Here is a 57,671-nt window from a genome sequence, read left to right on the forward strand (position 1 = left end):
GCGGCCTCTCCTAATCCTGGTAGTTATTAATTATTGATTGATAATGGCTTTGACTTCAGCTGCTGCAGAATCCAATTCTTCCTTAACGCTTTCTCTGCTATACTTGCCCTTCACGCCGGCAACGATATCCCAAACGTTGGCAAAATGCTTTTGCAGTGCAGTTTCTGTAGGTCCCCATTGCGGAATAGCCGGATAGGTTCTTCCGTATTTCGTTGCTTCCGAGAATGCTTTCATGTTGGCATCCAGATCTGGCGATTCCAGAAGAGACAGTCTGGCTGGAAGCTGACCGGATACGGCAGCATAGGCATTCTGTGCTTCATCGGAGGTCAGGTATTTAATAAGCTCCCAAGTAGCTTCCTTGTTCTTCGAGCCGCTGAATACGGTCAATTCACTGCCGCCGACAAAGGTTGCTTGTCCGCCGGGACCGGCTGGAAGCGGAGCAACCGCGAAGTTTTTCGCAGCTTTCTTGTCATCCATACCGCCGTTTGCTTTTGGTGTCGCAAAGTTCTTCGCAAGCCATGGGCCGGAGATAATTACAGCCGATTTGCCATCACCGAAGTCACCCTCGATCTGCGACGAGTTCTTTTCAAGCGATGCCTTGTCAACAAGGCCTTCTGCTGCGAGTCCTGTGTAGTACATAACGCCATCAAGCCCTTTGTCTTCGTTGAAGGTTACGTTTTTGTTATCTTCCGACAGAACGTCGCCGCCTGCAGCCCAGATCCAAGGGAAGATATTATGCACTACGTTCCAGTCGTTCTTGCCCGGAAGTCCAAGTGCAGCGATCTTCTTCCCGTCAACCGTCTGTCCGTTGACCGCTTGCAGCGCACTTTTGAAGGAATCCCAATCCTTAAAAGCTGTTGCTGTATCAACACCGGCTTGCTTGAATACATCCGTCCGGTAGTAAATCGCACGCGCATCTACGAACCAAGGCACTCCGTATACTTCACTGTCGCCTGCGATGGAGGTTGTTTTCCAGATAGCCGGCAAGAAGGCTTCTGCGCCGCCCACATCGGCCACTTTGTCAGTCACCTTGTCAATACCGCCCATGCTGGCAATTGCCGGTACCCAGGTGCTACCCAGTTGAAGCAGATCCGGACCCTCGCCGCTTGTCGCCGCCGTTGTGATCTTGGTCCAGGCAGAGCCCCAGTCAAGCACTGTTACTTTAACGGTGACATTCGGGTGCTCTTTCAGGTAGGGATCAAGGGTCTTCAGGAAGTCTGCATCCGGCTTGGGACTGTTCGGCATCACCCAGGCGTTCAGGGTAACCGGTTCTGTACTTGGAGCTTTAGAAGCTGCTGGAGCCGTAGTTGCGCTGGATTCTCCTTGCTTTCCTCCGTTGTTAGCGGAATTTGATGAATTGTTATTGCCACCACATCCGCTGACGACTACTGAAAATGCCATGAGCAGTGCACTGATTGATACTGCTGTCTTTTTCAAAATAAATCTCCCCCATTGTCGTTTGAAAATCGCGGAGAACGGTTACCCGTTCCCCATGTCTTGATTATAAAAGCGTTTCTTGCCCGTCTATATAACAAATCCCAAGCCTGGATAACAAATTATTAAGCTTGTCTCAAGGTGCCGGTATTGTTCCGTTGTTCAGCAACACCACATCATCGACATCCACCGCAAGATGGCCTGTGCCTCCATCCACAATATTTCCCAGTTCAAAGGAAATGCGGCCGATGGACGTGCTCCCTCCCGTGACGTCGAATTCTAAAGTGTAAGTGTTGTATTCTGTACCAAGATCAACGACTTTGCTCGCATATCCGTGCCAGGTGTAATTATTCGCGGCATCCAGCCAGCCGATGCTGATGTTCATTTTACGTGCCGCTTCTGCCTTGGCTTTAAACGTGAGCGTATAATGATTGCCTTCGTTGTAGGCTACTCCCTCGTAATAGACCTGCCGGTCCCAGCTGTTCGTCCCTGTGGAGCCTACCTGCATGCGCAGCGCCCCATTTACATTGTCAATAGACAACTCTCCGCTGTCGGATGAATAGCTGCTCCAGCCTTTAAGCGGAGCCGAGAAGTCTCCGTTCGGGATCAAATTCTCCCCATAAGCCTCACCAGCCATCACCGGACTAACCTGAAGCAGAGAAATATTGCTTAGCTTGACACTATGCGCTCCAATCAGCTCGGACACCTTACCCAGAGTAAACTGAAGCAGGGCGGCGGGGTCACTTACAGGGGCAGTGAACAGGTATTCGAAATGTCCGCCGGTTTGGCTCAGGCTTGCTGTCTCGTTCATATATGGAGTCCAGTCGTTGTCGGACGAGCCGTCATGCTGGACCAGTACCCGGATCAGCCGCGCTATGGATGCTTCCGCATCGAAGCGAAGCAAATACTTCTTGCCTTGCTCCATCAGAATCGGGCCTTGCTTCACCTGAACATTCCATTCCTCGTCGCCGGTGCCGCCAAGGTCAACCTGCAACGCTCCAGGCTCGGCAGTCATTACTGTATTCTTTACCGGATCATTGTCGACCCAGTCCTTCTTGAACAGCGTCCAGCCTTCGGTCGAAGCTTCCCTGAAGCTGCCGTTCACCACCAGCTCACGGGAGAGATCCAGCCAAGCCAGATTGTAGCCGCTGCCTCCAAGACGGAAATAGTAGCTTCCGGCAGGCAGCTCAAGTGGCACACCGATGACTGTGCGGTAGGATTGGAGTCCTCCCGTTTCCCCGATTGCCGCACTGTAGACGGCTGCCGTCGCCACACTTCGCTTGCCGGCATCCAGAACGGAGAGCTCCAGTTCGGAATCGGCCCGTACACTGGATACTCTGGCCACAGGAACTATGCTTGCCGCATGAGGAAGAACCACTTTGTACTCCGCGTAATCGCCCTTATCCATATCGGTGATGTCTTTGCCGCCTTCTCCGCTTGGCATCAGGCTGATTCCCGATGCCCCGGAGTACTGATCGCCCCGGAGATGCAGGTAGCCGTTTAATGCTGGCGGCTCGGCCATACGGACGAGACGCACATTATCGATCTCAGTGTGCCCGGCAGCCTGGCCCAGAAGGAATGATAATGTACCTTCGGTGCCGGCAGAGACGGGCATGGAGATCTCCGCTGTGTAGCTCTTCCATTGCGGCGTCAGAGTGAGCGATGATCCGTCAGGATAGAGGGTATCTCCGCCACCGGCCTCCAGCTTTATACCCACCGGCTGAGACTGATCCGACCTTGCATCGAAATAGAGTTGATAGACGCCTCCTGCAGACAAAGGCAGACCTGTCTGCGTAAGCATCACATCCTCGGCCGACTTCCCGGTGTTATCGACTTGCACACTGAATACCCGTTTCATGAGCGGAAGCTCCAGGATATTGGTTACCCTGGCTTCAGCCACTGTACCCGAGTCCGGCTTAACTGCAAATCTCCAATAGCCCAGCCGGTCTTCTCCCAGCTCAAACCCTCCGTTGTAAATGAGGTTGCCGTCAGCCAGCGGAGTGCGGACTACCGGCAGGGGCTGCGTCTCACTTACCCGGACATTAGCGAAATAGGCTGTAATATCGTTTAGACCGAGATTGAATTCAAAACGGACATTGTTGTCGGTAGCCTGTGCCATGTTAAAGGTGTACTCAAAAGATTGCCAGTCCGGGGTAAGCTGGAAATTCCGTTCTTTAGAGTACGCTGTCCATCCGCCGCCGAACTCGGTCAGCTTGCTCATCACCGGACGGACCGCATCTGCTTTGGCATCAAACGTTACTTTGTAGGCTTTGCCCTTCTCCAGAAGAAGCGGCATTTGGGTGAGCTGAACAGAATAATTTTGGGTTCCCGCCTCTTGGATAGCCACCTTCACTGCCTTACCCTTATCCTTGTCTTCGATGACAGAAGATGTGCCCGCACCGCCTGCATTCTTGATTAATTCCCAGTATTGCGGAAGTCCGTCGGCTGCTGCGGTGCCTTTGAAATCTCCGTTATAAATCTGGTTCCCGTCTGCAAGCACAGGACGCTGCGGATCGGAGGTTACGGGCTTTGTTGGCCGTTTGCCCGTTACATCAGGCCACTCATCCAGCTGTTTATACTTATAAACCCGGACATAATCGACATACATCTTATCTGATTGGAAGTCAGCCGCCGGGTTGCCCGGCCAGTCGCCCCCGACCGCAAGATTGAGAATCATATAGAACGGCCGGTCAAACGGTGCAGGATACGTATAGTAATCCGGCTGACCTTCTGCCTTAGTCCCCCAATCACTCGTTTCGAAATACATTTTACCGTCCACGTAATACCGGATCAGGCCCGGAAGCCATTCAAGCGTGAAATCATGATAATCGTCAGCGAATGTTTTGCCTTCGGGCAGAACGTAAGTCTTGGATTGGGACATGTGCGGGATATCGTAATGAAGCGAACCATGAACGGTTCTAGGATACAGATCGGCCTTCTCCGTATCACCGGCCACCGGTCCCGTCAATTCCATAATGTCCATCTCGCCGCTACCAGGCCAAGGTCCGTACTGCTTCTCTTCATCGGTTGGCATCATCCAGATGGCCGGCCACATGCCTTGCTGAACCGGCAGCTTAGCACGCACTGTGAATTTACCGTAAGTCCAGTCACCCTTCATCTTGGAGGTCAGCTTGCCGGAAGTATACTCTTTTCCGCCGTAAGCTTCCTTCCGTGCTTCCAGTGCAAGCACACCCTGCCCGCTTTCCGTTTCGAGTGCAACGTTGTCCGGATGGTAATATTCCAGTTCGTTGTTGTATACAGTTCCGGTATCCTGCACATTCCATTTGTTCCCGTCAATGGAGCTGCCGTCGAATTCGTCGTTCCAGACTAGCTCCCAGGGATCGTTATTGGTTGCCGGAGTAGCCGTCGCCGTTGCAGCCGGTGTAGCGCTGGCCGTCGCCGTTGCAGCCGGTGTAGCGCTGGCCGTCGCTGCAGGCGTCGGTGACGGTGTCACACCTCCTCCGGTTCCACCGCCGGCTGCGGTAGCCGGCGCACTGGCCTGCGGTGAGGCTGCACTGCCGGATAAGCCACGAAGCGTCTCTCCGGTTTTGAGGGCTGTGCCGTTGAGAAGCACACTGCCCGCCTTTGGATCAAGCAAGCCTATTTGCCCCCGGTTCACAATTTCTGATCCGGCAGCGCCAGTACCGACGATTAGGGCATCCACCTTTGAGCCGGTCCCAATTTCAACTTTGGCTGGCTGGATCAATTCGATCCGGGCCACTGAGCTTTCATCCTCCAGGACGAGCCGCACAGGTACTTTGGGCTTGTCTACAATCGTCTGCCCCAGGGAAGATTTGTGAAAGACCACCGAATGTCCTCCGCCTCCGGAGATACGTGTGGTACCCTTCACCTTAATTCCGGAAAACGATACTGCTCCTTCACCCGTTCCGGCAGTCACATAGAGATTTCCGTTGACCGATCCGCCATCAATCCGTACGTCCGCCCGGTTAACAATAACATTGCCGGACACCTCACCAATCGAATAGCTTCCTTCGTCCGGACTAATCCATCCGATCATCCGGCCGAGCAGCACCGCCAGCTCGGCGCGTGTCATCGGAGCCTGCGGATTCAGCTTTCCTGCCAAGTCACCGCGAATATAATCGGCTTCAAGCATAGCGCTCACTGCTTCCCTGGCATAGCCGCTGACCGATGACCCGTCTGCCTGCGCGGCCAGTACAGTTTGAGAGGCGGCTTCCGGCTGGAAAGCCCGGCCAAGCATCGTTAACACATCCTGGCGGGTAACAGCGGCTTCCGGCTGAAACCGGCCGTCCGCGTAACCCTTGATAATACCCGCTGCGCTGATCCCGCCAATATCCTTGCCATACCAAGAAGAAGCGCTTACATCACTAAAAACGGCGCTACCCGAATCTGTGTAGCGAAACACCCGGTTCAGAATAACTGCCATCTCTGCGCGGGAGACTGCCCGGTTGGGCCCAAATTGCCCATGACCGTCTCCTTGCAGAATCCCGGCAGCTGCCAGCCTGTCCGCGGCCTCCGCCGCCCAATGCTGTTTCATATCGGTAAAGATTGCCGTTCCGGCTGCATTAACGGCGCTTGTGCTTACTGCTGATCCGGCTAGCCCTTCTGGACTGGCTGCTTTTGCGAGTCCGATGTTTCCCGGAAGCTGCAGGCCTGACAGCAGCATAACAGTAACCAGAAGCTTAGATATTCCCCTGCGGTACATCTTCACATTCCCCCTTATGTAAATACGTGTAGACTTCCGGCGTTGCCGCCGGTCGATTTCAGTATAGGGTTCGCCCGCTGCAGGTAACATACCAATTCCTTAGTGCGTATAACAAAGATACAACTTTCGCAGAAAATGAAAAAAGCCTAATTCTCTGGCAGCTGCAGCAGCTGCCTGAGAATTAGGCGCGGTGAATCTATGTAACTCTTGTTGAGCATCATTAGGTTTCCAATCAGGAGGATGCATGGATTTGGGGGAAATCCTGAGCAATATCCTCACCCGAAAACAGATCGTCAAGCGAACTGAGTGTTCCGTCTTCTTCCACCTGATAAACCGACATTTTCTCACCGTTGACCGTAAGTTCGATGAAACAGCCCCAGCAGTAGAACTGGTGTGAACCGATCTTGCCGATATCCTTGGAGTTGCAGTTTGGACACTTCATATAATACATTCCACCTATCCGTTAACAATATTAATGGCTTTTTGTAGCCGTTCTTCGCTCATCGCGGGAACCAGTACGGCATTCTCCCCAATGGACATCCCTTCAGAACAAGGCAGCCATTTGCGGCCTTCGATCAAATCAGTTACAAGCCCGTCACTGATTTCCAGCGCTACTATTGTGTTTCCCAACTTCTGGTCAAAATAAACATCGGATATTCGTCCTAGGTTCGTTCCGGATGCAGTCAGTACCTGCAAATCCTTCAGTTTGTTCTTTCCCAAAAGAAAAGTATATGGTATATGGTCAGTGTCGGCCTTAACAATCGACTCTTTACTGCGAATCATAATAGCATCTTCGCCATAAGCGACAATGTCTTCCCATGCCACAACTTTCACATGACTGGAGAAAAAAGACTTGCTTTCCAGTTCAATACCCGTAATATTCCAGTTTGAATCGAGTAAACAATCGACAAGTTTGCCGACTTCGTTACCTTCTTCAACTTCATATATAGTGAGGCCAATCAAATCTTGAAGTTTCATGGCTGCTAAGTCCCCTCACTTTGAGTAAAATTACGAGTTCCCAGAGAAGTGAATAACTGAAACAGACACAAGACTGTAGCAATCCCTGGTCTTATTTACGCAGCCGTTTCAGAATGGTTTCAACTTTTTGGGCAACGTACTCCATTTCTTCATTAGTATTACCCAAACCTGTGCTAAAACGAATCGCTGAATGTAAAAGTTCTGCCGGAAGTTTCATGGCCTGCAGAACATGCGAAATTTCAAGTGACCCCGAGGTGCAGGCCGAACCGCTGGCAGCAGCAATCCCCTCCATATCCAGGTTCATCAGGAGCACATCCGTGCTTGCCCCCGGGAAGCTGACATTCAGAATTCCCGGTAAAAAATGCTGTGCATTACCATTGATCACGTAAGCGTCCCGCCCGATCCGGCGGTCGAGCTCCTGTAGCAGTGTGTTTCGCAGCAGCAGAGCATGCTCCTGCCTCTGTGTCAGTCCCAGCACCGCAAGCTCCACTGCTTTGGCAAACCCGGCCGCACCTGCCAGGCTCTCTGTACCTGCCCGTCTGCCGCGCTCCTGCAGACCCCCGTGCAGCCTTGGATGCAGCGGCGCACCGCGGCGTACGTAGAGACCGCCTATGCCCTGCGGACCGCTGATTTTGTGGGCGGTAAAGCTCATGTAATCCACCGGCAGCTCACGTAGTGTAACAGGAAGCATTCCAAGGGCTTGTACAGCATCTACATGGAACAAAATGCCCCGCTCAGCGGCCAATTGTCCAATCTCCACAATCGGCTGCACCGTTCCAACCTCATTATTGGCAAACATCACACTAATTAGAACAGTATCTTCCCGCAGGGCTGCTTCAACATCTGCAGCAGCAACTAACCCCGTGGAGTCTACCGGCAGATAGGTGATGGAATAGCCCTGCCGTTCCAATTCCCCGCAGGTATGCAGGACCGCATGATGCTCAACAGCTGTAGTAATGATGTGCTTGCCTTTCTCTGCGGTGCCGGCAGCAGCACCGAACAAGGCCAGATTATCGCTCTCCGTGCCTCCGCTGGTAAAAATCCATTCATCAGGCGCACAGCCTAAAAAGCCCGCGATAGAATCGCGCGCACCGTTAATAATCTTTTTGGCGGAACGTCCGAACTGATGTACACTGGACGCATTGCCGTATTCTTCGATCATTATATTGTACATAACCTTAGCCACCTCCGGATGAACCGGGGTTGAGGCGGCGTGGTCCAAATAGATGGGCTTCATGACTTGTTTCTCCGCTTCTTGAAATTGAATTTCAGTATTTTCTTACAGGACTACTCGATTATACTGCTGAACAGATTCTTTTACCACCCGGGAATAAACACAATATTGTAATGTCTGTCAAGAGGCTGAACCTTCGATCCCCGGCAGGCATTCAGCTTATTTTCAGCTTCCCCTGATATACTGCCTCGGCGGGCACTCTGATTTCAAGAGATTCTAAATTCTTCAATACGGGCAGCAAGCTCATCCTCGGAGATGACCTCAATGCCGTTTTTCCGCAGAAGTGCGGCCGTTACGCCTTCTCCGGGAATTTTTCGGCCTGCGAATTCTCCGTTATAGATCATTGTACTTCCGCAGGATGGGCTGTTCTGCTTGAGTACAACGGTAGCAGCGCCGGATTCACGGGCTTTCTCCAGGGTCACATGAGCTCCCTTTAAATACATCCCGGTAACATCATTTCCCGCTCTGTCAATCACCCGGGCCTTCCCGTTCAGCACATCTTCACCGGTTCCACCGATGATTTCCGCCGGTTCTCTAGGGGTAGAGAAGCCGCCAAGCAGTTCGGGGCAGACTGCAGTGGCCTTGCCGCTGTCGAGCAGACTCATCAGACTCTCTTCCAGACAATCTGTACCATTATATCTGACTTTCATCCCGGCCAGACAGGAGCTTACCAATATCACAGGATCACTCTCTTTCTTTACTTCACTATTTTCTGCAGCTTGATTTATAATAGCTGTAACTGTTCAAGTTCCATTAATAATAAACACTCAGAGTATAGCACGGGGGCCCTAAAAGCTGTAAACTTTGCCGCCCAGTAGCAGATTAAAACGGAGGTGCAGCCAGGATGTGCGGCAGATACACGATTACAGTAACGATGGAGGAACTAATGCTGCGGTATTTTACGGATGACTCCAGTATTGTCCATTACACGCCTAAGTTCAATGTGGCTCCGATGCAGCATATTCCGGCGGTCATTCATAACGGCACCTCTAACAAGCTGGGAGTACTGCGCTGGGGACTGGTACCTTCCTGGGCCAAGGATGATAAAGCCGGAAGCAAAATGATTAATGCCCGTGCAGAATCACTGCTAGAGAAAGTCTCCTTTAAAGGGCTGATCCGCTCACGCCGCTGCCTCATTCCCGCCGACGGGTTTTATGAGTGGAAGCAGCAGGTCGGCGGTAAACAACCGATGCGGATTGTAATGCAGGACCGGAGTATTTTTTCGATGGCCGGCTTATATGATATTTGGACAGATGCCAGCGGCAACAAGCTCAGCACCTGTACGATTATTACCACAGAGGCGAACAGCCTGATGGCGGACATTCATGACCGGATGCCGGTTATTCTCAGCCCGGAAGCCGAATCACAATGGCTGGACCGCAGTAATCAGGACATCCCTTCCCTTATGCGTCTGCTCCGGCCTTACGATGCGGCACAGATGCGTGCCTATCCGGTATCCTCAGAGGTTGGTAATGTGCGCAATGACTATAAAGATCTTATTAAAGAAGCCTGATGCATTTAAGGGAAACATTACAAGTTTGTCAATTATCCATTTTTGCGTGTAAGGAAATGTCAGTTGGTTTAAATAAGTACATGGCTATAAAAAGCATATATATTAAGAGGAGATAGTATTTTGCAAACACTCAAATTCCAACAAGCGATCGCTGAAGGGACTCTGCTCGAGATTCATCTGATCAGCGGTGAAACCTACAGAGGGATATGTAAAAAGGGTACGTTAGCGGATTCCTTCGAGCTAAAAACAGACAAGGGTCTATTGTCCTTGCCCTATTGGACGATAAAACGGTTCAAAAAAATATAGATACGGTAAGCATTCATGAGGGGTCTTTGCCTTTCTTTCTAAGCAGCTTGGCTTTGGCCAGGGTGGTCCCTTGCGGGAAGGAAGTGAACTGGCTTTTGGACATGCCGATTTGTTGAGAGGTATAGATGCCGGTATGTCCCGAGAACAAATAACTCACGAGACAAGCGATAAAGAGGTAAACGGCTCCTTCGGCTCCAAACAATTCAATACCCATCAAAAAACAGGCGATAGGCGTGTTAGTGGCACCGCAGAATACGGCGACAAAACCGAGTGCGGCCAGAAAAGGGGCATACAGGTGTAAAAACCCGGATAATGCATGTCCCAGTGTAGCTCCAATGGCAAATAACGGAGTGACTTCCCCGCCTTGAAAGCCCGCTCCCAGGGTCAGCGATGTGAATACAAGCTTTCCTAAGAAGGCAAACGGAGCAACGTCCCCGGTAAATGAATCCTGAATCAAAGGGATCCCCAGCCCCAGGTAATCTCTAGTTCCCAAAACATACACCAGCACAATAATCACTATGCCACCTACAGCACTTTTTATCATTGGATTAGCGAACCAGCGGGTATAGCCCTTTTTCAGCGCATGAGTCAGCTCACTGAACAGGATGCTGGTAAGTCCAAACAAAATGGAAGCAAACACAACCTTAAGCAGCACTACAAAAGTCAGAGAAGGAATATCTCCTATAGGATAGTGCAAATGTGTGATGCCCCAGAATGAAGTAGCTGTCAAGTTTCCGACAAAGCTGGCGATAAAAGCAGGGATAAGTGCTTCATGACTGATTAATCCAATTGCAAGCACTTCCAGTCCAAATACCGTTCCCGCTAAAGGCGTTCCAAAGATCGAGCCGAAGCCGCCGCTAATCCCGCAAATCAGCAGAATCCTCCGGTCAACGGGACCGACCTTTAACATCTTTCCAAACCAATCGGCTAGGCTGCCGCCCATCTGCACCGCAGTCCCCTCGCGCCCCGCTGAACCTCCAAACAGGTGGGTGATCAGTGTTCCAAATAAAACAAGTGGTGCCATCCTCAGCGGAACAGCTTCATTCCCCTCTTGAATTTGCTCCAGAATTAAGTTATTTCCCTTAGCACTGCTGCCTCCATATCTGAAATATAGCAAGCTGACCAGCGCCCCTCCCAGAGGAAGCAAAAAGAGCAGCCACGGATGGGCCAATCTTATATCCGTCACAAAGTCCAGGCTTTTCAGAAAAAAGGCTGACGCTGTTCCTGTTAATATCCCCACTCCGCCCCCGAGTACAATCCACTTAAGTAAAGTTCCACACGATGCAGCAAACCACCATTTCTCAGCAGCCTCAGACCATTTTTGTTTCAACCGGGTCATACCATTCGTTCCCTTCGCGTGAAAATCGTACATAAAAATAGACTCCTACCAGGAAATATTTCGCTGGTAGGAGTCATGAGCCTCGCGGCAGTTACGGCGAACTCCATCGCCCTAGTATCGTAGACTTATTTTAGTATTTCGCATCAGAATCGTCAATAGTGAGGCTGGCCAGTTTCGAAGAGTTCCGGCATTTCATTCAAAGTCTTGTCGACAAATGTCACAAATAACACAAAAACCCCCTAATCTATCGACACAATGTGACATATGGGTCATTTATAATAACAATAGTAAACAGATAACTTTTATATACTTTCAAAAAACCTACATATACCCTGCCCTATATCCCTAAATATTTCATTTTTTATCAGTTTACCAAAATAAATGTACTACAAAATATTATATTGACGTAAGAATTATTAACATGTAGTATAAACCATAATTTATATACAAAGGTTTTGCCCGCCAGGTTGGGAAGCTTCTTTCTGTCTCTAATTGACCTCCGGTCTATTCAGCGCCCCGTGCTGTATTGCAGAAACGGACGTCGCCTAACAGAGAAAAGGGTTATTACCGTGGACAGAAGAAACACTTCAACATCATTAAGATCCAATCATTGGGCAAGCACTATCTAACTGCCGAGGAGGTCGAACAAAGCCTTAGACTACAGAGAGACAGCAAGAGCGCGGACTACATCCCAGAACAACTCAATTTTAAGTCCAGTATCCAGGTAAACTACTTACCCGTACTTAAAAAAGGAGGAGTAAACGGAATGACAAAAAAAAGAAATTGGTGGTCTATCTTACTTATCGTATCGCTCATAGGAATTTTGTTCACTGGCTGCAGTACAAATAACACTGCAAATACTCCTAACGCTACTGCAGAGAGCACAGCTCCTGCTGAAAGTGCAGCACCTGAAGCCTCCGCACCGGCCGCTGACGCACCAGTTGACGGCGGAACCCTCGTATTGAGCTCATTCTCTGATATCGTTAATATTAACCCGCTCCTGATTGGCGACACCTCTTCAGGCGATATCGCCAACTTCGTATTCGCACAAATCTATGATCTGGACCGCGCAGGGAATGTAACCGCTGAACCGTGGTCGCTGGCTGCAGAGCTTCCGGAAATCTCCGCAGATGGTCTGACCTATACCGTTAAATTGAAAGATAACATTAAATGGAGTGACGGCCAGCCGATCACTGCGGATGATGTAGTGTATACAGTTGAAACAGCGAAGAATCCGGAAACCGGATCACCGCTGATCAGCCAGTATGATAAGGTCAAAACCGTTGAGAAGGTTGATGACCATACCGTTAAATTTACAATGAACCAGGTCTATGCTCCGTTCCTGTATGCTTTGTGCCAAGCCATAGTGCCTGCGCATGTTCTGAAGGATGTTGCTCCAAAAGAAATGCAAACTAACCCGTACGGTACAGACCCGGCTAAAACCGTAACAAGCGGACCATGGAAATGGACAGCCTGGAAACAAGGCGAAAGCCACACGCTGGATGCCAATCCAGACTACTGGGGAGAAGTTAAACCTCATATTTCCCAGCTCGTATACAAAATCTACGCGGATCAGAATACCGAGGTTCAAGCCATTCTGAAAGGCGACACCGACCACATCAGTGCTATTCCGGTAACACAGGTTGAGGCAGCCAAAGCAGACGGCGATATTGCGATCATCCAAAAGCCGGGTGCGCAGTATGAATATCTTGGATTCAACTTTGATGCGAGCAATTTCAAGGACAAATATGGTTTATTCGAAGGCCAGAAAACCAGACAGGCGATTGCCCACGCGCTCAACCGTCAAGGCATGGTTGATAATATTCTTAAAGGTGTAGGCGCCCTGATGAATGCACCGTTCCTGCCGGATACTTGGGCTGACCCGGGTGATGCAGCTGTAAACTATGACTACAATGCAGAAACCGCCAAGAAGCTTCTCGCTGAAGATGGCTGGGTTGCCGGCACTGACGGCATCCTTACCAAAGACGGTCACCGCTTCTCCTTCGAGCTGCAGTACAATGCCGGCAACAGCCGCCGTGAACAGGTCGCTGCCGTTATCCAGCAGAACCTGAAGGATGTAGGTATCGAAGTGACTCCTAAAGCCATTGACTTCGCTTCCTGGATTGACCAGAATGTCACACCGGGTAAATTCCAGGCGGTTCTGCTGGCATGGTCCCTGAATAACCCCGATCCGGATGCAGAAAGTATCTTTTCCTCTAAATACTTCCCGCCTGCCGGCCAGAACGCTGGCTGGTATAAGAATGAAAAGCTGGATCAGCTGTGGGTAGACGGATACTCCACCGTTGACCAGGAGAAACGGAAAGAGATTTATAAAGAGGTAGGTAAAGAAATCTCCACAGATCTTCCTTACGTATTCTTGTACCAGTACGGTCAGGCGATTGGTACGGGTCCTAGAGTCCACTGGGCAGAAGAAGATGCTCCGGAACCATCCCTCGGCTATGGACAATTCTTCCATGCCATTAAATGGTGGGTAACTGACTAAACATAACGGACACAGGAAATAGAATCTCGGAAGGGGAAAGAGAAGTCTCTTTCTCCTTCTCCTTTTGTCTAAGGGAGATTGCCTTCCGGATTCTATACCCTAACTTCTCTAGGAGGATATAGTTCATGACAGAATATCTGATCCGTCGCGTACTGCAATCAGTACTGGTCATCTTTCTGATTACGCTGCTTACATTTCTTCTCATTCACGCTGCTCCCGGAGGGCCGACCAAAGTGATGCTGTCCCCGGGACTGTCCCCTGAGGTGCTTGAGCAGCAGGCTAAGAATCTCGGTCTGGATAAACCTATTCCGGTCCAGTATGTCCACTGGATTGGCGATTTGCTACAAGGCGATTTGGGTTACACTTTCAAAAACCATATTGCCGTATCGGATCTGCTCTGGCCGCGTATCGCCAATACTTTCATTCTCATGGGGGCTGCCTGGCTGGTTTCGCTGGTAATCTCGATCCCATGGGGAATCTATAACAGCACCAAGGTATACGGCTTGTCTGATCAGACGGCCTCCTTCATCTCCTATCTGGGGTTCGCGATGCCTACCTTTTGGTTCGGAATACTGCTTCAGCAGTGGCTGTCCATTAAGCTGGACTGGTTTCCACTCTCGGATATGCATTCTAGAGGACATGAGGGGGATATCGGAGACTTATTCATGCACCTCGTATTGCCCGTAACGGTTCTGGCACTTGGCTTCCTCGCCTCTTATATGAAATATGCCCGGTCAAGCATGCTGGAAGTCCTGGATCAGGATTATATCCGCACTGCCCGGGCCAAAGGAGTACAGGAACGTAAGGTTGTATTCCGGCATGCACTGCGCAACGCGCTTATCCCAATTATTACGATACTGGGACTTGATCTGCCTATTCTGGTAGCAGGGGCCACATTGACGGAGAATGTCTTCAACTGGCCGGGAATGGGCCGCTGGTTTGTAGAAATGGCGAACTCACGTGAATACTCGGCGCTTATGTCCATCACCATTGTCATAGCTGTCATGGTCGTCATCGGTAATCTGGTGGCTGATATCCTGTATGCCGTAGTAGATCCCCGTGTAAAACTCGGCAAGCAAGGAGGCAAAGCAGCATGAGTACCGACCATTCACAACTTGTTGCCCAATCGTCTGCATCTGCTTCCGGAACACCTGATAGCGGTTTGGCACCTACTCCCGGTCCGCAGATTCCAGCGGATGTTTCCAAGCGGCCTCCCGGCCCATGGGTAGTGCTGTGGAAGAAATTCTCCCGCAATCCTTACGCGATGAGCGGACTTATTGTATTGCTCGTCTTTATTATCGCCGGGATATTAGCCCCTAAGCTCACCAAGTTCGACCCGGCAGCCATTGATTTGATGTTTCCTAATCTGAAGCCGGGTGCCGAAGGCCATTTGCTCGGGACAGACGAGCTTGGCCGCGATGTGTTTACCAGACTTTTATACAGCGCGAGAATTTCACTGATGATCGGTTTCTCTGTTGCCTTGGCCTCCGTTGCGATCGGTTCCGTTATCGGGGCAATTTCAGGATATTTTGGCGGCTGGGTCGATACGGTATTCATGCGCATTGTTGATGTGATGAACTCTGTACCTTCCCTTTTCCTGAATATCCTGTTCATGGCCATCTTCGGGTCTCAGATTAAATACATGATTCTGATCCTGGCCCTGACGAGCTGGATGAGCATTGCCCGGCTGGTCCGCGGTACCTTCCTGCAGCTAAGGGAGATGCAATACGTTGAAGCCGCCAAAGCGATCGGCGTATCGAGCTGGGGAATTATTTTCCGCCATCTGCTGCGCAATGCGAGCTTCCCGATCATCGTCAATGCGACTCTCATGGTCGGCGGTGCCATCCTGAGTGAATCCGCACTCTCTTATCTGGGGCTAGGTGTTCAGGCACCGAAAGCCAGCTGGGGAGTCATGCTCAGCAATGCTCAGGAATTCATGCTGGTTGACCCGATGCAGGCCGTATATCCGGGCCTGTGCATTCTGCTTGTAGTACTCGCCGTCAACTTTATCGGTGACGGAATCCGGGATGCTCTTGATCCCAGACAGCAAGTGACCAAATCCCGGAGGAGGCTGGAAAAATGGCGGAAAAATTACTCGAAATCCGGAAACTGACCACCGGCTTTGCCACCGAAAAGGGGCTCGTCAAAGCTACAGATGCAATCTCGATTTCCGTTAAGAAAGGCCAGACGGTCTGTCTTGTCGGTGAATCCGGCAGCGGCAAAAGCGTTACCTCACTGGCTATCATGCGTTTGATCGATTATGCCGGAGGAATGATTATGGAAGGCAGCATTCATTTCCATGGTCAGGATCTTGCTGCGAAGAATCAGGAGGATATGCGTTTAATCCGCGGTAACCAGATCGCGATGATCTTTCAGGACCCGATGTCCTCACTGAATCCGGTATTCACTGTAGGTGAACAAATTGCCGAGAGCCTTCGGCTGCATCAGAACAAAGGTAATGACGAAGCGATGAAGGCTGCTGTTGACCTGCTTAAGCTGGTTGGCATTCCGGCACCCGAGATCCGGGCTAAGCAATATCCGCATGAACTGTCCGGCGGGATGTGTCAGCGCGTGGTCATCGCCATTGCGCTCGCCTGTAACCCCGAGCTGCTGATTGCTGATGAACCGACGACAGCCCTTGATGTTACGGTCCAAGCACAGATTCTCGATCTTCTGCGTAAGCTTCAGGCGGAGCTTGGCATGTCGATCCTGCTTATCACCCATGATATGGGGGTAGCTGCTGAGATGGCAGACCGGATCGCGGTTATGTATGCCGGGGCTATCGTCGAGGAAGGTACGGTTGAAGAGATTTTCGACCACCCCAGCCATCCGTATACAGTGGGGCTGCTGCAGTCCATCCCCGGCTTTGAAGGGGAACGCGGCGGTGAGCTGTATACCATTCGCGGAACCATCCCGCCGATCGGCCAGCTTCCATCCGGCTGCCGTTTCCATCCGCGCTGCCCGCATGCGATGGACGTCTGCCGCAGCCAGGAGCCGCCGAATTTCATGATTACAAGCGATCACCGGACGTCCTGCTGGCTGTTCCAAGACAAACCGGTCCAGACCGATTACAGCGATGAGGTGAGAACACATGGGTAATGAAGCGGTTGTTACAGCTGACAGTAAAGCTTTGTCCTCAGCCGAGGTACTGGTTGATATAAAGGACGTCAAAAAATATTTCCCCATCACCAAAGGCCTGCTAAACCGGACTGTTGGCCAAGTAAAAGCTGTTGACGGGGTAAGCCTGGCCATCCGCAAAGGCGAAACCTTCGGCCTGGTCGGAGAATCCGGCTGCGGGAAGTCTACCTTCGGACGTCTGCTGCTCCGGCTGCAGAGTGTGACAGAAGGAGAAGTGCTGTTTAAAGGTAAAGATATTCATTCTCTGGGGCATCAGGAGATGCGCCGCCTGCGCGAGGAAATGCAGATTATTTTTCAGGACCCTTTCGGATCACTGAATCCCCGCTTTCTCGTCAAGGATATTATCGGCGAACCGCTGCGCATTCACCGGAGCATGTCTGCACGGGATATCGATGCCCGAGTGGTGGAGCTTATGGAACTCGTAGGGCTTGATGCCAGCCGGAGAAACCGCTATCCGCATGAGTTCTCCGGCGGACAGCGCCAGCGGATCGGTATCGCCCGGGCAATCGCGCTGAATCCGCAGTTCATCGTTGCCGATGAAGCGGTATCCGCGCTCGATGTATCCGTCCAGTCCCAGGTGATCAATCTGCTCATGAAGCTGCAGAAGGAGCTTGGACTGACCTTCTTATTCATTGCCCACGGCCTGAATGTCGTACGCCATATCTCGGACCGCGTAGGAGTTATGTATCTGGGCAAAATGGTTGAAGTCGCTGAGACGGAGGCGCTGTTCGCCGCTCCTCTGCATCCTTACACAGCAGCGCTTCTCTCCGCCATTCCCAAGCCGACCCCAAGACGCAAGCAGGACCGGATCGTCCTGGAGGGTGATGTTCCTTCTCCCGCCAATCCCCCTTCCGGCTGCAGGTTTCATACCCGCTGCCCTTTGGCACAGGAGAAATGCCGAATGCAGGAGCCGCTGCTTGAGGAGGCAGCACCCGGGCGGATGGTAGCCTGCCATTTCCCGCTGGCTTCTGTGTAACAGAAGATTTTTTCTCAGGAAGCAGCAAAAAAACGCCTAACCGGCCGGTTAGGCGTTTTTGGTGTAGCTAACAATACAGATGAGGAACAGCTCTGAAGAGCAGCTCAGATGTAGAACATATAGTTATCTGCCTTGTTTTCTTCCTTATAGTTAATCAGGTCAGACAAGGTGGTGGAATCCATCACATCGGCGATGCTATCGCGGATACGCAGCCAGAGATCGCGTTTGGCCGGGTCGTCTTCCTCGGTGAAATCAACCGGGGAGATCGGTCCTTCCAGCACGCGGATAATGTCACCGGCAGTGATGGTGGCTGAATCGCGGGACAGAATATATCCGCCGTAAGCACCGCGGATGCTCTTTACAAGTCCGGCATTCCGCAGCGGGGCAATTAATTGCTCCAGATAATGCTCGGACAATCCGTTTTTTTCGGCAATACTTTTAAGCGATGTAGGCCCCTCGCCGAATTTCAGGGCAAGCTCCATCATAATGGTTAATCCGTAACGTCCTTTTGTTGATATTTTCAAAGGGGCACCTCTTTCGGTTTAATTGCTGCTGGTGTCTGAATCATAGAAAGCTCAGTAGACATGAGAAATGTCATATCAACGTATTCCGATGTTTGCTCTATGCTTATGTTATCATATCTGCGGACACATTTGCAGCGCAAAACACAACTTTTTGGCAAAATGTTCGCCTCCGGTGGACAAATTGTCAAAATCGCCTGCTTTTCCGCAACAAATTCCTCTGATCAAAGGCAGCTTGGGGTAGACAGGTGTGTTATAATACAAAATGAGCCGGGTGTTTAGTGTGATACCGGTATTTTTTGCATAGAAAATGGTGATTACGATGACAAAGGCAAATCAGGATACACGTGTCGTCGTCGGCATGTCTGGAGGAGTCGATTCCTCCGTTACAGCGCTTCTGCTCAAGCAGCAGGGCTATGACGTCATCGGCATCTTCATGAAGAACTGGGACGATACCGACGAGTTCGGTGTATGCACGGCTGAGACCGATGCTGAGGATGTACGCCGCGTATGCGAGCAGATCGATATTCCTTACTATACCGTTAATTTCGAGAAGGAATACTTTGATAAAGTCTTTTCCTATTTCCTCGATGAATATAAGGCCGGGCGGACGCCTAATCCGGATGTAATGTGCAACCGCGAGATCAAGTTCGGGGAATTCCTGAACAAAGCACTGCAGCTGGGTGCCGATTATGTAGCCACCGGCCATTATGCCCGTGTTGTGGAGGAAGATGGCGTGTTTAAGCTGCTCCGCGGAGTGGACAGCAATAAAGACCAGACCTACTTCCTGAATGCGCTGAACCAGTACCAGCTCTCCAAAGCGATGTTCCCGATCGGCCACCTGCCGAAACCGGAAGTGCGGAGAATCGCTGAAGAAGCCGGACTCTACACCGCGAAGAAAAAAGACAGCACCGGCGTCTGCTTCATCGGTGAACGCAATTTCCGCGAATTCCTCAGCCAGTATCTGCCGGCACAATCCGGGGACATGGTCGATATCGCCACAGGTGAAGTCAAAGGCCGGCATGAAGGCCTGATGTATTACACACTGGGCCAGCGTCAGGGTCTGGGCATCGGCGGTTCCGGCACAGGCGAACCTTGGTTTGTGGCCGAGAAGGATCTGGAGAAGAATGTTCTTTATGTTGTACAGGGGGACAAGCACCACAGTCTCTACTCCACAAGCCTGAACGCTTCCGGTGTGAACTGGATCGACGGCCGGACGCTTACACCTGGAGACGCACCACTGAAATGCACCGCCAAGTTCCGTTACCGTCAGCCTGATCAGGGTGTTACGCTGACTGCGCGGGAAGACGGCACCGTTCATGTCGAATTCGATGTTCCGCAAAAGGCGATTACACCGGGCCAGGCCGTTGTTTTCTATCTTGGCGAACAATGCCTGGGCGGCGGAACTATTGAAGCTGCGGAGAAGGTCATTCCTCAGCCGCACTAAACCAGCAGACACTAAAAACTCTCTTCGGCCGAAAGCCAAAGAGAGTTTTTTTGTTGCCTTACCTTAGTGCTAGCTCATTAATATCCGCTCAGCGTTAATTCTGCCCCCGCCGCAGCGACTGGTTATGGCGGATCTTCGCTTCATTCCCCTGCTCGGTTGCCTGATAGAATACTCTTCGGGCAATCTGCTTCGGCAGATAGTCCTGTTTGACATAATGGCCCGGAAAATTATGCGGATACTGGTATCCCTCATGCCCGAGCTTCACCGCTCCCTTGTAATGCGTATCACGCAGATGCAGCGGCACCTCAGCGGATTTGAGTTCTTCGATGGCGTCCATGACATTCGAGATTGCCGTTACGACACCGTTGGATTTAGGGCTCTCTACTGCGAACAGAATAGCCTGGACAATATTAAGCCTCGCCTCCGGCCAGCCGTTATTGCGGTAGGCGTCCAGTGCACTGACCGCCTGCACCATGGCCTGCGGGTTCGCCAGTCCAATGTCCTCAGAGCTTGCGGCAATCAGCCGGCGGATGAACGTCATCGGATCCATGCCGAGCTTCTCGACGGCGTAGAGAAACCAGAACAGCGCGGCGTCGCTGGAGCCGCGGATGCTTTTATGAAACGCTGAGAGCACGTCGTATTGGGTGGATTCGTCCGCTTTGACAATCGGACGACGGATTGATTCCTCCGCTACCGCCAGCGTAATATGCACGCTGCCGTCAGGCTCCGGTGCTGTCGTCATCGCTGCCAGCTCCAGTGCATTCAGCGCGCGGCGGATGTCGCCGTTCGCCATCGCAGCGATATGCAGCAGCGCGTCTTCGTCTGCCTGCAGCCGCATAAAGCCGAGTCCCCGCTTCTCGTCAGCGAGCGCCCGCCGCATCGCAGTCAGGCTATGTTCGCTGGTCAAGGATTCCAGCTGAAACAGCGTGGAACGGCTCATAAGCGCCCCGTTCACATAGTGGAACGGATTCTCCGTCGTTGCGCCGATAAAGATAATCGTGCCCTTCTCCACGGCGGGCAGCAGCGCATCCTGGCGGGAGCTGTTAAAACGGTGCACCTCATCCAGAAAAAGAATCGTTTTGGTGCCGTACAGTGCCTTGTTGCTCTGCGCACGGTCGATCACTTCCCGCACATCCTTTACGGAGGCTTCGACCGCATTCAGCCGCACAAATTCGCCCTGTGTATGGTGGGGAATAATATGGGCCAGCGTCGTTTTGCCGCAGCCCGGCGGGCCATACAGCAGGATTGAAGAGACCTGGTCAGCCTCTATCGCCCTGCGCAGCAGCTTGCCCTTGCCGACAATATGTTCCTGTCCGATATATTCATCGAGATTCTCCGGGCGCATGCGGTCTGCCAGCAGGCGTCCGCTTCCGGTATCATCCCCGAGGGAAAATAAATCCATAACTCCACTTCCTTGCTGTGATCTTGCAGGCTGTCACCCCTGCATACCTCTCTCTATCATACCACAAAACATAGAAAGAGCATGACCTCGCTCTATCAGCGGGTGCCATGCTCTTTGTTCAAAGGTTCAGGCTAGCGGTTCATTGCCAGCCGCATTTTTGAAATAATTTTGCGGATGCTTTCTTCTGACAGGTGGTATCTTTTCTGAAGCTCGTTCACCGAGCAGCCGCTGCTGTGACTGCAGAAGATCTCTTCATTGCGGCTGGCAATTTCCTGCCGCGAGCCGCTGTTTTCGCCCCATTTTACCCGTTGCTCCGTTTTCTTGGGAATGTAGAGCAATTCACCTTGAATGTATCCCTGAAGCTCTTCGAGCAGGCCCGGGGGGAGCACATCCTTTCCATTTACATAACTCACGTTCTGCTTCCTCCTTCAACAGGTGTGTCCCTTTATGTCCGTCAACTGCGTTTAAAGTAATAATCACGTCACCTGCCTCCTTTCTTCAGCTCATATTTGGTAAATACCGTAAGTTCATTATATAAAACCCTTTGGGTAGCGTCTACATTCACAGTAATAAATTATTGATTCCGGAAATTATGTTATTTTCCCTTATATTGAAAGTAAGGAGGCCTCGCGGCCTCCCCTTTAACAGGTCTCCGTCTTAGACGGAAACCACCTCGTATACTGAAATCATTGCAATCAGCCTCCTTCCAAGAAGTAATCTTGCCCGGCCGGACACTTATTATTAAGCCATAGCCAGGGGAGGGTTACAAGATCAAGAATAGTTATAATCGTTCTTCACCAAAGGAAACAGTCAGCTTCCGGAGGATTCCGGCCACCCGTTGACTGTCCCTTCGCCGGTCATTTGCACATACGCAGGAAGCTCTCCGCTGTGCAGCAGCCATAATTCATGAAGGGCACGTGTAGTGCCGACATACATCAGCTTCGCATCCCAGGCGGCTGTCCCATAATGATCTGCATCGGCATCAGCAAGGATAACCGCATCGAACTCCAGACCCTTGGACAGATATACCGGCAGTACAGACAGACCACCCAGATATTGGGTCATGCTGCCGTCAATCAGATGCAGGTCGGCAAAATCCGCGGCCAACTCTGTGTGCAGCTCAGCGGCTTCACGCAGGCTGCGGGTAAGAACAGCAACCGTACGGTATTCGCGGCCGGAGAGCGCCTCCAGCGCCGTTCTGACGGCACTGACGCGTGGGCCCGTACCTTTGCCGGTCTTAGGCTGCTCTTCGCCGTAGGCAATCAACCGGACCGGGTTCCCGCTGCGGAAGACCGGAACGGCCAAGAGCGGACTATGGACACCGGATGACAAGATGCCATTAGCAAACTCGATAATCTCCATCGTGGAGCGGTAGCTTCGGGTCAGTGCATGGTAAGCCGTATGTTCAGGTGCGAACAGGCTCTGCATCTCATCCCATTCATGCACTCCCTTATAGGCGTGAATCCCTTGGGACAAATCGCCGAGAATTGTGAAAGAGTGCCCCTTCACATACAAATCCAGTACAGCAATCTGGAACGGCGAGAAGTCCTGCGCCTCATCGATTACGATATGGTCAAAGCGCTCGCCGCCTTCGTTACCGCTGAGCAGATAATGGATGTAGAGCAGGGGCGGCAGATCCTCCTCGCGCAGGATGCCTTTTTTCAGATCCTTGGCCGTCTCTTTGAGGACAGCTTGCGGAATCTGCTCCGGCGCTTCCGCCGGCCAGTCCTCGGGCACCTTCGCCGCGCGGAAAATTTGTTTATAGATCATCAGCGGATCATATTTGGGCCATTTGGCGGCGTAGGCTTTTTCGCGGGCCGCACCTTTTTTCTTCCGGTCCTTCAGCGCTGCCGCGGAAGGGCTCTTCTTCAGCTCCATTTCAATCCAGCGATGAATCCGCGCCATAACCCGTTCTTTGCGCTTAAGCGGCGGGTAAGGTGCGTATTCCTCGTTATGCCAGCGGAGAATCATCGAGCGGCGCAGCACAGCGCCTTCCCAGGGACTGAAATCGCCCTCGGGAACCGCCCCGATCTCCAGCTGCTTAACCGCTGACTCAATTGCACCCATCAGCACTGTAGAGCCTTTGAAGCGGCCCGGCGTCTCTTCCGTGATTTCCGGCATGCCGCCCGCCGATTCAAACCACCGGTTCAGCGTCTCGGCCGTGTTCTGTTCAGGCAGGGTAATATCCAGCACCTCCGCCGCCCAGTCCGGGAACGTGCTCTGGGCGATGTTGCCTACGCCGAGCTCTGGCAGCACATCTGAAATATAATCCAGGAACATCCGGTTCGGAGCAAAAATGATCATCTTCTCCGCCGATACCTGGTCCTTGTATTGATACAATAAAAAAGCCAGCCGGTGCAGCGCAACTGTTGTTTTACCGCTGCCCGCCACGCCTTGAATGATGAGCGCCGTGTTCTTCACCGCACGGATAATCTTGTCCTGCTCCTCCTGAATCGTCGAGACGATATCGCGGAGCCGGTTGTCCTTGTTCTCACCCAGCCGGTAGACGAGAAATTCATCCGACACCACCGGTGCATCGCTGTCCCGGTTATAGGTATCCGCAACCCGTTCCAGAATGCGCTTGCGGATAACAACGTTGCGCTTGAGATAGACGAGCCCCTCAATCAGCCCTTCCGGAGCTTCATAGGTGACCGGCTCTGTCCCTCCGGTAAACGAATAGAACAGGCTTGCTACCGGTGCGCGCCAGTCGATGACCAGCGGACGGTCGCTTACCTGTTCACGGTCTGCACCGATTTTGCCGATATACAGGGCCTTGCGGTCATCCTCGTCCTTGCCTTGAAAATCAAGCCGTCCGAAATAAGGCTCCTGCCTAAGCTTGGCCAGATCCTGGCGCCTCTGCTCCCTGGAGTCCTCCAGCACCTGTTCCGTGTAATCGTGTCCCGTGTACACCGGAATGCTGCGCAGTCTCTCAAGGGTAGAATCAATTTCTGTAAGCGTACTATTCAGCCTGTCTTCTTCCTCTTGATAGGCACTTTGAAAGTTGTCTTCCAATTTCAGTTACCTCCTAAAAGTTTTTGAGCATAACAACTGTGAGACAGCTAAGAAAACACTGGCTTCGGAAGCATATGCTTAATGTATTGAATATACCTCCGTGCAAGGCTGATACCACTTACACAAAAAAGGATTATCATCATATCACAACAAATTCAGGAAATCCAGAATTATCTAATTTAACCCTGGACCGTACCGGTATTGCTGTTATCCCATGAATGCATGCAGCGCAAAGTTTGCTACGAACAGCCCGGCAATCCCGTAAAGCGCCGGCGGTACATCCTTGCCTTTGCCCATTGCCAGCTTGACGATCGGGTAAGTAATGAAGCCAAAGGCCATGCCGTCCACGATGCTGTAGGTAAAGGGAATCATCACCATGATCAGGAATGATGGGAACAGCTCGGTCATATCGCTGAGATCCATTTCACGCACGTTTTGGACCATAAGCCCGCCGATGACGATCAGGATTGGCGCTATTGCGCTGTCCGGCACATAAGCCAGCAGCGGGATGAACAGGAACGTAGCTCCGAACAGTAGTCCGGTAACCAGCGAGGTCAAACCGGATTTACCTCCGGCAGCGATGCCCGCCGTTGATTCTGCAGCCGCAACCACCGGGCTGCTGCCGAACAATCCGGCTGCAATATTGGCGATCGAGAGCGCCCGCAGACTGCTCTTAAACCGCTCGGGACGGCCGGCCATCAGGGTCTGTGAGGAGATCAGCCCGATATTCTCAAAGACGACAATCAGCAGAAGCAGAAACACTGCGATCCAGAATACCAGGCTAAGCCCGCTGCCCCAGTCCATTCCGGCAAATACAGCCCCATACCCGGTAAACACATGGCCGGAACCCGTTGTCTCCGGCTTATGCGCGGCTCCGAGCAGATAGGCCAGCCCTGTACCGACAATCATGCTGATCAGCAGACCGCCGCGCGTACCCCGGATAAACAGCACCAGCGCCAGCACGAGGGTCACACAGGAAGTAATGACCGCCGGATCGCTGAAATGCCCGATTGCCACAAAAGTAGTCCGGTGGGCAATGACAATTCCGCTTTTTTGCAGGCCGATAAAGGTCAGAAACAGTCCAATGCCGACCGTGATCGCATGCTGCAGATTATGGGGAATCGCTTCGCTTAGAATACGGTACAGCGAAGTAAACGCAACGACGGCAAATAATACACCAGTTACCACCACAACGGCCAGTGCTTCCCGCCAGTCCAGCTTCATGGAATGCACCAGCGTGTAGGTGAAGAAGGCGTTGATGCCCATGCCGGGCACAACAATAATCGGAGTTTTGCCGCCAAAGGCCATAAGCAGACAGCCGGTAACCGCCGTCAGCAGCGTAGCCACCATTCCCGCTCTGAGCGGCATGCCCGCATCATGCAGAATAGCCGCATTGACCATGACAATATATACAGAAGCAAAATAAGATAAGATGCCCGCGGCCCATTCCCGTTTCCAGTTATCGCCGGGTTCCAGTCCTACGCTATTCCGCCAAACATTCGATTTCATCAAAAAACCTCCACCAATAGTTAAGTTCCGCTCGCTATTACCCGGTTTCGGGACTTCATAAGCAGCGGAAAACCGCAATAAAAGGGCGTGCAGCCGGTTATCCGGCTGCTTACGCCCTTCGTCCATCTTATATTTATTCGTTGCTTAAGCGGCTGCTATACATTGACGCCGCCGGCTTTTAATAAATCGTTAACCGCGACACTGACCATAATGAGGCCGACAACCGGAGGAACGAACGAGTTGCTCGCCGGCGGCTGCTTGGCCTTGCGCCGGTCCGGTGCGTCGGCCGGAACGATTTGTTCCGTCACATCCACACGCGGCTTTATCGGAATCTCGGTCGAGAATACAACCTTTACGCCTTTCTTAATGCCTTCCTTGCGCAGCTTTTGACGGATGACGCGGGCGATCGGGTCCATTTCCGTTTTGGAAATGTCAGCTACCTTAAACCGTGTCGGGTCCATCTTATTGGCTGCGCCCATGCTGGAAACCATCGGAATTCCGCGGGACAGGCACTCCTTTATCAGATGGATCTTATAGATAATGGTATCCGAAGCATCGATCACAAAATCCGGCTTCAGCTTGAACAGCTCCTCATAGGTCTCTTCCGTGTAGAACATATTCAGAGCAATGGCTTCAATCTCCGGATTGATCAGCTTGACACGCTCGACCATCAGATCGGCTTTTTTCTGGCCGATGGTTGTCGTAAGCGCGTGAATCTGGCGGTTGATGTTAGTAATATCCACCGCATCCTTATCAATCAGGATAATTCGCCCGACACCCGTACGAGCCAGCGCTTCAACGGACATGGCGCCAACACCGCCGATGCCCAGCACTGCCACCGTGCTGTTTTTCAGAATCTCCAGACCTTCCGGTCCGATAGCGAGTTCTGTACGTGAGAACTGATTCAGCATGAGGTTCATGCCTCCTTTATGAAGCTTGTGGGGCGGAAGTAAGCCGCTCCGCAAGCATGTGCTTTAATTAGTTTTTTACTTTCTCTGGCTTCGGTGCAAGCTTGATGTGCAGTTGCTCCAATTGTGCAGCATCTACCGGGGCCGGAGCATCCATCAGAAGATCGGTTGCACTTGCCGTTTTCGGGAAGGCAATCGTCTCACGCAGATTGGTACGGCCTGCCAGCAGCATTACCAGCCGGTCAAAGCCGAAGGCAATTCCGCCGTGCGGAGGCGTGCCATATTCGAACGCATCCATCAGATAGCCGAACTTCTCGTAGGCAACCTCAGGCGTGAAGCCCAGCGCGTCGAACATTTTCTCCTGTACCTCGCGTTTGTAGATACGCTGGGAACCGCCGCCTACTTCGTAACCGTTAAGCACGATATCGTAAGCCTGGGCACGGATCGCACCAGGATTGGTATCGAAGAGGTGCAGATCCTCATCCATTGGGCGTGTGAACGGATGGTGCTCCGCCACATAACGTTTTTGATCTTCATCATAGCTGAGCAGCGGGAACTCGGTTACCCAGGCAAATTTGAACACACTGTCGTCAATCAGGCCGAGCTGGCGGCCGATTTTGAGGCGCAGGGCACCCAGTACATCAGCAACCACTTTTTTGTTATCTGCAGAGAAGAGCAGAAGATCGCCTTCTTCAGCACCGGTACGCTCCTTCACAGCAGCAATTTCTTCTTCGCTGAAGAACTTGACGATCGGGCCTTTGAATTCCCCGTCCTTCACTTGAATCCAAGCCAAGCCTTTCGCACCATAACGTGCGGCATACGGTCCAAGATCGTCGATTTCCTTACGGGTCCAAGTGCCGCAGCCCTTGGCGTTGAGGCATTTCACTTCTCCGCCTTTTTCAATCACGGAAGCGAATACCTTCACACCGCTGTTAGCCACGATATCGTTCATCTCTACGAGCTCCAGGCCAAAGCGAAGGTCCGGCTTATCCGAACCGTATTTGCCGATGGCTTCTGCATACGTCAGACGCTGGAACGGAACAGCTACATCCACACCAACGGTTTCTTTGAGGAGACGCTGCATCAGCGTTTCCATCATGCTGAGCAGCTCATCCTGCGGCACGAAGGAGGTCTCGATGTCGACCTGGGTGAATTCCGGCTGGCGGTCAGCGCGCAGGTCCTCATCGCGGAAGCAGCGGGCGATCTGGTAATAACGCTCGATGCCGCCCACCATCAGCAGCTGCTTGTAAATCTGCGGCGATTGCGGAAGCGCGAAGAATTCGCCTTCATGCACCCGGCTTGGCACAAGATAATCACGTGCGCCTTCAGGAGAGCTTTTTGTCAGGATCGGCGTTTCAATATCAATAAATCCTTCACCGTCAAGAAAATCGCGGAAAATCTTTGCCGCTTTCGAACGAAGCAGCATCGTCTTGTACATTTCCGGACGGCGCAGGTCGAGGTAACGGTATTTCATCCGCAGGGACTCATCCACTTCCACACCGTCTTCGATGAAGAACGGAGGGGTCTTGGCTGCATTCAGCACTTCGATATCGGTGATCTGCACTTCAATCTCACCGGTAGGCAGATTGCGGTTGACGGTTTCATCATCTCTTTTTACAACTTTACCCGTAACAGAGAGCACATATTCACTGCGCACCTTATCGGCAATCTGCAGTGCTTCCCCGGAATAGTCCGGGTTAAAGACGATTTGCACGATTCCGCTGCGGTCGCGGAGATCAATGAACAGTACGCCTCCAAGGTCACGTCGGGTCTGCACCCATCCGTTGAGAGTTACTGTCTGGCCGATATGCTCCGGCGTCAATTGTCCACAGTGATGGCTTCTAGTCATTATTTATCCTACCCCTTCATGGTTAAAATACAGTTTTGGATTACCTGACCGTTCATAGTGCGGCATGCTTCCTTACAACAACTTACACCAGCGACTGCGCCAGCTCTTCCAGCTTAACCGTCCGCTGTTCACCGGTAGCCATCGACTTCAGGGCAATGACGCCGTTATTCAGCTCGTCTTCGCCAAGAATCGCTGTGTACCGTGCAGACATGCGGTCAGCCGATTTCATCTGGGCTTTCATTTTGCGGCCGAGATAATCACGCTCTGCGGAGAAGCCCTGGCTGCGCAGATTAAACAGCTGCTTCGTAATCTCCAGGTCTGCGGCTTCGCCCAGTGCTACAAAATACACATCCAGCGGCTTCGCTGTCTCCAGCTCCACGCCCTGATTCTCCAGGATCAGCAGGATACGCTCAAGGCCTATACCAAAACCGATGCCCGGCTGATCCGGCCCGCCGATTTCCTCGACCAGCCCGTTGTAACGGCCGCCGCCGCCGACCGTATCGATCGAACCGATGCCGGCTGCTTTATACTCAAACGCTGTATGCGTGTAATAATCCAGTCCGCGGACCAGACGGGGATTAATGCTGTACTCCACGCCCATAGTATCCAGATGGCTTTTTACCTTCTCGAAGTGAGTGGTACATTCTTCATCGAGACTATCCAGAATAGAAGGCGCACCGCCGAATTTATCCTGATCCACCTTGCAGTCCAGCACGCGCAGCGGGTTGCGCTCCATACGCCGCTGGCAGTCACTGCACAGATTGTCTCGCATCGGTCTCAGGAAATTCAGCAGCTTCTCCCGGTAAGCCGCGCGGCTTGGCGCATTACCTACGGAGTTCAGCTCCACTCTGACATCTTTAAGCCCCAAATCCTTGTAGAACTGATATCCCAGCGAGATGACTTCCGCATCAATCGCAGGATCAACAGCGCCGAAGGCTTCAATACCGAACTGGTGGAACTGCCGGTATCTTCCCGCCTGCGGGCGCTCATAGCGGAACATCGGCCCAATATAATACAGCTTGCTTACATCCGGCTCGCCGTACAGCTTGTTCTGTACATATGCACGCACAACACCGGCCGTCCCTTCCGGGCGAAGCGCCAGATCACGGTCGCCTTTGTCCTTGAAGGTGTACATCTCGCCTTCCACGATGTCTGTGGTCTCTCCTACGCCGCGTTCAAACAGCCCTGTGTGCTCGAACATCGGCGTACGGATCTCCCGGTAATTAAACCGTCGGCAGAGGTCCCTGGCCTTACCTTCAACATACTGCCACTTCTCCACTGCTCCCGGAAGCACATCCTGTGTGCCCGTTGGTTTCTCGAATCTTTCTTTAGCCACAGCCTATCCCTCCTGAAAATAACCCCTCTTGCCTAGCTTTCCTTGTTTGCTGAACTGCAAATAAAGCAAAAAACCCCTCGCCTCTGTTTGTATCAAACAGGGACGAGGGATTATCAGAAACGATTATTCACCCGTGGTACCACCCACATTCCGGACTCATCAAAAACTGAATCCGCTTCAAGCGGTTAACGCCCGCCTACGCGCAGCGGCTACTGACCCTTGGCAATATTCATTGCCTCGCGTTCGCCGTGCGTTCTCGGGGAGGTCATTCATCCGTTCATCAACAGAATCCTTACAGCCGTTGCCGAAACGGTTATTACTCCTTAGACTTAAGGAAGATAGCCGTTCTGCGGGGATTCCTCTCTGGGGTTGTGGTTCTCGGATTACTTGGTCCCGTCATCAAAACAATTATAAACATTTCGTATATTGTTAGATTCTACTGAACCACTGCGCTAAAGTCAAGAAAGGAAATGAAATTTTTCAGCTAAACATACTCCAATTCCGCCGTTTAAAAAAAAGTGACCTGCAGCCGATTGCTGCAGGTCCATCATCATATATTATAAAAAAGGGGGTCATGCTTCTATTATAAACACGCTATATTAAGGAATCATGAATGTAATATTACGGTTATATTACAGAAAAGAAAGCGTTTTATTTTCCGGGACATTCCCTGATCTTCCAGCACAAAATAGTCTACACTACATCAACTTTGGCTGTCCAGTGAATTCTATTTCCGTAAGCTAAAACAAAATAAACAGCATCAGCCAGCCCTTGCGGGTTAGCTGATGCTGTCTGTCTGAAGTAAACCGCTGATTAACCAGCAGCCTTGTTCCCTTTATTCAAAGACCTCTACATAGGCATGTTTGCCGCGCAGTGTCTCAATAACCTCATTGTAATGCTCTTCGGCAACCTTGAGTGCCATAACCACAGTGACATCACTCAAGTCCACATCGTGATTCACATCCGCATTACGCCGGAGCCCGTCGTCATTGTTGATATCTGAACGCTCCAAACCATCATCAGGATCAACAGCCGGCACGATGGCCGCACCGTTTAAGGTTCCCGCCGTTCCCGCAACACCAAAGGCACCGCCGGTCATTGCTGAATTGTTATAAGGTACCAGCGGCAGAAGAATATTAGGTCTGTTGTTTCTGCCAATATCCAAAGGGTCTGTTAAGGGTGAGATTTCAAGGCCCTCCACACCGTAAGGAATTAACGCAGTTTTGGCACCTTCTGCTTCACTTTCCGTTCTGAAATAAGCCTGAATTCTTCTAGTCATTGTCTTTCCCTCCTTCAGAAATGGTTAATTACAGGACCTTCAGCAGCTCGCGCACAAAAGCGGGCTCATCTTTAGGCGTACGCGATGTAATATAATTGCCGTCAACGACGACCTCTTCATCCTTGAACTCCGCTCCGGCATTCACAACATCATCTTTAAGCGGCGGGTAGGAGGTTATGGTACGTCCTTGAAGCAGGTCTGCACTGATTAGAATTTGCGGCCCGTGACAAATGGAGGCAATCGGGGTGCCCGCACGATCAGCTTCCTTCACGAAAGCAAGAACATCCTGATCCAGGCGCAAATTTTCCGGTGATGAACCGCCAGGGATGACGATGGCGTCATATTCGCTGGCCTTCACCTCACTGATTGCTTTGTCTGCGGCATAAGATACGTTTCCCTTTTTGCCCAGCAGCGTCTCATTTTTCTTCAGGCCGATAATTTCAGCCTGATGTCCTGCTTGTATAACTTCATCATAGGGTACCTTCATTTCGGAATCTTCAAAACCGCTGGCGAGCAGAAATGCTACCTTACTCATGAGATAAATTCTCCTCTCCGCTATTTTGTTCTCGCTTTCTTATTACCCTGAATGTCGCGGGTTCTAACGAAGCAAACCGTTCGGATTTCTGTTTTTGACCTTCTGCTGGCCGTAATCCGCACATCCTATGTTAAAAAACTGCTGGGTTATACAGTTACTTCAGGTGCGTGGAAGCAGGCTCCGCCGTCTCCCGTTGAGTACCAGCAACTCTTGCTGCTCCCCGGTATCTTTCGCTGATACTGCAGCTTCTGCTGAGCATCCGGCCGGATTTGCAGGCATACTGTTCCACACCCATGCCTTCTGAGATCTTCTCATATTGAATTCCCTGCCCTTGGCAAATTATCAGTCTCCCCTAGTGTAACCTGCATAGATAGGCTCTATTCCCTATTACTTCATGAAGTCAAGGCGGCTTTTCCGCAAAAAAAGGATGCCGCAAGCTGTTCCTCAAGCGGAACAGATACGGCATCCTTAATAAAAATCAAACCCTTCAAATAGTTGGAACAGTCCGGCAGAACTACGTCTGGCTGTCGAGAATGAGCGTAACCGGCCCCCAGTTGGTAAACGTAACATCCATCATGGCGCCGAACACGCCGGTTTCCACCCGAAGCCCGCCGGCTCTCAGCTCCTGATTAAAATAGTCGTAGAGCCGTTCTGCCTCAGCAGGTGTAGCTGCAGCCATAAAGTTCGGGCGGCGGCCTTTACGGCAGTCCCCGTAAAGCGTGAACTGCGATACAGAGAGAATCGCTCCGCCGGTGTCCGTGACACTAAAATTCATTTTACCGGCGTCATCCTCAAAAATGCGCAATCCGGCAATTTTGTCAGCCAAATATTTAGCGTCCCTCTCAGTATCCCCGTGGGTAACGCCGACCAGCAGCATCAGGCCTTCCTCTATTTCACCTGTAATTTCTTCGCCGACAGTAACCTTGGCTTCCTTGCAGCGCTGCACAACCACTCTCATTGCGTCTTTCAGCTCCTTGCCTTATTGCATGATACGGTTAACTGTATATACATCCTTTACGCGCTTCACCCGGTCCACGACGGACTGCAGATGATCCGTATTGCGGATGAGAATCGTCATGTGAATCATCGCCATCTTGTTCTTGTCTGATCGTCCGGTGACTGCCGAGATGTTCGTCTTGCTCTCTGACACCGCCTGCAGCACTTCATTTAGCAGACCGTTGCGGTCATGGCCGGTGATCTCAATATCGACACTGTAGTTGGCTTCCATGCTGCCTTCCCATTCGACCTCGATCACCCGTGCCGATTCTTCCCCGTCACCGTCCGTTGGAATATTCGGACAATCCTCACGGTGCACAGATACACCGCGCCCGCGGGTTACGTAACCGATAATATCGTCGCCCGGAACAGGATTGCAACATCGCGCGAAGCGGACGAGCAGATTATCAATGCCTTTGACACGGACGCCATTGGTCGGCTGGTTACGCTTCTCGCCGCTGGACTTGATCTCCTTCATCTCTGAAGTAAGCTCCAGATGATTGGCAGCGTCCTCCAGCTCCTTGCGCAGCTTCTCAGTCAGCTTGTTGGCGATTTGCGAAGCGGTAATGCCTCCGAATCCGACGGCGGAGAGCATATCCTCTACATCACCGAAAGCGAATTTCTTCGCCACATCGCTGAGCTTATCCTCAGTCAGGAAATCAGAGACCTCCATATTGAGCCGTTTCAGCTCGCGCTCCACCGCTTCGCGGCCTTTTTCGACATTTTCCTCACGTTTTTCTTTCTTGAACCACTGCTTGATCTTGCTGCGCGCATGTGAGGATTGGGCGATTTTGAGCCAGTCGCGGCTCGGACCGTAAGAATTTTTGGAGGTCAGAATTTCCACAATATCCCCGGTCTTCAGCTTGTGGTCGAGCGGCACGATCCGGCCGTTAACCTTGGAGCCTATCGTCCGGTTGCCGACCTCGGTATGAATCCGGAAAGCAAAATCCAGCGGAACCGAGCCGGCCGGCAATTCCACAACCTCACCTTTAGGCGTGAATACAAAAACGAGATCAGAAAAGAAGTCCATTTTGAGCGATTCCACGAACTCTTCCGCATCCTTGGCTTCATGCTGCAGCTCCAGAATTTCACGGAAGAACGGCATCCGGTTCTCCGGATTGGCGTTATTGCTGCTGCCCTCTTTGTAAGCCCAGTGTGCGGCGATCCCGAACTCTGCGGTCCGGTGCATTTCCCAGGTACGGATCTGCACTTCCGTCGGCTCTCCGCCGGGACCTACCACTGTGGTGTGCAGCGACTGGTACATATTTGCTTTGGGCATGGCGATATAATCCTTGAAACGGCCAGGCATCGGCTTCCAAAGAGTGTGAATAATCCCTAAAGTGGCATAACAATCCTTAATATTATCGACAATGATCCGGATAGCAAGCAGATCATAAATTTCGTTAAACTGCTTATTCTTGGTATTCATCTTGTTATAGACGCTATAAATATGCTTCGGACGTCCTGACAAATCGCCTTCAATGCCCATCTCATCGAGCTTTGCGCGAATCCTTCCGATGACACTGTCGATGAACTGCTCACGTTCCGCCCGCTTCTTATGCACTAAATTGGCAATGCGGTAGTACTGCTGCGGATTCAGATAACGGAGAGCAATATCCTCCATTTCCCATTTGATCGCAGAAATCCCCAAACGGTCGGCAATCGGACAAAAAATCTCCAGTGTTTCATACGAAATCCGGCGCTGACTCTCCTCGGACTGGTACTTAAGCGTCCGCATATTATGCAGCCGGTCCGCCAGCTTGATCACAATTACCCGGATATCCTGGGCCATGGCAATGAACATTTTACGGTAATTCTCATTCTGCTGCTCTTCCTTGGAGCGGAAGCGGATGCGTTCCAGCTTGGTCAGTCCATCCACCAGCATAGCGCAGGTATCGCCAAAATTCTCGCGGATCTGCTCCAGGGACACCGTTGTATCTTCCACCACATCATGCAGCAGCGCTGCAATAATGGAGATGACATCCATTTGCATATTAACGACAATATCTGCGACCGCCAGCGGATGCAGAATATAGGGCTCCCCCGATTTCCGAACCTGCCCGTGATGAGCCTGATCGGCAAACTCATAAGCTTCCCGGATGCGGAGAAGATCTTTTTCTTTTATATAGGCGCCGGCCTTTTCCATTAATTGCTCTATGCCCATTCTCGTCGTATCCGTTTCCTTTCTATAAGAAAAATTCCGTATCGGAGTTTCTCGAAGATGTTGTTGAATTCCTCATTAGTTGTTATTTTTCTTGCGATTACAGAATGATCCAGCTGCGCTGGAAACTTATGCATTCTGTAATCTTAAGAAAAATTCCGTATAGGAGTTAATCCATCATTTAATAAAATAAACCCGCAAGAGGAACAATATTTGCAGGTCTTCAGCTCTTCCAAGCTGCACTATACGCAGTTTAAAGTTGTTTATAATTATGACGCTTACGATGCATTACGTCAACACTTCCCATAGCATGGCATTGGCTTTCATACCAATGCTATATGAACAAGAAAGGACAATTTACAACACAAACAGATAAAGTCTAATTTTTTTTAAAAATAATGTTGTAAAAAGACGCCGTTCTATTTAATCTAGTAAAGGCGGTTTTCGCCTACCTAACATAAATCTACATAGAGAAAGAGAAGTGAACTCCATTGCAACGCGAAATTCAAGTTAACGAGAAACTCCCGTTGGGCCCGGGCTTTTTACTGAGTCTGCAGCATCTGTTCGCCATGTTCGGCAGCACTGTGCTAGTCCCTAACCTGTTCGGGGTAGACCCCGGCATGATTCTGCTGATGAACGGTATCGGCACCCTGCTCTATATATTGATCTGCCGCGGCAAAATCCCGGCTTATCTAGGGTCAAGCTTCGCCTTCATCTCACCGGTGCTCAGTGTGCTGGATAAATATAAGGGAGATCATCAGCATGGATATTCGCTTGCACTTGGCGCGTTTATTGTTACCGGCGTTATTTTTATTCTAGTTGCATTAATCGTCCGTTATGCCGGAACTGGCTGGATTGATGTTGTGTTTCCTCCCGCAGTTATGGGGGCTATCGTAGCAACAATCGGACTGGAACTAGTACCGGTAGCTGCGCGCATGTCCGGACTGATCGCACCGGAAGGTGTCACAGACTGGACTCCAGACGGTAAAGCCATTACACTATCAATGGTCACACTCGGTGTAACCGTAATCGGTTCCGTGATGTTCCGCGGATTCCCCAAAATTATTCATATCCTCATCGGTATCGTTACCGGCTATGTACTGGCCTATATTATGGGACAGGTTAACACCGGAGCAATTGCTGATGCTAGCTTCTTCTCCCATCCGACAATCACTACTCCGTCCTTTGACTGGCAGGTTATCCTGACCATTATCCCTGTATCGCTTGTTGTTATCGTTGAACATATCGGCCACTTGCTTGTTACCAGCAATATTGTCGGCAAAGACCTGACCAAAGATCCCGGACTTGACCGCTCCCTGATGGGTAACGGGATATCCACTATACTTTCTGGATTTGTAGGCTCTACCCCTAACACCACCTATGGTGAAAATATCGGCGTTATGGCTTTGACCAAAGTATATTCGGTATTTGTAATCGGCGGTGCGGCAGTGATCGCGATTCTGCTCTCCTTCTCGGGAACCTTCTCTTCTGTAATTGCCAATATTCCCTTGCCTGTTATGGGCGGGGTGTCGCTCCTATTATTCGGGGTAATCGCCGCATCTGGCTTGCGTATCTTCGTAGAACAAAAAGTCGACTTCTCCAAAGCAACCAATATGATTCTTGCAACTCTGGTGCTGGTGGTCGGCATTAGCGGCATTTCGCTTAATCTTGGCGGTGTGCAGCTCAAAGGTATGGCGCTTGCTACGATTGTTGGTATGGTCCTCTCCTTGTTCTTCAAGCTCATTGAAGTTCTGGGCTTGTCCAATGAACATGAGTCTGATAAATCCGCACATTAAGCTCTGAATACTTATATATGATAAAAAGCGGACCGCTGTCTTCATCAGGCAGCGGTCCGCTTTTTATTTCCCGGGAAAAGGTTCTGCGGGATAAATTAATCTTCGTAGGTTAACAAAGAAACAACTTCAATGTCATTGAGCTTATTACGACCGGCAAGCTGTACCAGCTCGATCAGGAAGGCTGCTCCGACAACTTTGCCGCCAAGCTGTTCAACCAGGCTAACAGAAGTAGCAATGGTACCGCCGGTTGCCAGCAGATCGTCAGCAATCAGCACGTTTTGGCCAGGCTTGATAGCATCCGTATGAACAGCAAGTGTATCCTTTCCATACTCCAGATCATAGCCCACTTCGATGGTTTCGTAAGGAAGCTTGCCGCTTTTGCGGATAGGTACAAAGCCGACACCAAGTGCATAAGCGAGTGGAGCGCCAACCACGAAACCGCGTGCTTCCGGTCCGGCAATTACGTCGATCTGCAAATGAGCGACAAGTGCTTTAAGTTCATCAATGGCTGCACGGTAGGCTTCACCGTCTTTAAGCAATGTAGTAATATCTTTAAAGCTGATTCCCGCCTGCGGGAAATCCGGAATTACACGAATACTGTTTTTGAAATCCAATCGTATCATCTCCTAAAAGTTTGTGAGCGTTACCTCACTGAATTCTCTCCGAACAAACTCACTTCGAAAGCATAAGCTTAGTTATGTGAGCTTATGCCCACCTTAATTGCTTCGTACAAAACTTGCTTCAGAAGCTTGAAACCGTACATTAGGACACGACCTGACGGCGGGCCAGCATCCAATCCTCCAGCTCCCGAAGGCTGCCTTCCATGAAATATTGTTCCATTTCGGCAGTCTGGCCTAATCTGACAAATTGCCGTGAGGTCGTTAAACTCTTGGCTGAAGGCTGGGAGACAAAAGAGATTGTCCCCCCGGAGCGCTCAATAAATTCAAGCTCCTCGAACACATCCAGCATTTTACCCAGCATGCGCACACTTAGCGGCGACTGGCGGCTAAGCCGCAACAGCACCTCATGCTCCGGTGTTGCCGTAGCAGCAATCCCCGCCAGTAATTTATATAAGGCTTTGAAATGATCGCGCGTCGGAATCTGCAGCCGGTCACGTCCGTCGCGGAGTGAGTGCAGCAGCGCAATATTCTCTACTTGTGGAAAGGCAGCAAGCAAGGCATCCAGCTGTTCAGGCGTTTCCGGCATATCGAGCAGACATAGCAGTGATATTGTCCCGCTTGCCTCTGCTTGTCCAGCAGGGAGCGGAGAAATCCCGGCTTCCTCATCATAAACCCACAGTGACATGCCTTTCAATTGACTAAGCGGTGATATCCGGCTGTTCTGAAAGACCGCAGCTGTTCTAAAAGGCGCGTTACCGCTATAGGGCTGCAGCAGTTCTTTGATGTAGACCGCCTGCTTCACCCCATCAGCTGCACCCCGGAGGTCAAACAGCTGTGATTGCGGCACTGCAAGATCCTGCAGCATAAGCTGCGGTTTGCGCGAGCCGTTCCACTCATTAACCGTCAGCTCGGCCAGTACATCAATGACGGTTCCGCCAGGCAATAATTCAGCCAAAGGGCCTTTGCCAAAGGCTACCGCTTCAATTGTATGTCTGCCTTGCTGCAGGACAAGCTTCAGGTGCTTGCCTTCCTGCCCCATCTTACGGGTCTCTTTCACTGCCGCTCCGCGTACAATGAACTTCGGCAGCGGATTAGCCATTCCAAAGGGCGCCAGACGTTCCAGCTCAAGCGCAGCCTGCAGCGTCAGATCTGCGATTTCCGTTTCACCATCCGCAGCCGTTACAGGAACAAGATGTTCCGGCGTCAGTACTGCTGCAGCATATTCATTTAAAGCCGCTGCAAAAGCATCTAGGTTGTCACGGTGCAGGCTCATTCCGGCAGCAGCCGGATGACCGCCGAAATGATCCATTAACCCGGCGCATGAGGACAATGCCGCATAAATATCAAGTCCGGGGATGGAGCGGGCAGATCCCTTGCACATCCCGGTCTCTGGATGAATATCGAGAATGATCACCGGGCGGTAATACCGCTCAAGCAGCTTGGAAGCCACGATCCCGACGACACCGACATTCCAGCCTTGTTCTGCAAGGACAATAATATCCGGCGGCTCGCCGTCACCTATTTGTTCGGAGAGCTTCTCTGTAGCTTCTGCAACAATTCGTTCAACGACCAGTTGCCGTTCCTTGTTCAACAAGTCGAGTTCGCCGGCCAGTTGTTCCGCCTCGCCCGGGTGGGCAGTAGTCAGCAGGGATACCGCCCGGCCCGCATGATCCAGCCGTCCGCTGGCATTAATCCGCGGCGCCATGCCGAAGGCAATATTTACCGCACCTACAGTACTCATTGTTATTCCACTGACCTCGAGCAACGCCCGTATCCCTGGAAAAGGAGAATTCCGCATACTGGTGAGCCCTCTGCGTACGAGGCTGCGGTTCTCACCGAGCAGCGGCATCAGATCGGCTACCGTGCCAATCGCGGCGATTTCACTCCATTCCTCTGGCACCTTGTCGTCCAGTAAAGCTTCGGCAAGCTTATAGGCCACACCTACCCCAGCCAATCCTTTGAACGGGTAAGGACAATCCGGCAGCTTGGGATTAATCAACGCAAACGCTTCCGGCAAATGCTCCGGCGGTTCATGATGATCGGTTACGATTACCTCTATCCCCAGTTCTGCCGCATAAGCGATCTGGTGAACCGCACTGATTCCGGTATCAACCGTAATGATAAGCGAAACGCCTTGCTGTACGGCCCAATCCAGCGCATGATTATGAAGACCGTAGCCTTCATTAGAGCGGTGCGGGATATAAATATCGAATGAAGCGCCGAGATGACGCAGCAGATAGATCATAAGCGCCGTGCTGGACACTCCATCCGCATCATAATCACCATATACCAGAATATGTTCTCCGTCTTGCAATGCCTTTCTAATACGCGGGACAGCCTCAGCCATTCCCTTAAGCAGGAATGGATCATGGCTGTCATCCGCCCCCCCGTCCATAAAGAGCAATGCCTCTTCAGGAGCATCCAGTCCTCTTGTCACAAGCAAAGAAGAAAGGAGCGGAGAAATAGAAAGGCTCCGGGCCAAATCCCGAACGGTATCGGGATCGGCTGCCGGAGAATGCCATCTTGTTTTTGAATGAAGCAATAGGGCTCACCTTTCTCTCGCCATGCGTTCTACTGAAGCAGCGTAGGAATATCGTTGTCCACAAGCTGATGGTTGCTTTTGTAGGGATAGCCCGGATCATACGGCACGACATCCATATGCACCTCGCCTACATGGACAAAACGGTGCTGAAGCAGCTTTCTCGCACATTCCGAGATATCCTGGGCTTCCATAACGGTAATCCGCGGATTGACGCTGATTTTAACTTGAAGATTAACGTATCTTCCCTGTTCGATCGCCTGAAGATGCTCCACACGGATCACTCCATGCACACGACCGACGGTTTCAATGAAGTTGGCTGTTTCTTCCGAGGGAAGCTCTTGATTTTTTTTGTCATATACAGAAGCCGTAATCATGGAATAGCCTTTACGGAGAATCAGGGCGCCTGTCAGCAGCGCTGCTATCGGGTCCATATACAACAGCGGACTCCATTCCATATATCCTCCAACCATAGACAGTGTAATCCCGATTAATGCGGTAATTGAACTATATAGACTGAAACGGTGGCTATCTGCATAAGCGGCATGGCTGCCATCGCCTATTTTTTTGAAGTAACGGTATTGGTATTGGAAGATAACCTCTTTAAACACAATCGAAATCAGGACGGTAACAAGTGCAGCGGGCGGGACTGTGGACAAATGTCCTCTGGTTAAATCCCGGATGGCGGAAAAGGCAATCTGCAGTCCGGCCATAAGAATTAGTACTGAAAAAAGAATCGCGATAATCGGTTCTTTGTTGCTTTGCCCTTGCTGGGTGCGGCGTGTTCCATTATTCTTCTTAACCTGTTCTGAGCGCCACGGAAGAGCTTCCGACAGCTTGGCGGCAGCATCTGCTCCGGAATATAATGCATCGCCCAGCAGTGCCTTGCTGCCTGTGAAATAGCCTACACATCCTTTGGCTAACGCCAGAGCAGCATCGCTGACGATCCCGTTCCAGGCAACCGTCTCACTTTGCGGTGATTGTTTGTCATTCATATCTGAGGCCCTCCTTACCTGGTAGCAAGTAATCTCATGATGAGGCATCTACCTGACATCTTACTCCAAAGATTCCGAAAAGCCGCGTCGCCTTTGACGCGGCTTTTCGGAGGAAGTAAAGCTTAGGCTTTGGCCGGATTGTTCTTCACTGCAACCTTCTGGCGCTTTTTGAGCAGCAGCCAGAGCGGGCTTGCGATAAAGATGGAGGAATAGGCTCCGAAGAGCAAACCGATAACCATAGCGAGCGAGAACATTTTAATCGATTCTCCGCCGAGAATAAGCAGGAAGAATGCAGCAATAAACACTGTAAATGCTGTGTAGAGGGAACGCATAAGAGTCTGCGACACACTCTTATTGACAAGCGCTTTAAGATCCTCATACGATTTCTGCTTACCAAAGCGCAGATTCTCACGGATACGGTCAAAGATTACTATCGTATCATTAATGGAATAACCGATAATCGTAAGCACCGCGACAATGAAGGTAAGGTCTACCTCCAGGCGGAAGATCGAGAAGATGGCCACAACCATGAATGCGTCATGGAGCAGTGCTACGATCGCCGCAACGGCAAACCGCCATTCAAAACGGATACTTACATAAACGATAATCCCTAAGCTGGACAGAAGCACGGAATAGATCGCATTACGAGCAAGCTCTTTGGCCATTTCCGGATCAACGGTGTTGACTTCGAAGGAAGCTTTGTCATCCAGTTTGGTAATCGCAGTTTTCAATGCAGCACTCTGCTCATTATCCAGCTCTTCATCGTAGCGGATATTCACCCGCTTGTCACCGATTGTAATATTCGGCTCGTGTGAAAGTCCCAGACCGCTAAGAGCAGGTTGAAGTTGATCCTGCGTAATATTCTTCGACAACGACACATCGACGTTGGAACCAGCTTTGAAATCCACACTGTAATTGAGTCCCATAAATCCGAGGAAGATTACACCCATTACAGTAATTACAATAGAAAAAATAAAGAAATATTTACTCAGATGCACGAAATCCATATCTTTCTTAAAGCGCACGGATGTCACTCTCCTTTACCCCAAATTGCTTCGGTTTTTTCAAAGTACCGGCTTTAACCAGCACTGTGAGCAGCCAGTGGGCAAAATAGAGGTTCGTTACGATACTGAGCACGATTTCGACAATCAGGATCAGCGCAAAGCCTTTAACCGCGCCGGTACCGAATGCGAACATAACGGCCGCTACGATAATGGTCGTTACATTGGCGTCCATAACGGTCCGGAAAGAGGTTTTGTTACCCGCTTTTACGGAAGACAGGATACTCTTACCGCTGCGCATCTCTTCTCTTATCCGTTCGTTCGTAATGATATTGGCATCAACCGCCATCCCTATACCGAGGATAAATGCGGCAATACCGGGGAGTGTCAGGGTAAAGTCAGCGATGACAAAGACCAGAATCAGCAGCCAGGTATGCAGGATCAGCGCGAAGCTGGCCAGAACACCAGGCAGACGGTACATAGCCATCATAAAGATCAGGATAATCAAAGAACCTACAAGACCGGCCTTGATCGTTTGATCAAGAGACTGTTTACCGAGAGTAGCTCCAACGCTTTGGGAGTATTTCTCGGTCAGCTTCAGTGGCAGGGCACCCAGGTTAATGGTGTCAGCCAATGCACGTGCTTCATCTATCGTGTAATTTCCGGAGATCGAAGCTTTACCGTCGGTCAATACAGCTCTTACCGTCGGTGGAGAACCTAGCAACTGATCATCGAGATAAATGGCAAGTTCTTTACCCAGCAGACGCTCGGTAATCTCCGCGAATTTTTTCTTATCTTTAACAGTGATGCTGATCTCTGGCTGGTTCAGGTTGTTGCGCTGAACTTCGGCAGCATTCTCAACAAAATCACTGCCCACAAGTTCAATTTTGCTATAAACTCCTGTTGCATCGCCTTCGGCAGCACTGCGGAAAGTCAGAACCGCAGGTTCTTTCATTTTCTTGCGGACTTCAGCTTCGTCGGTAACGCCGGCAATCTTCAGACGAATGCGGTCTGTTCCCTCCGTAGTCACCTCAGGCTCGCTGGTACCCAGTGCGTTTGCGCGTTTTTCCAAGCTTTCTGCTGTCTTTTGCAGTGAAGCCCGGGTCAGCGTACCTCCCGTTTCCATCGGCTCAGCGTGGTACAGAATCTCGAATCCACCCTTCAGATCAAGACCCAACCGGACCCTGTCCAACAGCCCGGGAGTTGTAAACGCCATAACGCCTGTTAAAACGAGCACGGTAATGATAAAGCTCAACAGTCTCTTCATGCTCTTGCTAGTTCCCCTTTCATTACTCAATATTCCTATTATAGCTACGTGCGAAATCACCGTCAATTCAAGGAAGAATGACGGTGCCCTATTCACACAAAGAAACGGCCGGCTATGCTATGGGTCGCAAGCCATCCGTTTGGATAGGTACAGCTTAATTGATCCTCTCTTACTTTAACGCTTCCTATAGCTGTTTGCAAAAGAAAATCGTTCCTTTTGATCAGGTGAATCCCCTGTACGCTGCTATTGTCAAATAATTCATATAGCTTGTGGCTTTTAATGAATATATATCGTTCACCAGCTTGTGCAGAGGGGGCTTGCCCTCCTTGGCATAGTTGCGGCTGACACAATCCCAGATATCCTTGCCCGTTACGTACTCATAGCCCAGCAGCTGGAATTCCTCCGCCTTACTGGAGCACATGGCCTCGATCGCATCGCTAAGTTCGTCAAAATTCAATTGTTCCGATTCCACGTGATGACACCTCCAAAGTTTCCTCGCTAAAAACAGGCTACAGGAATGTATTCGACCCTCCTTGTCCGCTTTCCTGCTTCCCGCAAAAAGATGTCACATTCTAAAGCTTGTCATGTAGTGTACAGGGTCAAGCATATCAATAAACAAGCCCGCTTTATTTACGGGCAGACTACCTGCATTGATTTCATTTTCAGGAAGAAGGAGTGCCCTTTGAGGAAACAAAGCTTTATTCAAGGAACGATGATTCTGCTGGCCGCGGGCATCATTAACCGGATGCTGGGCTTTATTCCCCGGATTGCGCTGCCGCGGATTATCGGCGCCGAGGGCGTTGGCTTATACCAGCTCGGATATCCCTTTTTCATCGTGCTGGTCACAGTGATTACCGGAGGAATACCGCTTGCCATCGCAAAAATGGTGGCCGAAGCCGAAGGGGAGAACCGCCCGGATCAGTCGCGCCGCATCCTGCATACCGGACTTACGCTAAGCCTGGGCCTTGGGCTTCTGTTCACCCTGATTGCATTGCTATGCGCTTCATGGGTCTCAAATGTTGTTCTGACGGACAACCGGGTATACTATACTTTCGTCAGTATGACCCCCATGATCTCCATTGTCGCGGTTTCTTCCATTTACCGCGGCTATTTTCAGGGCAGACAGAACATGATTCCTTCAGCACTTTCCTCGGTGCTGGAATCGGTCATCCGGATATTTTTCATGCTGTGGTTTTCCTGGATTCTGCTGCCGAAGGGGATTGCTTTTGCGGCAGCGGGGGCTATGCTGGGGGTAACCGTCGGAGAGATTATCGGAATGCTGGCGCTGCTGCTGCAATACTACTTTATCGTGAATAGAGACAAAAAGGACAGTTTATCCGGAGAGCCCTCAGAGCAAGGACTTGAAAAGCTAAATATGGTGGATCCGCAGACGGCTCCAGTAATGAGACGGCTGCTTGGTATTGCCGTTCCTGTCACAGCAGGACGTCTTGTCGGCTCCTTTTCCTATTTGCTGGAGTCTATCATTACCGCCCGCAGCCTGGCGCTTGCCGGAATTGCGACTGCTGCAGCCACTGCACAATACGGATCTCTGCAGGGTATGGTCATTCCGCTGCTGCTGCTTCCCGGAGTGCTGAGCTCTTCACTTGCGGTTTCGCTTGTTCCCTCATTGTCAGAAGCGGCAGCCCGTCATGATCTGACTACGATTCATAAGAGAATGCACCAGGCTCTGCGGCTGGCCATGGTCACGGGCGCCCCTTTTGCCGCGATCATGTATGTACTTGCCGTACCCTTGTGCACGCTTATGTACGGCAATGCGGACACCGCCCCAATGCTGCGGATGATGGCCCCTTTTGCACTGTTTCTGTATGTCCAGGCGCCGCTGCAGGCCGCCCTTCAGGCCATGGACCGGCCAGGCCGGGCCCTCATTAATACGCTGATTGGTGCAGTGGTCAAAATCCTGCTCATCCTAATGCTCGCCTCACAGCCAGAGTACGGGATCTATGGTGCCATCATAGCGATTATGGTCAACAGTATTCTGGTCACTCTGCTGCATGGAGCAAGCGTGGTAAAGCTGATCAAATTGTCGCTTAGAATCGCCGATCCCCTCAAAACACTCACCGCAATGATCATTATGGCAGCCGGGATGTCTTACGTGTATACCTCTGTACATTTCTCTGACGCCGGGTGGCTGCAGTTCTTATTGTCTGCCACGAGTGGCATGGCCCTTTATCTGGGAATCTGCCTACTCTCCGGCCTCATCTCTGTACGTGATCTGGACCGTGTGCCATTCTTCAAACGCCGGCGTTAAAAATTCATCGGCTGTGCAGCCGGTCTACATAAATTTTACCTTTATGATCGATAGAACAGAGAAACACATCACGAAAATCAGAAACACCTTTTTGGCGGATTTGGGTCCGCAGCCAAAACCTATTTTTCCCGATCATTTCCAAATTATCATCCTGTACCTTTCCGTCCATAATGAGGGGAATCGGTAGGCCTTCATACCTGATCTTTTTGCCCGGCAGCGCAGTGCTCCCAGAGGCGCCCGAATTCCCGCCTTCATTTGAATTCTGATCCTGCTCCCCGGCGGCTGTACTGCTGTTGCCGGACTGGTTCGTTGATGAGACACCTTTACTTTTTTCTATAACCGTCAGTTGCCCGCTGGTCTCCAGTATCGCAAATTCCACGTCAGCAGGGCTATCGATATTCTGACCACGAAGCTGAAGCAGCAAATCATCAAGATTGTACCGCTGTTTGCGCATTTCGTTCCGGTTGAGCTTCCCGTCTGAGATTAGGACGCTGGGCTTGCCGTCAACCAGCAGCCGCAGTTTTCTGCTCTTCAGGCTGAGCTGTGCAACTAATATTTGAATCAAAACCAGAGTTGCCATAGGTACAATCCCGTCGTAGACCGGCCGTTCGATATCTTCAATCACAAACACAGCAATTTCTGCAATCATGATGGAGATCGTCAGATCAAATACAGACAGCTTGCCGATCTCACGCTTCCCCATAATGCGCATGCTCAGGAAAATGAGGATATACATCAGCACGGTCAGAAAGATATGGACAGAAATATGCCTGAACATATTCTCTTCGCTCCCCCTTCCGCTTCTCACCCCAAAACCTGTCTCCGGGGCGGATGATTGTAACCCTATTCTGGCCTCCCTGCCAAGGGAACATTCGGAAGCTGCCATATAAATTAATGGTAAAAGGACAGACATGCCTTTCTTGTACTATTGGGGCAAGCCTTCCCATACACTGATTAGTAGTTAATGAAAGCCAAGCTCAAAAAATTAAGCGATGCTTCCGTAGCAGTTTTTTTCGAAGATGATTCTCGGGAGTTACGCTCAAAAAAATTTAGGAGGTTGTATCATGTACTTAATCCGGCGCCTGCTTTCGTGGAGAATTTCAAATCCAGTTCTGTCGGGTTTATGCCGATCGTTTATGTGGATGCTGGCAGGGGCATTTATTCTCTCACTCCTGCTGTGGGGCAGCGGCCTTAAGGAGCAGGACCTTACAATGTATACTTATATTGTCCACGGTATTGCTGCCGCATTCGGCGGTCTGACCGCCGGAAGCAGAGCTGTAAACAAGGGCTGGTATCAAGGTGCGCTAACCGGCACTTTTTACGGGGCGATTGTGCTGCTGGTCGGATTTCTCGCCCTTGACAGCTCGCCTGCCGGCATTGACGGCTTGTGGATTTTGGCTGCGGCAACGATTGGGGCACTCGGAGGAATGTTTGGGGTTAATTTGCAAAGATCCTAATAAATAGAATATTCTAAAAAATAAAAACCTTCTTCGAAAATATGTTACACTGGATTCATCTGACTGTGCAAAAGCTCAAGGAGGCTTTGAATGTTTTGCTGTATCAATCGATGAATCATGTAGTTCTCTATACCGTTGTTATTGTAGTGCTGTTAATCTGGCTCGGTACCCGGCGTAATCCTTTGCTGGCCTTTCTGGAAATCGGTAGGGAACTGCTGCGCTCTTATAAGTTTCTGCTAATTATTGCCGGAATGATTAGTGTTCTAACCCTTAACAAATACGAACTGCAGATCGAAAGGAAGATGCATCTCGGCTCCGATTTTACATCCTTCATCTTCGGGCTGGAGGGGCATTTTGTAGAGTATGTGCAGCAGCTCTTTTATTCTCCCTGGCTGACGCCGATTATTGTTTTCTTCTATATTTTTATGCTCCAGTCTGTGCTCGCCGCATCACTTGGCGTCTATCTGCTGGATAAAAACCGCGTGATGCTCTATGCCACCTGCTACACGATCATGATCGTTTATGCAGTTGCCATTCCGTTCTATTTGTATTTCCCGGTAAACGAGGTTTGGTCCTATGCTCCGGCAGGTGTCCGGTTTACAATGCTTGACGTTTTCCCGAGATTCGAACAGGAATATAGACCCCTATCCGGTCTGAATAACTGCTTTCCAAGCCTGCATACGGCCATTTCCGTTTCTACAGCGATCTTGGCTTACCGTTCCGGTAACCGGCGCTGGATGGTCATTACAACAGTCTCTGCAGTTATGATTGTGTTCGGAATCTTCTATCTCGGCATCCACTGGCTCACCGACATGCTCGGCGGAACTCTGCTCGCAGTACTCTCTACCTCCGCAGCTGTCCAGCTCGCGAAGCTTACGCTACGCAGCGGGGAAGAATCACTGGCTGTGCGGAGCCGGGCAACGGATGTTCAGTGATACTCAGATATTGCTAGAACGATTAAAGCACACAAAAAAGCGGCATTCTCCCATAAGAGAATGGCCGCTTTTTATGTATGTGGTGAAAACTACTCTTTACCTTCTGCGATTGTAACCGCATGGCTGATCGAACCGCGGTCAAAGGTGAGCTTGGTTACATCATTAACCCGCAAAACAACGATATCATCGGAAATCTCTGTGATCGTCCCGTGAAGGCCACCAATCGTGACTACCTTATCGCCTTTTTTCAGAGCTTTTAACATACTGTTCCGCGTTTTGGTTTTCTTCTGCTGCGGGCGAATAAGTAAGAAATAAAACACCACAAACATAAGTACAAACGGGCCTACAAGACCCAGAATGCTACCCCCGCCACCGTTAGCTGCTGCAAATTGAAACATATCTTTCCCTCCTTTCAGTACACATTGAAGCACAATCCAGTGTTCTAGAAGCCTTTAAGATTATCATACAATCCGTATTGTGCAAAAAACTCATCGCGAAAATCAAGCAGCCGATCTTCCCTGATAGCTTCACGCACTTTACGCATCAAATCCAGCAGGAAGTGTAAGTTATGGTATGTCGTTAACCGCAGGCCGAAGGTTTCATCGGCTTTGATTAGATGACGCAAATAAGCGCGGGAATAATTCCGGCAGGTATAGCAGTTGCACTCCGGATCAAGCGGCCCGAAATCACGGGCATACTGGGCGTTGCGTACAACGAGTCTTCCCTGACTGGTCATCGTTGTTCCATTACGGGCAATGCGGGTAGGCAGAACACAGTCGAACATGTCCACACCGCGAATTGACCCCTCAAGCAGCGCATCCGGTGAACCGACACCCATTAAATAGCGCGGTTTAGTCTGCGGCAGGAGCGGAACTGTATAATCCAGCACTTCATACATAAGCTGCTTGGACTCTCCGACGCTGAGCCCCCCAATAGCATACCCCGGGAAATCCATGGAAGTCAAATCAGCTGCACTCTGGCGGCGTAAGTCTTCATACATGCCCCCCTGCACGATTGCAAACAGTCCCTGGTCCTCCGGACGGGCATGAGCTTTGAGGCATCTTTCCGCCCAGCGTGATGTACGTTCCAGTGATTTTTTGACGTAATCATATTCTGCAGGGAACGGCGGGCATTCATCAAAAGCCATCATAATATCCGAGCCGAGCGCGTTCTGAACCTCCATCGCCACTTCCGGGGAGAGGAATTTCTTGTCGCCATTCAGATGGGAACGGAAATGTACGCCTTCTTCGGTGATTTTGCGCATGTCACTGAGCGAGAATACCTGAAAACCGCCGCTGTCTGTCAGGATCGGACGATCCCAGTTCATGAATTTATGCAATCCGCCGGCTTCGCGGATAATATCGTGACCCGGCCGCAGAAATAAATGGTACGTGTTGCTCAGAATGATGTGAGCGTCCATTTTTTTGAGCTCTTCGGGAGCCATCGTTTTGACTGTAGCCTGTGTGCCTACCGGCATGAATGCAGGTGTCTCAATGACACCATGCGGAGTGTGGACTCTGCCGAGCCGGGCTCCGGACTGCTTGCAGGTTTTAATGTGTTCATAAGTAATTGCTGCCATATGTTTAACCCTTCCTATTGCTTAATAAATAAACATTGCATCTCCGAAGCTGAAAAAGCGGTAGTGTTCCTTAATCGCTTCCTCATATGCGGCAAGTATATGCTCCCGTCCCGCTAAAGCACTAACCAGCATAACCAGGGTTGACTTCGGTAGATGAAAATTCGTAATCAGCGCGTTTACTACTGTAAACTGGTAGCCGGGATAAATAAAAATATCCGTCCAACCGCTGCCTGCCTGAAGGATTCCATCCCCAGCCTGTCTTCCGGCCGTTTCGAGCGTCCGGCAGGAGGTGGTGCCAACGGCGATAATCCGCCCGCCCCTTGACCTTGCCGCATTCAGCAGATCGGCCGTCTCCTGGGATAACTCATAATACTCTGCATGCATCACATGCTCTTCTACCTTCTCCACAGACATCGGGCGGAAAGTGCCGAGTCCAACGTGAAGGGTAATATAGGCGATATTTACGCCTTTTGCAGCAATTTGCTCCAGCAGTTCCTTGGTAAAATGCAGGCCTGCCGTCGGTGCGGCTGCTGAACCTTCATGACGGGCATAAACGGTCTGATAACGTTCACGGTCATCCAGTCTTTCCTTAATATAAGGGGGCAGCGGCATGGAACCCAGTCTGTCCAGAATTTCCTGGAAAATCCCCTGATAGATGAAGCGCAAGGTCCGCCCGCCCATATCTGACTCTTCTTCAATAACTGCACGCAGCTCATCGCTGAAAATAATGACCGCACCGGTCTTCAGCTTCTTGCCCGGCTTCACCAGCGCTTCCCAGCGGTCTTCCCCCAGATTCTTCAGGAGAAGCACCTCGGCTTTGGCACCGGTATCTTCCTTGATTCCGAACAGTCTTGCGGGAATTACCCGTGTATCATTCAGCACCAGTGTATCGCCTGGCTGAAACTGCTCTAGTATATCAGTAAAATGCCGATGTTCGAGCTGCCCTTTCTCCTTATTCACCATCAGCAGCCTTGAAGCACTGCGGTCAGGCAGCGGAGTCTGGGCAATCAGCTCCTCCGGCAGATGAAAGTCATAATCTTCTACATTCATGTTCAGTCTTCATTCCTTAACTATAGTAACGTTATTAAAATAGTGTTGCAATATTTGCCTATAATCATACCCGTTGTCCGCCATGCCCTTTACACCCCATTGAGACATGCCGAGACCATGGCCGTTCCCCCAGCCGATAAAGTAAAATCCGCTGGTACCGGTAACGACTCTGGCGGAAGCATCTGCGCCCATAACAACAGTTCCGCTGCTCTGGGCAGAAACCTTGCCGGTGGCAGACAGCACACCTGCAGTTTGAGAGCCGCCAATGGTTGCTGTAGAGCCGTCAGCGCCTAATACAGTATAACTGCCGGAAGGTACAATATCAAACAAAGTGCTGGGCAATCCGTTAAATGCCGACCGGAAAAGATCCGGGTATTTCACCTGCAGAATCTCGCCGTTTGCCTTTACTTGCGTAGCTCTTCCCGAGGGCCCGCGCTGAGTGACCTGCAGACTCCCAATGGAAGACGGCAGCGCATTGCTTGTCTTGCCGCTCAGACTCTTCAGCAGCTCGGCTGAGGTATAGGGCCCTTTAATCCAGCTGTAGCTGCCGGATTCGTAGACCTGATCCAGCACAACGGCGTTGTCACCGGGATTCAGCTTGCCTACAGGACTACTGCTGCTCTCAATAACCGGCAAAGGCCGGATATTCACATCTTTAGTTGTTGCTGTAGCTATACTCAGTCCCGCCGCAGTTTTGTCACCAGTCAATTTAATATTATCTTCACGGGCATACCCGGAGACGCCATTTGGCAGGAGCACATAATACCATTTCTTCGAGGATGCAACCGCCGCCGCGTCCTCGGCGCTTAGTACACTGACGAACACATTGCCGCCGTTATTCCATACCTCGGAGGGATCGGCTGTCACACCGCCGCTGCTTGAAGAGAAGACGGCTTCGACAAGCTTGCCGCCGCTCATCAGCACTTCACCGGCGGTGGCATCCACCGCTTTGGTAATGACAGGCGCTTCGGCTCCGATGCCGTTGTATACCTGGCTAAGGGTCGTATCCACGACATTCGCCACATCGAACCTGTTGCCCTGAGCCAGCGCATAGCTGCGAGCAGCTACCGCCTGGGCCTTCAGCGCTTCCGCCGGCCAACCTGAGGAAACTTCTCCGCCGACTACAGCATATAAATACTGCTCCAGCGGAACCTCATTGATGACTGCCAAGGATCCCGCCAAACCACTCAGCTCCAGATCACCGCGGTAGGTACGTTTGGATCTCTCCACAATCTGAATGCCGGCTTCATTGCCGGCGGCTATAAACTTCGCACCCGTACCGGACACTACGTAATGGAAGGCCTGGCCTTCGCTGATCCAGTCCATCCCCGCATCCGTCCGGATGATCAGGCCGGTGGCACCGGCAGCAACGGTCGTCCAGGCCAGCTGCGGCAACGCGGCAGCTGCGCCCGCCTGCAGCGCAGCTAACTCGCTGTCATTCACAGCTTCACCGGCCCATACCTGATACTTCGCACTGCCGTCAGCACCTGACACCAGCACCTTCCAGGCATCAAGTCCGGCATCTGCAATGCTGTTCAGAACGGTTTCCGCCTCCTGGGAAGTAGCGAATTCACCGGCGAGCAGATACTTGTTGCCCTTGACGGCTATCGTCTGGCCAGCCGGAATGGTCAGCCCCGCCTTACCTACGCGGGTAAGACCTTCTTTGGCTGCAGCCTCACTTACATACGGACCAGTATATAATTGATACACGCTGGCACCGCCGCGTGTGGTAACGAACAGCTGCGGTTTATCGGAAGTAGCCTGCAGCTTCTTCGCGGCGTCAGCAGCAGTCTGCCAGGATGGAGTCTCCATAACCTTAACCCTGTAGCCGTCCAGGCTGACGCGGATTTTGTTGCTAGCCGGAATCGGTAGTAGAGCTGTTCCGGCAACCGACTCCAGATTAAAGACTGCATTCGATTGCAGCGTTACGAACGGGACGGTGGATTTATATTTGCTGCCGATATCGGCATACAGTGCAACCCGGATGGTCCGGCTGGATTCGGCATGGCTGTCACCCGCGGGAAGCAGAAAACTGCCGGCAATCAGCGTTGCTGCAAGAAGGGTCCGGCCCAGCTTTCTAATTCCTCTGCGACTGGCAAAATTCATCAGGAAGTCCCCCTTAGAAGTTGTTGTACAAGCTGAACTAAAGATTAATCAACCGGAACCGTACACAGCTGCGGGGAATGTTTGGACTTCCGGTCGCTGTTAGGTTTGGATTTCCTGACTATAATCGCTGTTCGCGGTAGAAATCCAAACCTAAAGGCGAACGCTATCGCTCCTACAGTTCCAAACTTCCCCTACACTGCTTTTGCCTCTAGGTAAGTCTTTAGTTCAGCTTATATATTTTGATATATATTCGTTCTATTGCTGCGGAGGGAGTGGAAGACCTAAATGCTGGTACGCGGCAGGCGTCACCATTCTTCCTCTCGGCGTCCGCTGCAGAAATCCGATCTGCAAAAGATACGGCTCATATACATCCTCAATGGTCTGACTCTCTTCACCTATCGTAGCAGCAATTGTATCCAGTCCTACGGGACCACCGCGGAAAACACTGATCATGGAGCGCAGCATTTTATGGTCAATGCTGTCCAGCCCGCGCGGGTCCACCTGCAGCATCTTCAGCGACTCACCGGCAATATCCGGGGTAATAATCCCGTCGCCGCGCACCTGTGCAAAGTCACGGACCCGCTTCAGCAAGCGGTTCGCAATCCGCGGCGTCCCCCGCGAACGCAGTGCAATCTCTTCGGCGGCATCGCCGATGATCTCAATGCCGAGCAGTTCGGCATTGCGGGAGACGATGAAGCTCAGCTCATCAATGCTGTAATACTCCAGGCGGCTAACCACCCCGAATCGGTCACGCAGCGGCGCGGACAAAAGTCCGGCACGTGTGGTTGCACCGATCAGTGTAAACGGCGGCAGATCCAGCCGGACGGAACGGGCGCTCGGGCCTTTGCCGATCATAATATCGAGTGCAAAATCCTCCATTGCCGGATACATCACTTCCTCCACCGTACGGTGCAGCCGGTGAATCTCGTCAATGAACAGCACATCGCCTTCCTGCAGATTGGTGAGCAGTGCCGCCAGATCCCCGGGCCGCTCGATAGCCGGACCTGACGTTGTCCGCAGATTCACACCAAGCTCATTGGCGATAATATTGGCCAGCGTTGTTTTGCCAAGGCCCGGAGGACCGTACAGCAGCACATGATCCAGCGCCTCACTGCGCATTTTGGCAGCTTCAATATATATTTTAAGGTTCTCTTTCACCTGATTCTGTCCGATATATTCGCCCAAATAACGCGGACGCAGGCTTAATTCCACCGCTTGCTCGTCCATCATCAGATTAGCTGATATGATCCGGTCATCCATTTATTCATCACTCCGTTCTTCAAGGCTTACTTCGCTATATAGAGCAGCCCCAGCGCCTTCTTCATCAGCACATCAACAGTTCCTGTATCCGTGCCTTCTTTCTTCATCGTCAGCCAGACACGGTCAAGCTCAGCTTCAGTATAACCCAGTGCCTTCAGCGCGTCCCGTGCTTCTTCCCAAGGCAGCGCGGCTGCTTTGGCATCAGCCTCTGCAGCAACCGCGAATAATCCGGTCTGCATCGAAACGGAGCTCAGTCCGTCCAGCTTGTCGCGCAGATCCAGAATCATCCGCTGCGCGGTCTTTTTGCCGATTCCCGGCAGCTTCGTCAGGAAAGTAATATTCTCCTGATAGATGGCCGCGATCAGCTGATCCGGCGTTCCTCCCGTCAGGATCCCCAGGGCAACGCGCGGACCGATGCCCGATACCTCTATCAGCTTGCGGAACAGCTTCTGCTCTTCCCGGGTCGGGAATCCGAACAGCAGTGTCGCATCCTCACGTGTCTGATAATGGATATAGATCGTCACAGGCCCTTCCGTCTTGGCAAATGCATAAGGATTCGGGCAGAATACCCGGTAGCCGATCCCCTGGACATCCAGCACCACATATTCTGACTCCAAATGTACAACCGGTCCTCTTAAGTAATCTATCATTTTCGCAATACCTCATTTAATTTGGAATTAAGACTTACAGAATGGGCATGACATACCGCTACAGCAAGCGCATCCGCTACATCATCCGGTTTCGGGACAGCGGACAGTTTCAGCAGCAGCTTCACCATTTCCTGCACCTGCTTCTTCTCCGCCTTGCCGTAACCGACCACGGCCTGCTTCACCATCATCGGTGTATATTCGGAGACCGGAAGCCCCCGCTGCACCGCTGCAAGAATCAGCACACCGCGTGCCTGCGCAACAGGCAGCGCAGTTGTTACATTGCGGGCGAAAAACAGCTTCTCCACCGCAACCGCATCCGGCTTGTATTTGTCAATAAGCTGAACCATGCCTTCATAGACATGCAGCAGCCGCTCTTCCTCCGGTGTATGCGCCTCGGTCTGAATGGAACCATATTGAACCGGTGTTAATTTATTTCCTTCCTTATCCACGAAGCCGAAGCCGACAATTGCCAGCCCCGGGTCAATTCCCAAGATGCGCAAATCCAATCTCTCCTCTATCACAGGCAGGATATTCCACCGTTATCATCCATTGTCCGTCACTTAAGCGAACATATGTATTCCTTCTAACCATTATAGCAAAAATCCCTCTGGCGGGAGCATTAAATTTGCTCACGGCAAAAAGAGCGGAATCTGCCAAGTAACCCCGGTGCAGAAACCGCCCTTCGATATTTACAAGCCTTCTATAGTAGTTAGTGCGGGATAATATCCTTCAGTCCCCCAAGAAAACGGCTGGAAGCATAGCAGATCTCGCCATTGATCATACGAATCTCGCGGTTCTTAGTATCCACTTCGGCAATATTATCCTTATTGACCACAAAGGAGTTGTGGCAACGGTAGAACCGGGAGTCCATCTCGAGAATGTCCTTCAGCTTGCCGTAGAATTCAACCTGACGGTTCTTGGCATGCAGGATGATTTTGTGCAGCTGCGGCGAGGTCTCAAAAAATAAAATATCATTATAATCTACACTGATCATCTTATCGCCGGATTTGGTCTGGAACTTCTTGATATTATTGTACTTGTTCTGCAGATAGCGCGTATTCGCAGTATCGATACATTCAATGACCCGCTGGCGGATATCGGTGAATTTGTCCTTTGTAATATAATCCATCGCTTCTACCTTATAGGTAAACGTTAAATACGTCAGCTCCGAGTGGGTAGTCACGAAGACGATTGCACCGAGGCTGTCATACTGGCGGATCTCAGCTCCCAGAGCGATCCCGCTCTTCTCCTCCTGCAGATCCACATCCAGAAAATAAAGCCCCGTTACACGGTTATTTTGCAAATAGTCGATAATCTCCTGGGAACGCCCCGTCGAAATCACCAGCTTCATATCCAGATTCTCCATCATTATGTAATTCTCTATGTAAGAGTTCAGGCGCTTCCTTTGCTCCGGGTCATCTTCACACACAAATATCTCCAGCATTAAGCTTCCTCCTGTCTAGTAAACTTCCAGTTCCTGAATAAACTGCCCGTCTTTCCTGTAGGTATCCAGCGTTACCCCGGCGCACTGGGATACGATCTCCCGCAGATTGCTAAGCCCGAGGCCCCGGCCTGTACCTTTGGTGGAGAAGCCTTTCTCAAAAATCCGGTGCAGCTCCGGGCCGTCCGGCTGGCAGCTGTTCGCTACAGCAATCAGTACCCCTCCGGTCCGCTTGACCAGCGCCACCCGCAGGTTCGATGATTCGCATTTGATGGCTTCTTCGATTGCATTATCCAGAATGATCCCCAGACAGCGGCAGAGCTTGACAGAATCCATATTGACGGCTTCAATCGGCTCTACCGCCTCCACGACTGCATCGATGTGCAGCTCCTGCGCACGGATCAGCTTCGAGGACAGAATGCCCTTTAGCTCCTGGATTTTTACATTTTGCAGTGTGCCCAGCTTATAGTTGTTGTTCTGCATTCCCTCGCTGATCGGAAGGATTTTGTGGTCAAAATAGGTGCTGAGCCCCTCCACATCCTTAGAGCGTATGTATTCGGACATCGACAGCAAAATATTGATATAGTCATGGCGGAATTTCTGCATGTCAGTGTACATCATTTCCAGATTATCGGTGTACTCCAGCAGCCGCTCGTACTGCTCCTGCTTGCCTTGCATAAGAGCCTCTTTCATGACACTACGCGTCAGCACCATGAACACACCGATTAAGAGGATGAAATAAAATACAAACAGCAGACTGTTCGCCTGAATATTGGCATTCGTGAATCCCTGCTGCTTGCCGATTAGGATGTTAGCATAAAAAATCACTACCGTGATTACGCATAATACAGCAAACAAAAATCCGTGTCTGCGGAATAACAGCTCATACGCCTGGAATTTGGTAAAGAGAAACCGGGCCGCGAATGTGAGAAGAATGGCGATCACGATATAAGTAGGGTAGTAATAGAATCCCACGGTAATCTCTTCAAGAGAGGAATTAGTGAACCTGATATATATACCGCTTGTTATGTAGTCACTGATTACAGAAATAATTATTGAAATAATTGGAATAATTATACTGAATACAATTCCCCTGGATTTCCAGTAACTTAGTGCAATACAAAAAAGCAGAATAATAGCTATACTGGGAATTCCAATCATTCTGTATAGAGGATATCCGATACAAAGAGAGCCTATAAACATTACAAGACTGAATTTCAGATTGAATCTTCCCTGATTTAACATATAAATACTCAAAGTAAGTGTTAACATCTGAAGTCCGACCGATAATAATTCTCCCAAAATCCCTATCCCCCTCAGCTTAAGTTCATTCTGTAATTTTATACAAGATTGGTACTTTAACCCTATACATATCATTGTAATTCATACAAGATAATCTAGTAAAGCTGAATAACCCAAAAAGGCCTCCTATAGCGGAGACCTTTTCGGGTACTATTGATTACGTAGCCGTGCAGTGATGCTTAAATCGCTGATTATTTATGGACTGAGGCCTTTAATAACTCCATCGGTATTTTAGGTTCGTGGAAGAATGTCACGCAGCATGTTTCCATCGCAATATCACCGCTCTTGATTGCCGCACTTCTCACTGTTCTGGTTAGTCCGTCCTTTACCTCGTTAAACATTCT

The 57,671-nt window shown here is 51.0% G+C and carries 50 protein-coding genes and 1 riboswitch (2 of these 51 cut by a window edge); of the genes, 12 read left to right on the forward strand and 38 right to left on the reverse strand.

Annotated features, from left to right (window positions below; translation table 11 throughout):
• Positions 1 to 30: 30 nt before the first annotated feature.
• The 6 genes from L6H70_RS11440 to L6H70_RS11465 all read right to left on the reverse strand — a co-directional run bounded on the left by L6H70_RS11440 (position 31) and on the right by L6H70_RS11465 (position 9,010).
• Positions 31 to 1,437: a sugar ABC transporter substrate-binding protein gene (locus tag L6H70_RS11440; RefSeq protein WP_236332852.1), complete on the reverse strand. Its 1,407-nt coding sequence runs from the start codon at positions 1,435 to 1,437 to the stop codon at positions 31 to 33.
• Positions 1,438 to 1,570: 133 nt separating this feature from the next.
• Positions 1,571 to 6,208, reverse strand: a complete 4,638-nt coding sequence (locus tag L6H70_RS11445) for a carbohydrate binding domain-containing protein (protein ID WP_236332854.1) — start codon at positions 6,206 to 6,208, stop codon at positions 1,571 to 1,573.
• A 142-nt stretch (positions 6,209 to 6,350) separates the two neighbouring features.
• Positions 6,351 to 6,560: a hypothetical protein gene (locus tag L6H70_RS11450; RefSeq protein WP_054941855.1), complete on the reverse strand. Its 210-nt coding sequence runs from the start codon at positions 6,558 to 6,560 to the stop codon at positions 6,351 to 6,353.
• Between the two features lie 14 nt (positions 6,561 to 6,574).
• Entirely contained in the window at positions 6,575 to 7,096 is a 522-nt protein-coding gene (locus tag L6H70_RS11455; protein WP_054941856.1) for a PRC-barrel domain-containing protein, read from the reverse strand.
• A gap of 91 nt (positions 7,097 to 7,187) precedes the next feature.
• Positions 7,188 to 8,333, reverse strand: coding sequence for a cysteine desulfurase family protein (locus tag L6H70_RS11460; RefSeq protein ID WP_236332856.1), 1,146 nt, complete (start codon positions 8,331 to 8,333; stop codon positions 7,188 to 7,190).
• A 203-nt stretch (positions 8,334 to 8,536) separates the two neighbouring features.
• Positions 8,537 to 9,010, reverse strand: coding sequence for a 2-thiouracil desulfurase family protein (locus tag L6H70_RS11465; RefSeq protein ID WP_236332858.1), 474 nt, complete (start codon positions 9,008 to 9,010; stop codon positions 8,537 to 8,539).
• Positions 9,011 to 9,174: 164 nt separating this feature from the next.
• Here L6H70_RS11465 and L6H70_RS11470 point away from each other — a divergent pair, with 164 nt between their 5' ends.
• Both L6H70_RS11470 and L6H70_RS11475 read left to right on the forward strand, forming a co-directional pair.
• Positions 9,175 to 9,843 carry an SOS response-associated peptidase gene (locus L6H70_RS11470; protein WP_236332860.1) on the forward strand — a complete coding sequence of 223 codons (669 nt, stop codon included), beginning with the start codon at positions 9,175 to 9,177 and terminating at the stop codon, positions 9,841 to 9,843.
• Positions 9,844 to 9,963: 120 nt separating this feature from the next.
• Positions 9,964 to 10,149 (forward strand): hypothetical protein, encoded by a 186-nt coding sequence (locus L6H70_RS11475; protein WP_236332862.1) that lies wholly within the window; start codon positions 9,964 to 9,966, stop codon positions 10,147 to 10,149.
• Between the two features lie 13 nt (positions 10,150 to 10,162).
• On the opposite strand, the gene L6H70_RS11480 is transcribed toward L6H70_RS11475, so the two are convergent.
• Positions 10,163 to 11,521 carry a voltage-gated chloride channel family protein gene (locus L6H70_RS11480; RefSeq protein WP_423802794.1) on the reverse strand — a complete coding sequence of 453 codons (1,359 nt, stop codon included), beginning with the start codon at positions 11,519 to 11,521 and terminating at the stop codon, positions 10,163 to 10,165.
• Between the two features lie 27 nt (positions 11,522 to 11,548).
• Positions 11,549 to 11,608, reverse strand: a riboswitch (Fluoride riboswitch).
• Positions 11,609 to 12,254: 646 nt separating this feature from the next.
• On the opposite strand from L6H70_RS11480, the gene L6H70_RS11485 reads away from it, so the two are divergent.
• The 5 genes from L6H70_RS11485 to L6H70_RS11505 all read left to right on the forward strand — a co-directional run bounded on the left by L6H70_RS11485 (position 12,255) and on the right by L6H70_RS11505 (position 18,105).
• Complete coding sequence (locus L6H70_RS11485) at positions 12,255 to 13,991, forward strand: peptide-binding protein (RefSeq protein WP_236332864.1); 1,737 nt, start codon at positions 12,255 to 12,257, stop codon at positions 13,989 to 13,991.
• 125 nt (positions 13,992 to 14,116) lie between these two features.
• Positions 14,117 to 15,088 carry an ABC transporter permease gene (locus L6H70_RS11490; protein WP_236332866.1) on the forward strand — a complete coding sequence of 324 codons (972 nt, stop codon included), beginning with the start codon at positions 14,117 to 14,119 and terminating at the stop codon, positions 15,086 to 15,088.
• Positions 15,085 to 16,104 (forward strand): ABC transporter permease, encoded by a 1,020-nt coding sequence (locus L6H70_RS11495; protein WP_236332868.1) that lies wholly within the window; start codon positions 15,085 to 15,087, stop codon positions 16,102 to 16,104. Before L6H70_RS11490 ends, L6H70_RS11495 begins: the two co-directional genes overlap by 4 nt.
• Positions 16,071 to 17,090: an ABC transporter ATP-binding protein gene (locus tag L6H70_RS11500; protein WP_236332870.1), complete on the forward strand. Its 1,020-nt coding sequence runs from the start codon at positions 16,071 to 16,073 to the stop codon at positions 17,088 to 17,090. The genes L6H70_RS11495 and L6H70_RS11500 overlap by 34 nt, the downstream gene beginning before the upstream one ends.
• Positions 17,083 to 18,105, forward strand: a complete 1,023-nt coding sequence (locus L6H70_RS11505) for an ABC transporter ATP-binding protein (protein WP_236332872.1) — start codon at positions 17,083 to 17,085, stop codon at positions 18,103 to 18,105. Before L6H70_RS11500 ends, L6H70_RS11505 begins: the two co-directional genes overlap by 8 nt.
• A gap of 104 nt (positions 18,106 to 18,209) precedes the next feature.
• On the opposite strand, the gene cymR is transcribed toward L6H70_RS11505, so the two are convergent.
• Entirely contained in the window at positions 18,210 to 18,629 is a 420-nt protein-coding gene (gene cymR / locus L6H70_RS11510) for a cysteine metabolism transcriptional regulator CymR (RefSeq protein WP_054941865.1), read from the reverse strand.
• Between the two features lie 319 nt (positions 18,630 to 18,948).
• On the opposite strand from cymR, the gene mnmA reads away from it, so the two are divergent.
• Positions 18,949 to 20,073 (forward strand): tRNA 2-thiouridine(34) synthase MnmA, encoded by a 1,125-nt coding sequence (gene mnmA, locus L6H70_RS11515; protein ID WP_236332874.1) that lies wholly within the window; start codon positions 18,949 to 18,951, stop codon positions 20,071 to 20,073.
• A 94-nt stretch (positions 20,074 to 20,167) separates the two neighbouring features.
• Here the strand turns inward: mnmA and L6H70_RS11520 are convergent, their stop codons facing one another.
• The 12 genes from L6H70_RS11520 to L6H70_RS11575 form a co-directional block, all read right to left on the reverse strand.
• Positions 20,168 to 21,475: a replication-associated recombination protein A gene (locus L6H70_RS11520; protein WP_236332876.1), complete on the reverse strand. Its 1,308-nt coding sequence runs from the start codon at positions 21,473 to 21,475 to the stop codon at positions 20,168 to 20,170.
• Positions 21,476 to 21,606: 131 nt separating this feature from the next.
• Positions 21,607 to 21,888 (reverse strand): CD3324 family protein, encoded by a 282-nt coding sequence (locus tag L6H70_RS11525; protein ID WP_020427765.1) that lies wholly within the window; start codon positions 21,886 to 21,888, stop codon positions 21,607 to 21,609.
• 397 nt (positions 21,889 to 22,285) lie between these two features.
• Entirely contained in the window at positions 22,286 to 24,487 is a 2,202-nt protein-coding gene (locus L6H70_RS11530) for a HelD family protein (RefSeq protein WP_236332878.1), read from the reverse strand.
• Positions 24,488 to 24,694: 207 nt separating this feature from the next.
• The gene (locus tag L6H70_RS11535) at positions 24,695 to 25,996 is read right to left on the reverse strand and encodes an NCS2 family permease (RefSeq protein ID WP_236332880.1); all 1,302 of its coding nucleotides are present in this window, start codon (positions 25,994 to 25,996) and stop codon (positions 24,695 to 24,697) included.
• 155 nt (positions 25,997 to 26,151) lie between these two features.
• Positions 26,152 to 26,907, reverse strand: coding sequence for a tRNA threonylcarbamoyladenosine dehydratase (locus tag L6H70_RS11540; RefSeq protein WP_236332882.1), 756 nt, complete (start codon positions 26,905 to 26,907; stop codon positions 26,152 to 26,154).
• A gap of 67 nt (positions 26,908 to 26,974) precedes the next feature.
• A complete protein-coding gene (gene aspS / locus L6H70_RS11545; protein ID WP_236332884.1) occupies positions 26,975 to 28,753 on the reverse strand; it encodes an aspartate--tRNA ligase in 1,779 nt (592 codons plus the stop codon).
• Between the two features lie 82 nt (positions 28,754 to 28,835).
• Positions 28,836 to 30,089 carry a histidine--tRNA ligase gene (hisS, locus tag L6H70_RS11550; protein WP_236332886.1) on the reverse strand — a complete coding sequence of 418 codons (1,254 nt, stop codon included), beginning with the start codon at positions 30,087 to 30,089 and terminating at the stop codon, positions 28,836 to 28,838.
• An 835-nt stretch (positions 30,090 to 30,924) separates the two neighbouring features.
• The gene (locus L6H70_RS11555; protein WP_236332888.1) at positions 30,925 to 31,368 is read right to left on the reverse strand and encodes a hypothetical protein; all 444 of its coding nucleotides are present in this window, start codon (positions 31,366 to 31,368) and stop codon (positions 30,925 to 30,927) included.
• A 28-nt stretch (positions 31,369 to 31,396) separates the two neighbouring features.
• Positions 31,397 to 31,903 (reverse strand): type 1 glutamine amidotransferase domain-containing protein, encoded by a 507-nt coding sequence (locus tag L6H70_RS11560; protein ID WP_236332890.1) that lies wholly within the window; start codon positions 31,901 to 31,903, stop codon positions 31,397 to 31,399.
• Between the two features lie 159 nt (positions 31,904 to 32,062).
• Positions 32,063 to 32,218 carry a hypothetical protein gene (locus tag L6H70_RS11565; RefSeq protein WP_236332892.1) on the reverse strand — a complete coding sequence of 52 codons (156 nt, stop codon included), beginning with the start codon at positions 32,216 to 32,218 and terminating at the stop codon, positions 32,063 to 32,065.
• A gap of 199 nt (positions 32,219 to 32,417) precedes the next feature.
• Positions 32,418 to 32,861 carry a D-aminoacyl-tRNA deacylase gene (gene dtd / locus L6H70_RS11570; protein ID WP_236332894.1) on the reverse strand — a complete coding sequence of 148 codons (444 nt, stop codon included), beginning with the start codon at positions 32,859 to 32,861 and terminating at the stop codon, positions 32,418 to 32,420.
• A gap of 21 nt (positions 32,862 to 32,882) precedes the next feature.
• Positions 32,883 to 35,063 (reverse strand): RelA/SpoT family protein, encoded by a 2,181-nt coding sequence (locus L6H70_RS11575; RefSeq protein ID WP_054941875.1) that lies wholly within the window; start codon positions 35,061 to 35,063, stop codon positions 32,883 to 32,885.
• Positions 35,064 to 35,551: 488 nt separating this feature from the next.
• On the opposite strand from L6H70_RS11575, the gene uraA reads away from it, so the two are divergent.
• Positions 35,552 to 36,856, forward strand: coding sequence for a uracil permease (uraA, locus tag L6H70_RS11580; RefSeq protein WP_236332896.1), 1,305 nt, complete (start codon positions 35,552 to 35,554; stop codon positions 36,854 to 36,856).
• A 95-nt stretch (positions 36,857 to 36,951) separates the two neighbouring features.
• Here uraA and L6H70_RS11585 read toward each other — a convergent pair whose 3' ends face one another.
• The 6 genes from L6H70_RS11585 to L6H70_RS11610 all read right to left on the reverse strand — a co-directional run bounded on the left by L6H70_RS11585 (position 36,952) and on the right by L6H70_RS11610 (position 43,750).
• Entirely contained in the window at positions 36,952 to 37,470 is a 519-nt protein-coding gene (locus L6H70_RS11585) for an adenine phosphoribosyltransferase (protein ID WP_054941877.1), read from the reverse strand.
• Positions 37,471 to 37,618: 148 nt separating this feature from the next.
• A complete protein-coding gene (gene recJ, locus L6H70_RS11590; RefSeq protein WP_236332898.1) occupies positions 37,619 to 40,018 on the reverse strand; it encodes a single-stranded-DNA-specific exonuclease RecJ in 2,400 nt (799 codons plus the stop codon).
• Positions 40,019 to 40,047: 29 nt separating this feature from the next.
• Positions 40,048 to 41,010: a cation diffusion facilitator family transporter gene (locus L6H70_RS11595; RefSeq protein ID WP_236332900.1), complete on the reverse strand. Its 963-nt coding sequence runs from the start codon at positions 41,008 to 41,010 to the stop codon at positions 40,048 to 40,050.
• A 122-nt stretch (positions 41,011 to 41,132) separates the two neighbouring features.
• Entirely contained in the window at positions 41,133 to 42,035 is a 903-nt protein-coding gene (gene secF / locus L6H70_RS11600; protein WP_236332902.1) for a protein translocase subunit SecF, read from the reverse strand.
• A complete protein-coding gene (gene secD, locus L6H70_RS11605; protein WP_236332904.1) occupies positions 42,025 to 43,278 on the reverse strand; it encodes a protein translocase subunit SecD in 1,254 nt (417 codons plus the stop codon). Before secD ends, secF begins: the two co-directional genes overlap by 11 nt.
• Before the next feature lie 220 nt (positions 43,279 to 43,498).
• Positions 43,499 to 43,750 (reverse strand): post-transcriptional regulator, encoded by a 252-nt coding sequence (locus L6H70_RS11610; RefSeq protein ID WP_206101610.1) that lies wholly within the window; start codon positions 43,748 to 43,750, stop codon positions 43,499 to 43,501.
• A gap of 210 nt (positions 43,751 to 43,960) precedes the next feature.
• Here L6H70_RS11610 and spoVB point away from each other — a divergent pair, with 210 nt between their 5' ends.
• Positions 43,961 to 45,547 carry a stage V sporulation protein B gene (gene spoVB / locus L6H70_RS11615; RefSeq protein ID WP_236332906.1) on the forward strand — a complete coding sequence of 529 codons (1,587 nt, stop codon included), beginning with the start codon at positions 43,961 to 43,963 and terminating at the stop codon, positions 45,545 to 45,547.
• Between the two features lie 4 nt (positions 45,548 to 45,551).
• On the opposite strand, the gene L6H70_RS11620 is transcribed toward spoVB, so the two are convergent.
• Positions 45,552 to 46,325 (reverse strand): YetF domain-containing protein, encoded by a 774-nt coding sequence (locus L6H70_RS11620; RefSeq protein WP_236332908.1) that lies wholly within the window; start codon positions 46,323 to 46,325, stop codon positions 45,552 to 45,554.
• Between the two features lie 286 nt (positions 46,326 to 46,611).
• Between L6H70_RS11620 and L6H70_RS11625 the strand changes: the two genes are divergently transcribed.
• Both L6H70_RS11625 and L6H70_RS11630 read left to right on the forward strand, forming a co-directional pair.
• Positions 46,612 to 47,004 (forward strand): TIGR04086 family membrane protein, encoded by a 393-nt coding sequence (locus tag L6H70_RS11625; protein WP_236332910.1) that lies wholly within the window; start codon positions 46,612 to 46,614, stop codon positions 47,002 to 47,004.
• 95 nt (positions 47,005 to 47,099) lie between these two features.
• Entirely contained in the window at positions 47,100 to 47,939 is an 840-nt protein-coding gene (locus L6H70_RS11630; RefSeq protein ID WP_236332912.1) for a phosphatase PAP2 family protein, read from the forward strand.
• An 89-nt stretch (positions 47,940 to 48,028) separates the two neighbouring features.
• Here the strand turns inward: L6H70_RS11630 and yajC are convergent, their stop codons facing one another.
• The gene (yajC, locus tag L6H70_RS11635) at positions 48,029 to 48,337 is read right to left on the reverse strand and encodes a preprotein translocase subunit YajC (protein WP_206101614.1); all 309 of its coding nucleotides are present in this window, start codon (positions 48,335 to 48,337) and stop codon (positions 48,029 to 48,031) included.
• A gap of 44 nt (positions 48,338 to 48,381) precedes the next feature.
• Entirely contained in the window at positions 48,382 to 49,518 is a 1,137-nt protein-coding gene (gene tgt, locus L6H70_RS11640; RefSeq protein WP_236332915.1) for a tRNA guanosine(34) transglycosylase Tgt, read from the reverse strand.
• A gap of 21 nt (positions 49,519 to 49,539) precedes the next feature.
• A complete protein-coding gene (gene queA, locus L6H70_RS11645; RefSeq protein WP_236332917.1) occupies positions 49,540 to 50,568 on the reverse strand; it encodes a tRNA preQ1(34) S-adenosylmethionine ribosyltransferase-isomerase QueA in 1,029 nt (342 codons plus the stop codon).
• Positions 50,569 to 50,577: 9 nt separating this feature from the next.
• Complete coding sequence (locus tag L6H70_RS11650; RefSeq protein WP_236332919.1) at positions 50,578 to 52,674, reverse strand: SpoIID/LytB domain-containing protein; 2,097 nt, start codon at positions 52,672 to 52,674, stop codon at positions 50,578 to 50,580.
• Positions 52,675 to 52,929: 255 nt separating this feature from the next.
• Positions 52,930 to 53,934: a Holliday junction branch migration DNA helicase RuvB gene (gene ruvB / locus L6H70_RS11655; RefSeq protein ID WP_236332921.1), complete on the reverse strand. Its 1,005-nt coding sequence runs from the start codon at positions 53,932 to 53,934 to the stop codon at positions 52,930 to 52,932.
• 26 nt (positions 53,935 to 53,960) lie between these two features.
• On the reverse strand, positions 53,961 to 54,584 hold the full coding sequence (gene ruvA / locus L6H70_RS11660) for a Holliday junction branch migration protein RuvA (RefSeq protein ID WP_236332924.1): 624 nt from the start codon (positions 54,582 to 54,584) through the stop codon (positions 53,961 to 53,963).
• A complete protein-coding gene (gene ruvC, locus L6H70_RS11665; RefSeq protein WP_054941889.1) occupies positions 54,581 to 55,084 on the reverse strand; it encodes a crossover junction endodeoxyribonuclease RuvC in 504 nt (167 codons plus the stop codon). Before ruvC ends, ruvA begins: the two co-directional genes overlap by 4 nt.
• Before the next feature lie 209 nt (positions 55,085 to 55,293).
• Entirely contained in the window at positions 55,294 to 56,028 is a 735-nt protein-coding gene (locus L6H70_RS11670) for a LytR/AlgR family response regulator transcription factor (protein WP_236332926.1), read from the reverse strand.
• A gap of 15 nt (positions 56,029 to 56,043) precedes the next feature.
• The gene (locus L6H70_RS11675; protein WP_236332928.1) at positions 56,044 to 57,000 is read right to left on the reverse strand and encodes a sensor histidine kinase; all 957 of its coding nucleotides are present in this window, start codon (positions 56,998 to 57,000) and stop codon (positions 56,044 to 56,046) included.
• A gap of 518 nt (positions 57,001 to 57,518) precedes the next feature.
• Positions 57,519 to 57,671 carry the 3' portion of a cyclic lactone autoinducer peptide gene (locus L6H70_RS28915; RefSeq protein WP_423802795.1) on the reverse strand. It continues 18 nt past the right edge of the window, so 153 of the gene's 171 nt are visible here — the last part of the coding sequence; its start codon lies off the right edge, out of view — the gene reads right to left on this strand; its stop codon occupies positions 57,519 to 57,521.
• On the reverse strand, positions 57,661 to 57,671 hold the final stretch of the coding sequence (locus L6H70_RS11680) for an accessory gene regulator B family protein (protein ID WP_236332930.1). It continues 628 nt past the right edge of the window; 11 of the gene's 639 nt are visible here — the last part of the coding sequence; the start codon falls outside the window, past its right edge; the stop codon is at positions 57,661 to 57,663. The genes L6H70_RS28915 and L6H70_RS11680 overlap by 29 nt, the downstream gene beginning before the upstream one ends.

The organism is Paenibacillus auburnensis (assembly GCF_927798115.1).
Taxonomy (GTDB): Bacteria; Bacillota; Bacilli; order Paenibacillales; family Paenibacillaceae; genus Paenibacillus_AQ; species Paenibacillus_AQ auburnensis.

Excerpts from the sequence above, each read along its gene's own strand:
- L6H70_RS11445 (WP_236332854.1), bottom strand. The coding sequence starts at position 6,208 with ATGTTACCTGCAGCGGGCGAACCCTATACTGAAATCGACCGGCGGCAA.
- L6H70_RS11450 (WP_054941855.1), bottom strand. The coding sequence starts at position 6,560 with ATGAAGTGTCCAAACTGCAACTCCAAGGATATCGGCAAGATCGGTTCA.
- L6H70_RS11455 (WP_054941856.1), bottom strand. The coding sequence starts at position 7,096 with ATGAAACTTCAAGATTTGATTGGCCTCACTATATATGAAGTTGAAGAA.
- L6H70_RS11460 (WP_236332856.1), bottom strand. The coding sequence starts at position 8,333 with ATGAAGCCCATCTATTTGGACCACGCCGCCTCAACCCCGGTTCATCCG.
- L6H70_RS11470 (WP_236332860.1), top strand. The coding sequence starts at position 9,175 with ATGTGCGGCAGATACACGATTACAGTAACGATGGAGGAACTAATGCTG.
- L6H70_RS11480 (WP_423802794.1), bottom strand. The coding sequence starts at position 11,521 with ATGTACGATTTTCACGCGAAGGGAACGAATGGTATGACCCGGTTGAAA.
- L6H70_RS11485 (WP_236332864.1), top strand. The coding sequence starts at position 12,255 with ATGACAAAAAAAAGAAATTGGTGGTCTATCTTACTTATCGTATCGCTC.
- L6H70_RS11490 (WP_236332866.1), top strand. The coding sequence starts at position 14,117 with ATGACAGAATATCTGATCCGTCGCGTACTGCAATCAGTACTGGTCATC.
- L6H70_RS11495 (WP_236332868.1), top strand. The coding sequence starts at position 15,085 with ATGAGTACCGACCATTCACAACTTGTTGCCCAATCGTCTGCATCTGCT.
- L6H70_RS11500 (WP_236332870.1), top strand. The coding sequence starts at position 16,071 with ATGGCGGAAAAATTACTCGAAATCCGGAAACTGACCACCGGCTTTGCC.
- L6H70_RS11505 (WP_236332872.1), top strand. The coding sequence starts at position 17,083 with ATGGGTAATGAAGCGGTTGTTACAGCTGACAGTAAAGCTTTGTCCTCA.
- mnmA (WP_236332874.1), top strand. The coding sequence starts at position 18,949 with ATGACAAAGGCAAATCAGGATACACGTGTCGTCGTCGGCATGTCTGGA.
- L6H70_RS11520 (WP_236332876.1), bottom strand. The coding sequence starts at position 21,475 with ATGGATTTATTTTCCCTCGGGGATGATACCGGAAGCGGACGCCTGCTG.
- L6H70_RS11535 (WP_236332880.1), bottom strand. The coding sequence starts at position 25,996 with ATGAAATCGAATGTTTGGCGGAATAGCGTAGGACTGGAACCCGGCGAT.
- L6H70_RS11540 (WP_236332882.1), bottom strand. The coding sequence starts at position 26,907 with ATGCTGAATCAGTTCTCACGTACAGAACTCGCTATCGGACCGGAAGGT.
- aspS (WP_236332884.1), bottom strand. The coding sequence starts at position 28,753 with ATGACTAGAAGCCATCACTGTGGACAATTGACGCCGGAGCATATCGGC.
- L6H70_RS11555 (WP_236332888.1), bottom strand. The coding sequence starts at position 31,368 with ATGACTAGAAGAATTCAGGCTTATTTCAGAACGGAAAGTGAAGCAGAA.
- L6H70_RS11560 (WP_236332890.1), bottom strand. The coding sequence starts at position 31,903 with ATGAGTAAGGTAGCATTTCTGCTCGCCAGCGGTTTTGAAGATTCCGAA.
- L6H70_RS11565 (WP_236332892.1), bottom strand. The coding sequence starts at position 32,218 with ATGAGAAGATCTCAGAAGGCATGGGTGTGGAACAGTATGCCTGCAAAT.
- dtd (WP_236332894.1), bottom strand. The coding sequence starts at position 32,861 with ATGAGAGTGGTTGTGCAGCGCTGCAAGGAAGCCAAGGTTACTGTCGGC.
- L6H70_RS11575 (WP_054941875.1), bottom strand. The coding sequence starts at position 35,063 with ATGGGCATAGAGCAATTAATGGAAAAGGCCGGCGCCTATATAAAAGAA.
- L6H70_RS11595 (WP_236332900.1), bottom strand. The coding sequence starts at position 41,010 with ATGAATGACAAACAATCACCGCAAAGTGAGACGGTTGCCTGGAACGGG.
- secD (WP_236332904.1), bottom strand. The coding sequence starts at position 43,278 with ATGAAGAGACTGTTGAGCTTTATCATTACCGTGCTCGTTTTAACAGGC.
- L6H70_RS11620 (WP_236332908.1), bottom strand. The coding sequence starts at position 46,325 with ATGTTCAGGCATATTTCTGTCCATATCTTTCTGACCGTGCTGATGTAT.
- L6H70_RS11625 (WP_236332910.1), top strand. The coding sequence starts at position 46,612 with ATGTACTTAATCCGGCGCCTGCTTTCGTGGAGAATTTCAAATCCAGTT.
- yajC (WP_206101614.1), bottom strand. The coding sequence starts at position 48,337 with ATGTTTCAATTTGCAGCAGCTAACGGTGGCGGGGGTAGCATTCTGGGT.
- tgt (WP_236332915.1), bottom strand. The coding sequence starts at position 49,518 with ATGGCAGCAATTACTTATGAACACATTAAAACCTGCAAGCAGTCCGGA.
- queA (WP_236332917.1), bottom strand. The coding sequence starts at position 50,568 with ATGAATGTAGAAGATTATGACTTTCATCTGCCGGAGGAGCTGATTGCC.
- L6H70_RS11650 (WP_236332919.1), bottom strand. The coding sequence starts at position 52,674 with ATGAATTTTGCCAGTCGCAGAGGAATTAGAAAGCTGGGCCGGACCCTT.
- ruvB (WP_236332921.1), bottom strand. The coding sequence starts at position 53,934 with ATGGATGACCGGATCATATCAGCTAATCTGATGATGGACGAGCAAGCG.
- ruvA (WP_236332924.1), bottom strand. The coding sequence starts at position 54,584 with ATGATAGATTACTTAAGAGGACCGGTTGTACATTTGGAGTCAGAATAT.
- L6H70_RS11670 (WP_236332926.1), bottom strand. The coding sequence starts at position 56,028 with ATGCTGGAGATATTTGTGTGTGAAGATGACCCGGAGCAAAGGAAGCGC.